Source organism: Virgifigura deserti, assembly GCA_003576685.1.
Classification (GTDB): Bacteria; Pseudomonadota; Alphaproteobacteria; order Dongiales; family Dongiaceae; genus Virgifigura; species Virgifigura deserti.
Genome location: QOZR01000004.1, coordinates 397,628 through 447,209 on the forward strand (window position 1 = coordinate 397,628; position 49,582 = coordinate 447,209).

Annotated in this window: 50 protein-coding genes; 23 read left to right on the top strand and 27 right to left on the bottom strand. The window is 64.3% G+C overall.

Going from position 1 to position 49,582, the window contains the following annotated elements:
- Positions 1 to 14: 14 nt before the first annotated feature.
- From DT069_RS09620 to DT069_RS09635, 4 genes are all read right to left on the bottom strand, one after another.
- A complete protein-coding gene (locus DT069_RS09620) occupies positions 15 to 896 on the bottom strand; it encodes an ABC transporter permease (RefSeq protein WP_119460070.1) in 882 nt (293 codons plus the stop codon).
- Positions 893 to 1,792 (bottom strand): ABC transporter permease, encoded by a 900-nt coding sequence (locus tag DT069_RS09625; RefSeq protein ID WP_425450128.1) that lies wholly within the window; start codon positions 1,790 to 1,792, stop codon positions 893 to 895. Before DT069_RS09625 ends, DT069_RS09620 begins: the two co-directional genes overlap by 4 nt.
- Positions 1,793 to 1,800: 8 nt before the next feature.
- Complete coding sequence (locus DT069_RS09630) at positions 1,801 to 2,889, bottom strand: ABC transporter ATP-binding protein (RefSeq protein WP_119460071.1); 1,089 nt, start codon at positions 2,887 to 2,889, stop codon at positions 1,801 to 1,803.
- Between the two features lie 89 nt (positions 2,890 to 2,978).
- Positions 2,979 to 4,157 (bottom strand): extracellular solute-binding protein, encoded by a 1,179-nt coding sequence (locus DT069_RS09635; RefSeq protein ID WP_425450129.1) that lies wholly within the window; start codon positions 4,155 to 4,157, stop codon positions 2,979 to 2,981.
- 413 nt (positions 4,158 to 4,570) lie between these two features.
- On the opposite strand from DT069_RS09635, the gene DT069_RS09640 reads away from it, so the two are divergent.
- Together DT069_RS09640 and DT069_RS09645 are read left to right on the top strand one after the other, a co-directional pair.
- Positions 4,571 to 5,239, top strand: coding sequence for a TerC family protein (locus DT069_RS09640; protein WP_119460072.1), 669 nt, complete (start codon positions 4,571 to 4,573; stop codon positions 5,237 to 5,239).
- Positions 5,240 to 5,340: 101 nt separating this feature from the next.
- Complete coding sequence (locus DT069_RS09645) at positions 5,341 to 6,882, top strand: alkaline phosphatase family protein (RefSeq protein ID WP_119460073.1); 1,542 nt, start codon at positions 5,341 to 5,343, stop codon at positions 6,880 to 6,882.
- 25 nt (positions 6,883 to 6,907) lie between these two features.
- Here the strand turns inward: DT069_RS09645 and DT069_RS09650 are convergent, their stop codons facing one another.
- A complete protein-coding gene (locus tag DT069_RS09650; RefSeq protein WP_162913093.1) occupies positions 6,908 to 7,315 on the bottom strand; it encodes a hypothetical protein in 408 nt (135 codons plus the stop codon).
- A 360-nt stretch (positions 7,316 to 7,675) separates the two neighbouring features.
- Here DT069_RS09650 and DT069_RS09655 point away from each other — a divergent pair, with 360 nt between their 5' ends.
- A complete protein-coding gene (locus DT069_RS09655) occupies positions 7,676 to 9,304 on the top strand; it encodes a Na/Pi cotransporter family protein (RefSeq protein ID WP_425450130.1) in 1,629 nt (542 codons plus the stop codon).
- A gap of 726 nt (positions 9,305 to 10,030) precedes the next feature.
- A complete protein-coding gene (locus tag DT069_RS09660; protein ID WP_119460075.1) occupies positions 10,031 to 11,080 on the top strand; it encodes a ketopantoate reductase family protein in 1,050 nt (349 codons plus the stop codon).
- A 340-nt stretch (positions 11,081 to 11,420) separates the two neighbouring features.
- Here the strand turns inward: DT069_RS09660 and DT069_RS09665 are convergent, their stop codons facing one another.
- On the bottom strand, positions 11,421 to 11,846 hold the full coding sequence (locus tag DT069_RS09665; RefSeq protein ID WP_119460076.1) for a MerR family transcriptional regulator: 426 nt from the start codon (positions 11,844 to 11,846) through the stop codon (positions 11,421 to 11,423).
- A 92-nt stretch (positions 11,847 to 11,938) separates the two neighbouring features.
- Here DT069_RS09665 and DT069_RS09670 point away from each other — a divergent pair, with 92 nt between their 5' ends.
- Positions 11,939 to 12,364, top strand: coding sequence for a mercuric transporter MerT family protein (locus DT069_RS09670; RefSeq protein ID WP_119460077.1), 426 nt, complete (start codon positions 11,939 to 11,941; stop codon positions 12,362 to 12,364).
- 67 nt (positions 12,365 to 12,431) lie between these two features.
- Positions 12,432 to 12,647: a GDCCVxC domain-containing (seleno)protein gene (locus tag DT069_RS09675; protein WP_119460078.1), complete on the top strand. Its 216-nt coding sequence runs from the start codon at positions 12,432 to 12,434 to the stop codon at positions 12,645 to 12,647.
- A gap of 82 nt (positions 12,648 to 12,729) precedes the next feature.
- Here DT069_RS09675 and DT069_RS09680 read toward each other — a convergent pair whose 3' ends face one another.
- The 6 genes from DT069_RS09680 to DT069_RS09705 all read right to left on the bottom strand — a co-directional run bounded on the left by DT069_RS09680 (position 12,730) and on the right by DT069_RS09705 (position 16,397).
- Positions 12,730 to 13,206 carry a DoxX family protein gene (locus DT069_RS09680; RefSeq protein ID WP_119460079.1) on the bottom strand — a complete coding sequence of 159 codons (477 nt, stop codon included), beginning with the start codon at positions 13,204 to 13,206 and terminating at the stop codon, positions 12,730 to 12,732.
- Positions 13,203 to 14,006 (bottom strand): HvfC/BufC family peptide modification chaperone, encoded by an 804-nt coding sequence (locus tag DT069_RS09685; protein ID WP_119460080.1) that lies wholly within the window; start codon positions 14,004 to 14,006, stop codon positions 13,203 to 13,205. Before DT069_RS09685 ends, DT069_RS09680 begins: the two co-directional genes overlap by 4 nt.
- A complete protein-coding gene (gene bufB / locus DT069_RS09690; RefSeq protein ID WP_119460081.1) occupies positions 13,990 to 14,877 on the bottom strand; it encodes an MNIO family bufferin maturase in 888 nt (295 codons plus the stop codon). Before bufB ends, DT069_RS09685 begins: the two co-directional genes overlap by 17 nt.
- A 16-nt stretch (positions 14,878 to 14,893) precedes the next feature.
- On the bottom strand, positions 14,894 to 15,193 hold the full coding sequence (locus DT069_RS09695; RefSeq protein WP_119460082.1) for a BufA1 family periplasmic bufferin-type metallophore: 300 nt from the start codon (positions 15,191 to 15,193) through the stop codon (positions 14,894 to 14,896).
- Between the two features lie 508 nt (positions 15,194 to 15,701).
- A complete protein-coding gene (locus tag DT069_RS09700) occupies positions 15,702 to 16,148 on the bottom strand; it encodes a hypothetical protein (protein ID WP_425450131.1) in 447 nt (148 codons plus the stop codon).
- 51 nt (positions 16,149 to 16,199) lie between these two features.
- Positions 16,200 to 16,397, bottom strand: coding sequence for a hypothetical protein (locus DT069_RS09705; RefSeq protein WP_119460084.1), 198 nt, complete (start codon positions 16,395 to 16,397; stop codon positions 16,200 to 16,202).
- A gap of 167 nt (positions 16,398 to 16,564) precedes the next feature.
- Here DT069_RS09705 and DT069_RS09710 point away from each other — a divergent pair, with 167 nt between their 5' ends.
- The 6 genes from DT069_RS09710 (at position 16,565) to DT069_RS09735 (ending at position 22,251) form a co-directional block, all read left to right on the top strand.
- The gene (locus DT069_RS09710; protein WP_119460085.1) at positions 16,565 to 17,161 is read left to right on the top strand and encodes a sigma-70 family RNA polymerase sigma factor; all 597 of its coding nucleotides are present in this window, start codon (positions 16,565 to 16,567) and stop codon (positions 17,159 to 17,161) included.
- Positions 17,158 to 17,832 carry an NrsF family protein gene (locus DT069_RS09715; protein WP_119460086.1) on the top strand — a complete coding sequence of 225 codons (675 nt, stop codon included), beginning with the start codon at positions 17,158 to 17,160 and terminating at the stop codon, positions 17,830 to 17,832. Before DT069_RS09710 ends, DT069_RS09715 begins: the two co-directional genes overlap by 4 nt.
- Before the next feature lie 350 nt (positions 17,833 to 18,182).
- Positions 18,183 to 19,253 (top strand): ABC transporter substrate-binding protein, encoded by a 1,071-nt coding sequence (locus DT069_RS09720; RefSeq protein ID WP_119460087.1) that lies wholly within the window; start codon positions 18,183 to 18,185, stop codon positions 19,251 to 19,253.
- A 143-nt stretch (positions 19,254 to 19,396) separates the two neighbouring features.
- Entirely contained in the window at positions 19,397 to 20,305 is a 909-nt protein-coding gene (locus DT069_RS09725) for an ABC transporter permease (RefSeq protein WP_119460088.1), read from the top strand.
- A gap of 1 nt (position 20,306) precedes the next feature.
- On the top strand, positions 20,307 to 21,173 hold the full coding sequence (locus DT069_RS09730) for an ABC transporter permease (RefSeq protein ID WP_119460089.1): 867 nt from the start codon (positions 20,307 to 20,309) through the stop codon (positions 21,171 to 21,173).
- On the top strand, positions 21,166 to 22,251 hold the full coding sequence (locus DT069_RS09735) for an ABC transporter ATP-binding protein (RefSeq protein WP_119460090.1): 1,086 nt from the start codon (positions 21,166 to 21,168) through the stop codon (positions 22,249 to 22,251). The genes DT069_RS09730 and DT069_RS09735 overlap by 8 nt, the downstream gene beginning before the upstream one ends.
- A 19-nt stretch (positions 22,252 to 22,270) precedes the next feature.
- Here DT069_RS09735 and DT069_RS09740 read toward each other — a convergent pair whose 3' ends face one another.
- The 3 genes from DT069_RS09740 to DT069_RS09750 form a co-directional block, all read right to left on the bottom strand.
- Entirely contained in the window at positions 22,271 to 23,017 is a 747-nt protein-coding gene (locus tag DT069_RS09740; protein WP_119460091.1) for an SDR family oxidoreductase, read from the bottom strand.
- 214 nt (positions 23,018 to 23,231) lie between these two features.
- Complete coding sequence (locus DT069_RS09745) at positions 23,232 to 23,966, bottom strand: sulfite exporter TauE/SafE family protein (protein WP_119460092.1); 735 nt, start codon at positions 23,964 to 23,966, stop codon at positions 23,232 to 23,234.
- Between the two features lie 119 nt (positions 23,967 to 24,085).
- Positions 24,086 to 26,131, bottom strand: coding sequence for a hydantoinase/oxoprolinase N-terminal domain-containing protein (locus tag DT069_RS09750; RefSeq protein WP_119460093.1), 2,046 nt, complete (start codon positions 26,129 to 26,131; stop codon positions 24,086 to 24,088).
- A gap of 218 nt (positions 26,132 to 26,349) precedes the next feature.
- Between DT069_RS09750 and DT069_RS09755 the strand changes: the two genes are divergently transcribed.
- Complete coding sequence (locus DT069_RS09755; protein ID WP_162913094.1) at positions 26,350 to 27,165, top strand: phytanoyl-CoA dioxygenase family protein; 816 nt, start codon at positions 26,350 to 26,352, stop codon at positions 27,163 to 27,165.
- 116 nt (positions 27,166 to 27,281) lie between these two features.
- On the opposite strand, the gene DT069_RS09760 is transcribed toward DT069_RS09755, so the two are convergent.
- Together DT069_RS09760 and DT069_RS09765 are read right to left on the bottom strand one after the other, a co-directional pair.
- The gene (locus tag DT069_RS09760) at positions 27,282 to 27,695 is read right to left on the bottom strand and encodes a VOC family protein (protein ID WP_119460095.1); all 414 of its coding nucleotides are present in this window, start codon (positions 27,693 to 27,695) and stop codon (positions 27,282 to 27,284) included.
- A gap of 67 nt (positions 27,696 to 27,762) precedes the next feature.
- Positions 27,763 to 28,239, bottom strand: coding sequence for a MarR family winged helix-turn-helix transcriptional regulator (locus DT069_RS09765; protein WP_119460096.1), 477 nt, complete (start codon positions 28,237 to 28,239; stop codon positions 27,763 to 27,765).
- Between the two features lie 151 nt (positions 28,240 to 28,390).
- Here DT069_RS09765 and DT069_RS09770 point away from each other — a divergent pair, with 151 nt between their 5' ends.
- Entirely contained in the window at positions 28,391 to 28,837 is a 447-nt protein-coding gene (locus DT069_RS09770) for a YybH family protein (RefSeq protein ID WP_119460097.1), read from the top strand.
- 1 nt (position 28,838) lies between these two features.
- Here the strand turns inward: DT069_RS09770 and DT069_RS09775 are convergent, their stop codons facing one another.
- Together DT069_RS09775 and DT069_RS09780 are read right to left on the bottom strand one after the other, a co-directional pair.
- The gene (locus DT069_RS09775) at positions 28,839 to 30,110 is read right to left on the bottom strand and encodes an MFS transporter (RefSeq protein ID WP_162913095.1); all 1,272 of its coding nucleotides are present in this window, start codon (positions 30,108 to 30,110) and stop codon (positions 28,839 to 28,841) included.
- Positions 30,111 to 30,318: 208 nt separating this feature from the next.
- Positions 30,319 to 30,561, bottom strand: a complete 243-nt coding sequence (locus tag DT069_RS09780) for a hypothetical protein (protein ID WP_119460099.1) — start codon at positions 30,559 to 30,561, stop codon at positions 30,319 to 30,321.
- Between the two features lie 396 nt (positions 30,562 to 30,957).
- On the opposite strand from DT069_RS09780, the gene DT069_RS09785 reads away from it, so the two are divergent.
- From DT069_RS09785 to DT069_RS09815, 8 genes are all read left to right on the top strand, one after another.
- Positions 30,958 to 31,731, top strand: a complete 774-nt coding sequence (locus DT069_RS09785; protein WP_162913096.1) for a LuxR family transcriptional regulator — start codon at positions 30,958 to 30,960, stop codon at positions 31,729 to 31,731.
- Positions 31,732 to 31,916: 185 nt separating this feature from the next.
- Positions 31,917 to 32,699 (top strand): acyl-homoserine-lactone synthase, encoded by a 783-nt coding sequence (locus DT069_RS09790; RefSeq protein WP_119460101.1) that lies wholly within the window; start codon positions 31,917 to 31,919, stop codon positions 32,697 to 32,699.
- Positions 32,700 to 32,719: 20 nt separating this feature from the next.
- Positions 32,720 to 32,938 (top strand): hypothetical protein, encoded by a 219-nt coding sequence (locus DT069_RS24595; RefSeq protein ID WP_162913097.1) that lies wholly within the window; start codon positions 32,720 to 32,722, stop codon positions 32,936 to 32,938.
- Between the two features lie 35 nt (positions 32,939 to 32,973).
- Entirely contained in the window at positions 32,974 to 34,416 is a 1,443-nt protein-coding gene (locus tag DT069_RS09795) for a cytochrome P450 (RefSeq protein ID WP_162913098.1), read from the top strand.
- A 122-nt stretch (positions 34,417 to 34,538) separates the two neighbouring features.
- Complete coding sequence (locus DT069_RS09800; RefSeq protein ID WP_162913099.1) at positions 34,539 to 34,865, top strand: hypothetical protein; 327 nt, start codon at positions 34,539 to 34,541, stop codon at positions 34,863 to 34,865.
- Positions 34,866 to 34,880: 15 nt separating this feature from the next.
- A complete protein-coding gene (locus DT069_RS09805; protein WP_119460104.1) occupies positions 34,881 to 35,273 on the top strand; it encodes a response regulator in 393 nt (130 codons plus the stop codon).
- 110 nt (positions 35,274 to 35,383) lie between these two features.
- Complete coding sequence (locus DT069_RS09810) at positions 35,384 to 36,403, top strand: alcohol dehydrogenase (protein WP_119460105.1); 1,020 nt, start codon at positions 35,384 to 35,386, stop codon at positions 36,401 to 36,403.
- Positions 36,404 to 36,503: 100 nt separating this feature from the next.
- A complete protein-coding gene (locus tag DT069_RS09815; protein WP_119460106.1) occupies positions 36,504 to 37,835 on the top strand; it encodes an aspartate aminotransferase family protein in 1,332 nt (443 codons plus the stop codon).
- Positions 37,836 to 37,870: 35 nt separating this feature from the next.
- Here DT069_RS09815 and DT069_RS09820 read toward each other — a convergent pair whose 3' ends face one another.
- Complete coding sequence (locus DT069_RS09820; RefSeq protein ID WP_119460107.1) at positions 37,871 to 38,635, bottom strand: DUF268 domain-containing protein; 765 nt, start codon at positions 38,633 to 38,635, stop codon at positions 37,871 to 37,873.
- Positions 38,636 to 38,977: 342 nt separating this feature from the next.
- On the opposite strand from DT069_RS09820, the gene DT069_RS09825 reads away from it, so the two are divergent.
- Positions 38,978 to 39,697 carry a tetratricopeptide repeat protein gene (locus tag DT069_RS09825; RefSeq protein WP_162913100.1) on the top strand — a complete coding sequence of 240 codons (720 nt, stop codon included), beginning with the start codon at positions 38,978 to 38,980 and terminating at the stop codon, positions 39,695 to 39,697.
- A 90-nt stretch (positions 39,698 to 39,787) separates the two neighbouring features.
- Here DT069_RS09825 and DT069_RS09830 read toward each other — a convergent pair whose 3' ends face one another.
- The 7 genes from DT069_RS09830 to DT069_RS24605 all read right to left on the bottom strand — a co-directional run bounded on the left by DT069_RS09830 (position 39,788) and on the right by DT069_RS24605 (position 48,429).
- The gene (locus tag DT069_RS09830; RefSeq protein WP_119460109.1) at positions 39,788 to 41,074 is read right to left on the bottom strand and encodes a PRC-barrel domain-containing protein; all 1,287 of its coding nucleotides are present in this window, start codon (positions 41,072 to 41,074) and stop codon (positions 39,788 to 39,790) included.
- Positions 41,075 to 41,262: 188 nt separating this feature from the next.
- The gene (locus tag DT069_RS09835; RefSeq protein ID WP_119460110.1) at positions 41,263 to 42,786 is read right to left on the bottom strand and encodes a sigma-54 dependent transcriptional regulator; all 1,524 of its coding nucleotides are present in this window, start codon (positions 42,784 to 42,786) and stop codon (positions 41,263 to 41,265) included.
- A gap of 624 nt (positions 42,787 to 43,410) precedes the next feature.
- The gene (locus DT069_RS09840) at positions 43,411 to 44,736 is read right to left on the bottom strand and encodes a transporter (RefSeq protein WP_119460111.1); all 1,326 of its coding nucleotides are present in this window, start codon (positions 44,734 to 44,736) and stop codon (positions 43,411 to 43,413) included.
- Between the two features lie 221 nt (positions 44,737 to 44,957).
- A complete protein-coding gene (locus DT069_RS24930) occupies positions 44,958 to 45,686 on the bottom strand; it encodes a hypothetical protein (RefSeq protein ID WP_425450132.1) in 729 nt (242 codons plus the stop codon).
- An 8-nt stretch (positions 45,687 to 45,694) separates the two neighbouring features.
- Positions 45,695 to 46,273 (bottom strand): C39 family peptidase, encoded by a 579-nt coding sequence (locus DT069_RS09855; protein ID WP_425450133.1) that lies wholly within the window; start codon positions 46,271 to 46,273, stop codon positions 45,695 to 45,697.
- Between the two features lie 208 nt (positions 46,274 to 46,481).
- Positions 46,482 to 46,958: a hypothetical protein gene (locus DT069_RS09860; RefSeq protein WP_119460114.1), complete on the bottom strand. Its 477-nt coding sequence runs from the start codon at positions 46,956 to 46,958 to the stop codon at positions 46,482 to 46,484.
- Positions 46,959 to 47,052: 94 nt separating this feature from the next.
- Positions 47,053 to 48,429, bottom strand: a complete 1,377-nt coding sequence (locus DT069_RS24605; RefSeq protein WP_162913103.1) for a hypothetical protein — start codon at positions 48,427 to 48,429, stop codon at positions 47,053 to 47,055.
- Positions 48,430 to 49,582: the final 1,153 nt, after the last annotated feature.

Here is a 49,582-nt window from a genome sequence, read left to right on the forward strand (position 1 = left end):
GCGGATGCAGGGCTTCAAGCGCGTGCGGGTTCGGCGGCAGCCGGGGTCGGCGACCCTCGGTCGTCTCCTGCCGTGGCGAGGCGAGCGTGGGCCCTTGCGAGTGCGCTGCGGGCGCGCTCGCGGCGGCGCAGCAGCTCATAGGCGATGGCGCCGGCGACGGTGAGGAGGATAAAGATCACCGCCAGAGCGTTCACCGCCGGGGTCAGGCCGATGCGCACCTTGCTGGCGAGATAGACCGTCAGCGGGCGGTCGCTACCATAGACGAAGAGCGTGGTGTTGTAGTTCTCGAAAGACTGCAGGAAAGCGATGAAGGCGGCCGAGAGAATCGCCGGCATCAGAAACGGGATCACGATCCGCCGGAAGGCCTGCAGATGCGACGCGCCGAGGTCGAGCGCCGCCTCCTCCAGTGCAGGATCGAACCGCTGCAGCCGGGCCATGAACATCAGCATGCAATAGGAGGCGATGAAGCTGGTCTGGGCGAGCACCGTCAGCAGGATACCGCCCGCCACGTCGAAGCGTCGCCAGAAGACCAGGGTCGAGATGCCGAGAATCACACCTGGCGTCAGGACCGGCGAGACCATCACGCCATAGAGGAGCGTGCGGGCGCGTGACTGGAAGCGCGTGAGGAGAAGCGCGGCGGCAAGGCCGATCGGCACCGACAGCGCGACGACACCCAGGCCGATGATCAGGCTGTTGACCAGCGACTCGCCCAGCATCGGATCGGCGAACAGCTCGCCGAACCATTTCAGCGTGCCGCCCTGCCAGGGCAGGACCGAGGGGAAACGGCTGTCGTTGAAGGCCGCGCCGACCATGAAGAACAGCGGCAGGAAGAGATAGGCAAAGAAGACGGTCAGATAAAGCCCGACGAAGATGCGGATCACGGCGGAGGAGGTCATCGGGCGATCTCCGTCAATCCGACGCGGAACAGCCGCATCATCGCTAGGATAAAGAGGATGCAGAGGACGAGCAGGATGAAAGCGTAGGCCGCGCCCTGATTCCAGTTCAGCCCTTCAAAGAACTGCGCATAGATGACCTCGGTGAACCAGCGCGACTGCGGGCCGCCGAGGATCGCCGGCACCGCATAGCTGCCGGCCGCGAGCATGAAGGTCATGATGCAGCCGACGGCGATGCCGGGCTTGGCGTGGGGGATCGCAATCCGCCAGTGGATGCGCCACCAACCGGCACCGAGATCGCGCGCCGCCTCGACCTGGTTGCGGTCGAGCGATTCGAGACTGCTGTAGATCGGGAAGACCATGAAGAGCACATAGGCGTAGACCATGCCCACGAGCACGGCGGGAATGGTGCCGAGGAAGGTGATCGGCTCGGCGATCAGCCCCGCTTCGGTAAGCACCGTGTTGAAGAGGCCGTTGCGGGCCATCATCAGGAACCAGGCGAAGGCCCGCAGGATCTCGTTCACCCAATAGGGCACGATGAGGCCCAGCACCAGAAGCGCCGCGCGCCGGCCGGACGCGACCTGCGCCAGGTAATAGGCGATCGGATAGCAGACGGCGAGCGCGACGGCGGTCACGAGCGCACTCGACCAGATCGTCTTGAAAAAGATCGCCAGATTGATCGGGTTCGAGAACAGGGTGACATAGTTCTTGAGGGTGTAGACGTCCTCGGGCCCGCCCTGCCGGCTGGGCGGAAGACTCGGCCGGAAGGAGTAGTCGACCATCAGGATCTGCGGCAGGACGACGATCACCAGCACCCAGACGGCGCAGGTCAGGACGATGGAGGCGGACATGACGACGCCGTAGCGGCGCACGAACTCGGCGACTGCGGCCGGCATCATGAGGCGCATCAAGGGGCCGCCGACGCCGCGTCCGGCAGCACGATCGCATGGTCCGGACGAAAGGCAACGCGCGCTGGATCGCCTGGTTGCGGCAAGTCCTGCGAACCGTCATTGGTGACCTGCAGGACGATGTCCCGCTGCCCCGCCCCCCGCAGGATCAGGTTCACGAAGCTGCCCTCGAAGCTGGCCTGCAGCACGGCGCTTTCGATCGCATTCTCGACCGCTTGGCCGTTGACGAGGCGCAGGCGCTCGGGCCGCGCGAAGAGGACGGCGCGATCACCCGCCGCGAGCGATCCGCCCGCCCGCCCGCGGACGGGGCCGAGCGGCGTGTCGAGGACCGCGAAGCCTTCGGCGACGGCGCTGACGCGGCCATGGAACGGATTGTTCTCGCCGACGAAGGACGCGACGAACGGCGTCTGCGGCGCGTCATAGATCTCGGCGGCCGTCGCGATCTGCTCGATACGGCCCTGCGACATGACCGCGACGCGGTCCGACATGGTCAGGGCCTCGCCCTGGTCATGCGTGATATAGACGAAGGTCACGCCCGTCCGCCGCTGAATCGCGCGCAGCTCGCCCCGCATATGCTGGCGCAGCTTGAGGTCGAGCGCACTCAAGGGCTCGTCCAGAAGCATCACCTTGGGCTCGACCGCCAGGGCGCGCGCGATCGCCACGCGCTGGCGCTGGCCGCCGGAGAGCTCCATGACCTTCTTGTCGGCGGCATCGGGCAGCGCGATCAGATCGAGCAGCTCAAGCGCGCGGCGGCGGCGCACCGCCTTCGCAACGCCGCGGACCTCCAGGCCGAACGCGATGTTCTCGGCCACCGTCATCAGCGGAAACAGCGCCAAGTTCTGGAAGATGAGCGCGGTCGGCCGCTTGTTCGGACCGATGCCCGCCATCTCCTGGCCGCCGATGAGGACACGGCCCTCCGACGGCTCGATGAAGCCCGAGATCAGCCGGAGCAGCGTCGTCTTGCCGCAGCCCGACGGTCCGAGAAAGCTGAAGAACTCACCCGATCCGATCGTCAGGCTCGCATCCCGCACCGCCGTGAACGACCCGAACCGCATGGTTACGCGGTCAAGCTTAACATCGTTGCTCATTCCGTTTCTCCCCTGGCGCCAAACCCGAGAGAGCCGGTTCCGCGGCAGTGGCGGAACCGGCTCGCCCGGATCGGTTTCTGCCACGCGCGTCAGGCCGCAAGCAGGCGGTCCTTGTACTCGTTGCGGATGTTGGAGAGCAGGAGATCCTCCGGCGGCCACCACCACAGATTGTCGATGGCGTCCCCGGGGTAGGCCGCGGCGAAGTTCTTCGCATAGACCTCGCCGGCATGCTTGTCGGCGCCGGCCGCGCAGCTGTTGTAGCCCGAATTGACCACATGCAGCGCCGCGGCCTCCGGCGTGTAGTACCAGTTGATATAGGCATAGGCCTGCTCGACATTCTCGGCATTCTTCGGGATGGCTATGCCGTCGAGCCAGGTGATCGCCCCTTCCTTGGCGGCGATGTAGCGATATCTGCCGTTGCTGTCGGTCATCATGCGCATACCGGGGCCGTCCCAGATCTCGCCGATGACGCAGCCGTTCTGCAGGAAGGCCGCCTCGGTCTCCTGCGCGTTCGTCCAGAACTGATTGACCCAGCCCTTCTTCTCGACGGCGAACTTCAGGATCTCGTCATAGACGCGGCGGAGCGACTCCTCGTCCTTGTAGGTGTCGAGCATCCGGTTCGACGGCACCTGGCCGGTCGCGTCGAGATAGAGACCGAGGCCGGTCATGTAGGAGCTGGCACGGACCGTCACCTTGCCGCGCATCGCCTCCTCCCAGAGCGTGCCGTAGGAGGCCTCGCCATATTGAAGGGGCAGGGCCTCGCTGTCGAAGGCAATCGATTCGGTGCCCCAGTTGAACGGCAGGTTGTAGCGCTTGCCGTTCTGCACACCGCCGAGGCTCTTCGAGGAGGCCCAGATCGACGGGATGACGCCGTCGACGTTCACCTTGTTCTCGTCGATCGGCTGAAGCAGCTCGTACTCGACATATTGCGGCGTCCACGTGACCGACGGGTTGATTACGTCGTAGCCGCTGCCCTCGGAGGCGCGCATCGCGTTGAACACCTCGTTGTTGGTGCCATAGGTGGCGACCGTCAGCTTGATCCCCGTCTTCTTCTCGAAATCGGCCACCATGTCGGGATAGATGTAGTCGCCCCAGCTGAACAGCTTGAGCTCGCCGGAGGACGAGAAGGCATCCCTGACGATCCAGGGGCCGATGCCGGCGACCGTGCCGGCCGCCGCCGCTCCCTTGAGAATGGTGCGCCGGGTGAAGTGCCGAGCGGCGCGTTGCGTGGCGGCGCTCGAACGCCGCTCCTTCGATGTGCTGGTCACGACTTCCCTCCGAGGACTTAATGAATTCCTAATGGGGCGCGACGGTAGCGAGCATCCATTACGGATGCGTGATGCAATGATGTTGTTTTCATGCGGGAGACAGGCCACCCCCAGGCCACCCTACGGAGCCCGTCGAATCGCGTCTTGAGTTTTCCGGATCATATGCTACATCGAGGGCACCAGGCCGGGCCCCTCTGGCAGCTCGACGAGCTGTGATGTCGGACTGGATGCCAGGGAGCGGCCTGTTCGTGCCTTCCGTCGCGGAATTGCGATTCTCTGAATAGGCGCATCGACCGGTTCCGGTCGCGGCGTGGGAGTCGCTGTTTCGGAAAACCTCGCCGACACTCGTCCGCGCGAGGGACGATGGATCGACCCAAGTCGCTTCCCCATCTCGCCGAAGAGGAATGCGACGTATGGGTGAATTTCTGAATCCGGATATGATATCGGCGTTTCTCCAGGTCATCATGATCGACCTGGTGCTCGCCGGGGACAACGCGATCGTCATCGGCCTTGCCGCCGCGGGCTTGCCCAAGGAACAGCGAGCCAAAGCGATCCTGCTCGGGATTATCGCGGCCACTGTGCTGCGCATCGGCTTCGCCGCCGCCACGACCCAGCTTCTTCAGATCGTCGGACTACTGCTGGCCGGCGGCATTCTGCTTCTGTGGGTCTGCTGGAAGATGTGGCGCGAACTGAGGGAAAGCGCGCATGAGGAGCAGCAGGCCGAGGAAGCGCTCGCCAACAAAGATCTCAACGCAGACGGCTCGATCGCGGGCGGTGCAGCGCCTCGCAAGACCCTCGCCCAAGCCGCATGGCAGATCATCATCGCCGATGTGTCGATGTCGCTCGACAATGTGCTCGCCGTTGCGGGCGCGGCGCGCGAGCATCCATGGGTCCTTGTCTTCGGTCTCGGCCTGTCGATCGCGCTCATGGGCATTGCCGCCTCGTTCATTGCCCGCCTTCTACAGCGCCATCGCTGGATCGCCTATGTCGGCCTCGCGGTCATCCTCTATGTCGCGCTCGAGATGATTTACCGCGGCACGCTGGAGGTCTGGCCCCACGCCATGGCCTTGGCCGGCGCCTGACGTTTAGCTCGATCGCGGGGATGGCGCGACGGATTGCCTGGACAATCGGTCGCGCCATCAAGAACATTGGCAGCGGTGTTTGAGAAGGCGGGGCATCCTCCATGGCGGCGTTGCGAAAGGTTTTGTTCATCTCGGCCGACCAGTGGCGCGGCGAATGCCTGTCGACGCTTGGGCACCCATGCGTGCGGACGCCGCATCTCGACGCGCTGGCGGCCGAGGGGGTGCTGTTCCGGCGCCACTACACCCAGGCCTCGCCCTGCGGGCCGGCGCGGACCAGCCTGCTGACCGGCCTCTATATGATGAACCACCGCTCGGTGCGGAACGGGACGCCGCTCGATGCACGCCATACCAACTTGGCGCTGGAGGCTCGCAAGGGCGGGTACGAGCCGACCCTGTTCGGCTATACCGACACCAGCGTCGATCCGCGCGGGCGGGCGCCGGGCGACCCGGCACTCAGGACCTATGAGGGCGTGCTGCCGGGCATGGCGGTGGGGCTGCAGCTTCCCGACCATATGGCGGCCTGGATCGCCGATTTGAAGGCGAAGGGCTACTCGATCGGCGGCCGGGAGGACGTCTACGACCCGGTGCCGGATTATCCGGGCGCCGAGGGGCGCGGCGCCAGCTTCCGCCCGCCGGTCTTCACGGCCGAAGACAGCGAGACGACATTCGTCGCCGACGCGGTGCTGAAATTCCTTTCGGTGCGGCAGGATCAGCCCTGGTTCGTGCATCCCGTCTTCCTGCGGCCGCATCCGCCGCTGGTCGCGCCGGAACCCTATAACAATCTATATGACCCGGCCGCGGTACCGATGCCGGTGCGGGCCCCCTCGCCCGCCGCCGAAGCGGCGCAGCATCCATTCCTCGCCTATGCGCTTGAGGACCCGCCGGACCTCGGCTGGTATTGCGACGAGCGCATCCACCTGCCGGAGATCGAGGAGCGCGAAATGCGGCAGATCCGCGCCACCTACTATGGGCTGATCAGCCAGGTGGACGACCAGATCGGCCGGCTGATGGCGCATCTGAAGGCCACCGGCGAGGACGAGCATACGCTGGTGGTCTTCACCTGCGATCACGGCGAGATGCTGGGCGACCACTGGCTTTGGGGCAAACCGGGCTATTTCGATCCGTCGTTCCACATCCCGCTGATCATCCGCGACCCGCGGAAGGAGGCGGACGGGAGCCGCGGGCGGGTGGTCGAGGATTTCACCGAGGCGGTAGACGTCATGCCGACGATCCTCGACTGGCTGGGGCTGGAGGTGCCGCCGCACTGCGACGGACGCTCGCTGCGTCCCTTTCTGGACGGCGAGAGGCCTACGGACTGGCGGCAGGAGGTCCACTGGGAATACGACTTCCGCGATCCGGTGAACCAGCGGCCGGAAACGGCACTGGGCCTCGCGAGCGACCAATGCACGCTGAACGTGATCCGCGACCGGCGGTACAAATATGTCCATTTCACCGCCCTGCCACCGCTGCTGTTCGATCTGGAGAGCGATCCGCAGGAGCTGGTGAACCTGGCAGAGGATCCGGCATATGCACCGGTGGTCCTCGCCTTTGCGCAGAAGATGCTGTCCTGGCGCATGTGCCATGACGAGCGGACACTGACCGGGCTGTTCCTCACCAAGGACGGTGTGGTGGAGCGGCGGTGATGAAGCCGCTCCACCGCCTGCGCCTCTACTTCACGATAATCGTGCCTCGGTAAGTATCGCCCCTCGTATTCGGCATGAAATATTCGAACGGGCCGGGGCGGATCGGTACGAAGGAGATCGTGGCCGTGCCCTCCTCGTCGAACTCGATCGAATCGAGGCCGAGCGGGCGGACCTCGATCCCAATGAAGCGGAAGAAGTTCGGCGCGGCGATCGCCATTTCCGAGGTGCCGTCGCTCTCGATCTCCCAGCGATAATATTGGCCGGCCTCAAGCTCTATCGGCTCTTTCGGAAAGGCCTTTCCCGCCGACAGCGAGAGCGGCTCCAGGTCCACGGCCTTGGTCAGCAGATTCGCCGCGCCAACCGGCAGCGCCAAGACGCCATAGAGCATCGCAGGGACGCTTAGAGAAAGCGTTCGTTTGATCAGACCCCTCATTCCCGTCTTCCTTTTCATGTTGCGAGGTTCAATACATAGCCGAATGGCACGCCGACGCGGCAGGCTACGGCGCGACGGCGACGTGGCATATCCGGCCCTCGGCGAAGGATGGCAATTGATCTACTGGACCACTGGGTGCAAAAAGTCGCACCAGCGTGTAGGCTTCGCTAACTAATGTTACGTTTTTATGACAAGATGCGTCGGGGTGGGATGCCCGGTTTGCCCGGTCATCGGCAAACGACATCCCCCCTCCGGCGCAACGGTCCGAAACACAGCCATCGCAACGGGAGGCCCGCGGCCTGACCGCGCGGCGCTTCATGCGATGCTAAGGAGACGATCATCGACGGAACGTATTTTCTGGTGAACCTGCTCGGCGCTGCGGCGCTGCTGCTTTGGGGTCTGCGCATGGTGCGGACGGGCGTGTTGCGCGCCTATGGCGGCGATCTGCGCCGGGTGTTAGGCCGCAGCATGAGCAACCGCTTCTCGGCGCTGTTCAGCGGACTCGGCATCGCCATGGTCCTGCAGAGCAGCACCGCGACGGCGCTGATGGCAGCCTCCTTCGCCTCGCGCGGCCTGGTCCACACGGCGCCGGCGCTGGCCATCATGCTGGGCGCGGACGTCGGCACGACGCTGGTGGTGCAGATCTTCTCGTTCAAGCTCAACTGGCTGTCGCCGCTGCTGATCCTGATCGGCGTCATCGCCTTCAACACGGCGCGCTCGACGCGGGCGCGCGACCTGGGGCGCACCGCGGTCGGCCTCGGCCTCATCCTGCTGGGGCTGCAGCTGATCTCGGCGACGGCCGAGCCGATGCGGCAGTCCGAAGTGCTGACGATGGTGCTGGGCGCGCTCGGCGACGAGCCGACGATCGCGATCCTCATCGCCGCGTTGCTGACCGTGCTGTCGACCTCTAGCCTCGCGATCGTGCTGTTGATCATCTCGCTGGTCGCGGCCGGCGTGGTGTCGCTGCCGCTCGCCTTCACGCTGGTGCTGGGCGCCAACCTGGGTAGTGCGGTGACGCCGCTGATCGCCACGATCGGCGCCGAGCCGGAAGCGCGGCGGGTGCCGCTCGGCAACCTGTTGTTCCGGTTGGTGGGCGTGGTGATCCTGCTGCCGGTGCTGTCGCTGGTAACGCCCTATCTCGCTCTCGTCGAGCCGGAGCCGGAGCCGGTGCGGCAGGTCGCAAACTTCCATACCGCGTTCAACCTTGCGCTGGCGGTCCTGTTCATCGGGCTGACCGGACCGGTCGCGCGGCTCTGCACCCGGATCTTCCCCGACAGGCTGCTGCCCGAGGAGACGGCCCGGCCGCGCCATCTCGATCCCGGCGCGCTGGAATCGCCAGCCGTCGCCATTGCCAACGCGGCGCGCGAGACGCTGCGCATGGGCGACATTGTCGAGAAGATGCTGCGCCAGAGCCTCGACGTGTTCCGCAACGACGACCGCAAGCTGTTGCGCGAGGTGGAGAGCCGCGACGACGATATCGACGGCCTGCACGAGGCCATCAAGCTCTACCTGACGGAGGTCAGCCGCGACGCGATCGACAGTCGGGATAGCAAGCGGCTGATCGACGTCATCACCTTCACGACCAACCTCGAGCATATCGGCGACATCATCGACAAGAGCCTGATGGAACTGGCCGCCAAGAAGATCAAGAACCGGCTGCAGTTCTCCGACGAGGGATTCAGGGAAATCTGCGACATGCATGGCCGGCTGATCGAGAACCTGACGCTTGCACTCAACGTCTTCATCGCCGGAGATCCGAAGATGGCGCGGAAGCTTCTGGAAGAGAAGATCGTCTTCCGCGAGCTCGAGCGCACCGCCTCGGAGAACCATCTGGCCCGGCTGCGTAGCGGCAAGAAGGAGAGCATCGAGACCAGCAGCCTGCATCTCGACGTGCTGCGCGACCTGAAGCGGATCAACTCGCACCTCACCTCCGTCGCCTATCCCATCCTGGATGCGGCCGGCGAGCTGAGCCGCTCGCGGCTGAAATAGGCGGTCCGCTGCTGACGGTTCGCCGCCGAACGCCGCGCTCCTCATGCCAAGGGGTTCTATTAACGTGTTGCAGATTTAACCCCCTGTGAACGGCGTATCCTCGGCTTGAGCATTTTTGGTCCGCTGCGGTGACACTGCTGCGCTTTGCCTCTGGGTCACTACCGCTTTCTGTGTGAAAGCCAATTTCGGACACACCGGAGACCGTGGCCTTCGGTTTGGAGGCCGCAGTCGGACCGAAGGTGAGTTGAAGTTCGCGTGATTCTGCGGACCTTCAGACTCCAAAGTGCACCAACTGTATCGACGCGGAGGCCATGCGTGACAAGGCGATCGGAATGTGGCGGAGAAGCGGCCTCTATCCAGCAACGGTTCCTTAGCGCAGGCCGGAGGCGGCGCGAACATCATTGTGGATGTCAGACTCCGGTAGCAAAGCTCGCCACCTTGCTCGGTAGCATAACTGGGACGGGATGACGGCCGGGCAATCTTCCGCCTGTCTTGTTCGGGAATGGCGCGCCGGAGAGGGCGAAAGGGAGAACATGGAGTTGCGATACCTGTCAATTGCAATAGACGTGGCCGCTCCGTGCCCGAAGGAACCGCTCCACATATGGTTTAAGGTCTGGCCTGCCGCATTCCTTCGCCTGAGCCGATTCCTGATCTAACGGAAATTTGCAGCCTAGCTTGGCTTGAGGCGTTAGAAATCAGTCTAGCGTAATCTCTGGGAGAGCAAGCATGGCGCGCGACATTCTGATCCTTGGGGCCTCGTATGGCTCATTGCTGGCGACGAAGCTGCTGATGGCCGGTCACAACGTGACCCTGGTCTGTCGGAAGAAGACTGCCGAACTCATCAATCGCGACGGTACTCAAGTTCGCATTAAGCTGCGCGACGAGGCGATGCACCGGCCAATCTTCTCGCGCGATCTGCCTGGGACCTTGGACGCGGCCTCGCCCGAAGACGTCGACCTTTCCCGCTATGACCTCGTTGCTCTTGCCATGCAGGAACCGCAATACACCAACCATACGATCCGGGTTCTGTTGATCAAAATCGCGTCGGCGAAGCTGCCTTGTCTCTCGATCATGAACATGCCGCCCTTACCCTATCTCAAACGGATCCCGGCGCTGGCGGAAATGGAGCTGGAGGAGGCCTATACCAACGCCCAGGTGTGGGAACGGTTCGAGCCGGGACTGATGTCGCTCTGCTCGCCCGATCCGCAGGCATTCCGCCCGCCGGAGGAGGCGGCGAATGTCCTGCATGTCGGCCTGCCGACAAATTTCAAGGCAGCGACATTTGCAGATGAGGCGCATAACTCGCTGCTTCGGGAGCTGGAAGCGGATATCGCCGCGCTGACGCTGGATGGCCAGGACGTTCCGGTGAAGCTCAAAGTGTTCGACTCGCTGTTCGTCCCTCTGGCTAAATGGTCGATGCTGCTAACCGGGAATTACCGCTGCGTCACGCTGCATGAGCCGCGGTCGATCCGCGATGCGGTGCACGAGGACCTGAAGCTCTCGCAGTCGATCTATAACCATGTGGATGCCATTGCTCAGCGTCTGGGGGCCGACCCGAAGGATCAGGTGCCTTTCGAGAAATACGCCAAAGCGGCGGAAAGCCTCCTCAAACCCTCGTCAGCGGCCCGGGCGCTGGCCGCTGGAGCGCCTTTCATCGAGCGGGTCGACCTGCTGGTGAAGTTGATTTCAGATCAGCTTGGCATGCCCGATGCCGAGATCGACCGCACGGTCCAGATCGTAGATCACAAGTTGAACGATAGGATCGTACCGGGCTGACCCTGCGCGCTGTGACATGCTCCTGTCGTTACCGAGAATTCCATCCGGGGTGGTCGGCGCGGGCAGATCAGGTAACCTGACCGGACGATGGCCGAAACACGTTAATAGAACCCCTTGCTCCTCATGCCGAGCCGTTCCGCATAGGTGTGGAACGCTTAACCGCCGAGGGCGAGAATCCCCGTGATCTACAAAGGGTCGCGAGGATTCCGCCATGCCGAAGATGTCTTCGGGAGCGGTCAAGCCGTGGCTGCCGCCCGCCGGCGATGGCATTGAGGTCAATCTCTGCCGCAATCCGCTTTGCGAGAACTATGCCGCTGGTGACGGCGCCTCGCGGACGAGCTCAGCCGCGCCCGGCGGGCTCGAACAACGCCTCCACAATGGGACAATCCAGCACCGCACCGCCCTCGCAACGGGAGGCGATGCCGTTCAGCGTCTGCTCCAGCCGCTTCAGATCGCGGATCTTCTGCCGCACGTCGTCGAGATGTTCAACCGTGACCGCCCGGACATCCGCGCACGCATAGGCGTGCCCGCCGTCGACGAGCTTCAGCAGGCTGCGTACCTCGTCGAGCGTGAAGCCAAGCTCGCGGGCCCGGCGGATGAAGGTGAGCCGCGCGACGTGCGCGTCCTCATACGCGCGGTGACCGCCTTCCGTGCGCGCCGGGGGCGGCACCAGGCCGATTTTCTCATAATAGCGCACGGTCTCAATGTTGACGCCCGTGCGCCCCGACAACTCGCCGATGGCGAGACGCTGAGCCCTGCCGTTCATGGCCACCTCCGCACAGTGAAAATATCCCTTGAACCTGTAGTTGCTACAGATCTCACCTTGATGGCAAGCCATCAGAAAGAGGCTGCATCGACATGAGTGGTCAAGTGGAACGCAGCGCCTACGCACCGCCCGGAACACCAACGCCGGTCGCGGGCGGGCGACGCTCGAAGACCCTGCTATCGGCGGGCGGTCTTCTGGCCGCGCTCGCCACGTCGTCCTGCTGCCTGCTGCCGTTCGTTCTCTTCACCCTCGGCATCGGTGGGGCGTGGATCGGCAACCTGACGGCCATGGCGCCATACCAGCCAATTTTCCTCGTGCTCACGATCGCCCTGCTCGGCACGGGCTTCTACCGGGTCTACCACAAGCCGAAAGCCGCCGTTGCCGTCTGCAGTCCGGGACCGGCGTGCGCCGACCCGCGTGCGGATCGCGTCGCGAAGACGGTCCTGTGGAGCGCGACTGTCCTGGTCGTCGCCGGGATCGCCTTCCCGTGGCTTGCCCAGCTTCTCATCGAAACGTGAGGGATAAAGAGGGCGCAGGGCTTGATCCGGCCGAGGACGGATCTGTTCTCAAGCACCGGAAACGCGCATGATTGAACTTCTCTCGACCATTATCTGTCCCACCTGCGGGCATCGGAAGGCCGAGACGATGCCGACCAACGCTTGCCAGTTCTTCTACGACTGCGAAGGCTGTGGCGCGCTGCTCAAGCCTGAGACCGGAGACTGCTGCGTATTTTGCTCCTACGGTACGGTGTCATGCCCGCCGATTCAGGGCCAGAGACGAGGCGGGTGTTGCCCAAGCTGAGGCAGCGCACTCCCCTGTCGGCAGTGCGCACAAGATTCAGGCTCGACTGGATCGTACGCGGCCTTGCCGTCCAGACCAACTATCATGCCGGCTTCGAGCGCAGCCGGCGCCAAAGGAGGTAGTCGAGGGACAGTGTCCCGGCGCCTCGGCACAACAGCACGAGCAGCATGGCCGCCCATTGAATGTGCGTCGGCCAGGCCCCCGGAAAGACGAAGACCTGGATTACCGCCGTCATGCCGAGAAGTACGGCCGCAGCCGGGCGCGTCAGGAGCCCCAGCATAAGTAGGGGCGGACAGGTTACCTCGATCGCCAGTGCCATGGAGGCCGCCACCGCAGGCGGCAGAATCGGCACTTGGTATTCCTGGGCGAACAGATACAGCGTCGTGTCCCAGTTCGCGAGCTTCACCATCGCCGAGTTCCAGAACACCGTCGCGGCGGCCAGGCGAAGCGGCAGCGCGAGCAACCAATAGGGCACCGCTTCCAGCCAGCGCAGGATGCGCAGAACGAGAGCGGTGGGCGCGGAGACGATGTGGGTCGTCGAGATCCTGACATGCGTCATGCGGCTCCTCCTGAACACCTTAACGACTCGCTGGTTGATCCAAGCCAAAAGCCCGAGAGGCAGCCCCTCCCCACCTGTTCAGCGAGCGCCCTCGCAATATCCAGGTCGGGAAAGGAGTCGATCAGGGAGCCCAGTGTTTCTCCGGCGTGGAGTCGCGCGGCAAAGCGCCACGCCTGCGGATCGAGGCGCCGTGCCTCGACGCCGTCGGGGCCGCGATGCACGACGAGCCAAGCCGGGCCGCTCGACAGGTCGATAGCGGCCATGGCGCGTTCGCTGCCGCTCAGAACGGCGCCGGCAATCTCGTCGGCGGGAAAGCCGAGGCGCAGAAGTCGTAGCGAGGGATGCGGCATGAAGCAAAGCGCTTCGTGCTGCTCTTTCTCCACATCCGCCAGCATTGCGATATCCAGCACCGGCGCGTCGGGCGCGTTCGCGGCGATGCTGAGTGCCCATTCGAAGCGCGCCACGTCCGGGAGATAGACGAGCTCAGCAGCAGACGGAAGCGCCGCGAGGAAATCGGCGAAGGCGTCGCCGTAGTCGTTCAGATAACCGGTACGCGGTGGACACTCCCGCATGAACCGCGCGGCGGCCATGTCGAAGAAATTCCGCCCGACCAGCCGCTCGACGGCGCGGTAGGCGAGACGGAGCGAGTCGGCGAGCACCGACTGCGCCGTGTTGCGATAGATGCGCAAGCGCTCTTCCGGCGCGATCCCGCCACCGATGATCGCTTCGGCAATCGTGCCATCCTCGCCGAAGCGGAGGCTCGCGCCGAACGCACGCTGAAGTTCATCTAGCGTCGGCATTACCTGCCCCCCGCGCCGCGTTGAGCCGCCGCTCGGCCATGGCCGCCTCGTCCAGAAGCACCGCCAACGGCGGCAGGTCGGTGTCCCATTCGATCAATGTCGGAACAGGACCGAACAGCGCCACGGCCTCGTCGTAGAGATGCCAAACATCGCGGCAGACGCGGGCGCCGTGATCGTCGATGCGGATCTTGCGGCCGTCGCCCAAGTCCTTCAGCGTATGCCCAGCGAGGTGGATCTCGCTCACGCTCTCAGGCGGCAGAGCACGCAGATACCGGTGTGCGTCGAAACCGTGGTTGCAGGCGCTCACGAAGATGTTGTTCACGTCGCACAGGATGCTGCAGCCGGTGTGCCGTGCAACAGCGGCCAGGAACTCCCACTCCGGAATCGGCGAGTGGCGATAGCGCAGATAGGAGGATGGATTCTCGACGAGGATGGGCCGCCCGAGATGCTCCTGAACGTGCGCGACGTTGCGGCACATCACCGCGAGCGCCTCCTCGGTCATCGGCAGCGGTAATAGATCGGCCACATAGACGCCGCCCGTCATGCTCCAGGACAGGTGTTCGGAGATGAGGCCCGGCTCGATGCGTTCGACGAGGCGCTTGATTCGCTCGAGATGAACGCGGTCGGGGCCCTCGGCGCTGCCGAGCGAGAGCCCGACCCCGTGCAGCGAGACCGGGTAGTCGCGCCGGATCGCGTCGAGATATGCGAGCGGTCTGCCGCCGCCCATGTAGTTCTCGGTGTGGACCTCGAGCCAGCCGACCGAGGGCCGCTCGTCCAGCACAGGCTGGTGATGGCAGAAGCGGAGCCCGATCCCCGCCGTGGCGGGGATCGGGGCGGTCGCCCACGCCTTTGGTGTGGAGGAGCTGGACACAAACTTCCCGTCGCGGTCAGGCGGCCGTGGTGCTGCCACCGGCGATCTTCGAACAGTCACCCTTCGGCAGCAGAACGAACGATGCCGGATCCCGATCCTGCGTTGCCTGCCCGGCGCAGGAATGCGCACCCTCGGCGCAGTCGTTCTTTCCCTTGGCGGCGATGCCGTAGCACTTCTCCAGGTTGCCTTCTTGCATCCGCTCCATCGTCTGAGCCTTGGGATCCGTCTGCTGCGCGCCGGCCGGAAAGCCTTGGGCGGCCAGCACCAGACCGACGGCGGCGGCGAGCGTGGACGCGGCAAGCGTAGTACGGTTCATGGGACGACCTCACCTGTTGTTGAATTCCCCGGATTGGGAACTTGCACTAGGAAGGTTCGACGGCCGCGCCGGAAGGGTTACACTCGACGAGCAAAAATCGTCGAGTTCTGCGTTGTCAGCCCATCGCTCTACCGAGAGCGCCGCTCGAACGGAGCAAAACGTTGGACCAATCGCTAGTGTCCCGATCGGGAAATTCGAATGATCGAATTTCGCGTGAACCGGCACACTAACTTATTGAAAACTTATTGAACCATCACACTAGGGACGAAGCGCCCGTTCGCACTGTGGCTGGCCGCCATTGCCAAGCGCCACGTCACCGACCGGCTCTGAAAGCAGGGACAATCTCGATCGCGGGAACCTGCCCTGGAATAGCAATTCGCAAAATCGAGATCACTGTTCGTCCCTAACGAGCACCGGGGCAGACTCTTTGATCAGAGCCCGCCGCCACAGACCGCTGTCGATTCGGTCACTTGCCATTGCCCCCAGAGGCCCGACCGAAGGCGTCGAACTATCGCGCTATAGCCTTGTAGGCCCAGGCCAGCACGGCACCAAAGACGATGTGGCTGAGGATGCTGACCCAGTTGCGGGCTTCGGCGAACCAGGGGAACAGGGCCGAGGCGAAGCCGTAGAAGTTAACGAGGTAAAGGGTTAGCCCGAACGCGGCGCCCGCGAGGAGCGCCAAGCCCAGGCCGAGGCCCCACCGCCACAGGATCCAGGCGAGGATGAAGCCGTAGACGATCGACAGCACAAAGTGGATGACCATCGCAATCATGAGGACGCCCAGGTCGAAAGTGGCCGGCGGGGGCAGAACGTCCCGGCCCATCACCATCGCCGCGATCATGCGCGGCGGGCCCCACGGGCTGCCCATCCCGGTGACCGCCACCAGGATCATCTCCAGCATCATGAAAATCGCGCCAGCGATGAGCCCAGCCCAGAGAGCGGCCTTCCAATCCATTCCCTTCCGTTCCGCGGCTGTTGAATGCGTGTGTGCCATGGCCCGTAGTCCCTATTTATTGCGGGTCGGCAGCCCGAAGATGATCAGCGTGTGCCCCATCGGCGCGTGGGCCAACTCGCGGGTGAGGCCGTTGAGCCAGCCGCCCCAGCCGGCGGCCAGGGCCACGTACTGTTTGCCGTTGACCGCGAAAGTCCCCGGTGTGGCGTGGGTGGCGGCGAGTGTGGATGTGGTGCTTATCTTGCGGGTCACGGAAAGACCTCACCTGCTGTTGAATTCCCCGGAGCGGGGGATTGCGTTAGAGAGGTTCGATGGCCGTGCCGGAAGGGTTACACTCGACGAGAAAAAATCGTCGAGTTCTATCTTACCGGCTCGAGTGCCCCTTGTGCGCCGCTCACGCGGAACAAGACGGAGGCATAATGGCTCGGGACGAAGCAGCATCCGAGAAGCCGTCGATGGACGAGCGGTTGGACTGGTCGACCCTCATGGCCCGCGCGCAGGATGGGGACCGCGATGCCTATCGCCGTCTCCTCGGAGACGTCACGCCTTATCTGCGCTCGCTTGTGGCACGCCACCACCGGAATCCATGCGACGTCGAGGACGTGGTTCAGGATATTCTCCTGACGGTCCACGCGATCCGCCGGACCTATGACCCGAAGCGCCCGTTCGGGCCGTGGCTGGCCGCCATCGCCAAGCGGCGCATCATCGACCGGCTTCGGAAGCAGGGGCGCTCCCGGTTGCGGGAATCCGCCCTGGAAGAGGGCCATGAAACCTTTGCGGCTCCTGACGCGAACCTCCATGCGGCAGCGGCGTGGGATGAGCGCGCCCTGCGGGCGGCTGTTGCGAGCCTGCCCGCCGGACAACGCCAGGCGGTCACCTTGCTGAAGCTGCGGGAGATGTCCTTGAAGGAGGCGTCGGCGGCGAGCGGGATGTCCGTGGCTTCGCTGAAGGTGGCCACCCACCGCGCGTTGAAGAGCCTGCGACGGATACTCGGACAGCGGAGGAACGATCGGTGATCACGACGCCGGATCTCATCGAGCAGCTCGCGGCAACCACGACACCGGTCCGGCGCCTGCGCCCGCCCCTCCTACGCGCCGGGCTCTGGCTCCTGTTCGCGGCGTTTATCCTCGCGCTGCTCGCGGCCGGTCACGGCGTCCGGCCGGATCTCGGGCAGCGCCTGCACCAGCCGGCCTTCGTCGCGGGCATGGCGGCCTCGCTCCTCACCGGCGTTCTCGCGGCGGTCGCGGCGTTCACGATCAGTCTTCCGGATCGCTCCCACCGCTGGCTCCTTCTTCCTGCGCCCGCGCTGGTCGTGTGGATCTCGACCATCGGCTATGGCTGCCTGACGGATTGGGTCAGCATCGGACCCAATGGCGTGCAACTCGGCGAGACGGTTCGGTGTTTTGCGACCCTGGTACTGACCAGCCTGCCTTTGTCGTTCGCCATGCTCGTGATGTTGCGGTATGCGGGGCTGCTCCGACCGAGGGCCGTGGCGATGACGGGCTGCCTGGCGGTGGCGGCGATCACCGCGACGGCGCTGTCGCTGTTCCACGATCTCGATGCGACCCTCATGATATTGATCTGGAACCTGGGCACAGCGGCCTTGATCGTCGGGCTCGGCGGCGCGCTCGGTCGGAGACTGTTCTCCTGGGTAGCGCCGCGTGCGGGGTCGATCCAGGACCGCTGACAGACGGGCTCATCCTTGCCGTCCTCTTTGGAGCGATTCTCAAATGGGACAGATGGCGCGTTAACTATAGCGCCAACGACAGCGCCAACTACAGCGCTCTGGGCGCCCTCTTGCCAGAACCGGAATTTGTGTCGAAAATCGCCTTGGTTTTGTGGCACGGTCGCTTCGGCGACCGTATTCCTGGCGGCGCGATCGGGCCGGTTTCGCTTGGGGCCGGTTTCGCCTGGGGAGAACGTCGAACGACCGATAACAGGCCGGGAAGCCGGCCAGAAACGGATCGCCGAGGACCGTTGCCGACAGCAGGCGACGGGCGACCGGCACAGGGGACTGAGGATCAGGAGCTAGGAATCATGAAACGGTTAACATCTCGGAACTTCTCGCGGCGGCGCTTTCTCGGCGGCGCGGCCGCCATCGGCGTCACCGTGAGCGCGCTGCCGCGTAAGGGCTGGGCCCAGAGCAAGCAGGTCAACGTCTATAACTGGGACACCTATATCGGGGAGACGACCCTCGAAACCTTCACCGAGAATACCGGCATCGAGGTCCAGTACGATCTCTACGCCAACAACGAGGAACTGCTGGCCAAGCTTCAGGCCGGCAATCCGGGCTACGACCTCATCTTCCCGAGCGACTGGGCGGTCGAGAACATGGCGCTGCGGAACATGATCATGCCGCTCGACCATTCGAAGCTCACCAACCTCGACAATATCGACCCGAACTTCCGCAACCTGTCCTTCGATCCCGGGATGGCGCACAGCGTGCCCTATATGTGGGGCACGATGGGCATCGGCTATCGGGCGACGGCGGTCGACGAAACGCCGGATAGCTGGGGCGTATTGCTCGACAGCGACAAATATTCGGGCCGTATCGCCCTGCTGGAAGATCAGCGCTCGGTCCTCGGCATCGCACTTAAATATCTCGGCTATTCGATGAACAGCACGAATCCGGACGAGATCGCCGAGGCGCGGGACCTGCTCATCGCGCAGAAGCGGCATATCAAGGCCTTCGCGCCGGATTCCGGACAGGACATGCTGATCGCCGGCGACGCCGACCTGGTGATGGAATGGAACGGCGACATCATGCAGGTCATGACGGAGGACGACGAACTGTCCTACATCGTGCCCAAGGAGGGCGGGATGGTGTGGACCGACAATATGTGCATCCCGACCGGAGCGCCCAATGTCGAGAACGCCTACGCCTTCATCGATCACATCCTGGATGCCGAGGTGAACGCGGAGATTGCCAACACCATCCAGTTCGCAACCGCCAACAAGGCGGCACGCCAGTACATCAACGAGGCGGACCTGAAGAACCCGGCGATCTATCCGCCGGATGAAGCGATCGCCCAGTCCGAGAGTTTGAAGGAGATCGGCGACGCTCTCCGGCTGTACAGCGAGGCCTGGACCGCGGTCCAGGCGGCGTAGCGCTGAAGATCGGACGTTCGCGAGACGTGCTCCCACCCTCCCGCTCTCGCGGGTCCCTCCCTCCCCCGCGTCTCGCGGGAGAGGGCTGGGGTGGGGGCTTCCCCGTGTACCGACTCGCAAGAGCATGACTCTCCGGCGATATCATGCGTGACTGGCGCCGCGACAAGCTGGCCTTTTCGGTGTTCGCGCTGCCGGCCACCGCCTGGCTGGTGGTGTTCTTCACGATTCCGCTTGTCCTGATCTGGGTCTACAGCTTCGCGGACCGGGGGCCGCAGGGACAGGTCATCGTCGCGCTCTCGCTGGAGAACTACCAGCGGGCGCTGGAATGGATCCATCTCGGCATCATCTGGAAATCGATCTGGATCGCCGCTATCACAACAGTGCTCTGCCTGGCGCTCGGCTTCCCCCTGGCGATGGGGATCGCCTTCGCGCCGCAGCGGTGGAAGAACCCGCTACTGCTGCTGGTGATCCTGCCGTTCTGGACCAACCTGCTGATCCGGACCTATGCCTGGATCGCGGTGCTGCGGACGCGCGGCTTCCTCAATAGCGGGCTCGAATGGGTGTATGATCGGATCGACGGCGCGCTCGGGCTGATCGGTCTGCCCGACCTGCTCGGGCCGTTTCAGCCGCTGGAGCTGCTGTACAACACGCCGGCGGTGATCATCGGTCTCGTCTACGTCAACCTGCCCTTCCTGGTCCTGCCGCTCTATGCGACCCTGGAAAAGCTCGACAAGTCCTATCTCGAAGCCAGCCTCGACCTGGGGGCCAGCCAGTGGCGCACTTTCGTTTCGGTGATGACGCCGCTCGCACTGCCGGGCATCGTGTCGGGCACGCTGCTGGTCTTCATCCTGTCGCTTGGGACCTATCTGACGCCCGACCTGCTCGGCGGCCCGGACAGCGAGATGATCGGCAATCTGATCGCCCGCCAGTTCGGCGCGGCGCGCGATTGGCCGTTCGGCTCGGCGCTGTCGTTCCTGCTGCTCTATGCGGTGTTCCTTTTCCTCTGGCTGCGGGCCACGGTCGCGACGAGATCGAAGGGCGTGGGAGTCTGAGATGAGCGAAGTCGCGATCCCGTCCGAATCGGTGGTGGTCCGTCGCCGTCGACGGCGACGGGCAACGCCGCTGGAATATGGCCGGAAACGGTGGCTCCAGATCGTCCTGGCCCTCAATTTCCTGTTCCTGTACTTCCCGATCGCCGCGCTGATCGCCTTCAGCTTCAACGACAGCCGGCGGAATGTCACCTGGCAGGGCTTCACCTTCAAATATTACGAGAAGGCCTACAACAACGCCGGCCTGCACGAGGCCTTCCTCAACAGCATGATCGTCGCCGGAACCTCCACCGTGGTCTCGACGCTGCTCGGCACCATGCTGGGCCTGGCGCTCTACCGCTACCGCTTTCCGGGCCGGGGGCCGTTCGAGGGCTGGGTGCATCTGCCGATCGTCATCCCCGAGGTCTGCCTCGGCGTCGCCATGCTCGCCTTCTTCGCCTGGGCGGATATTCCGCTCGGCCTGTTCACCGTCACGGTGAGCCACATCGCCTTCACCATTCCGTTCGTCGCAGTCGTCGTCCGCTCGCGCATGGCGGGCTTCGACGAATCGCTCGAGGAAGCCTCGCGCGACCTCGGCGCCAACGGTTGGCAGACCTTCTGGAGCGTCACCTTCCCCTATATGATCCCGGGGGTAGTGGCCGGGGCGCTGCTCGCCTTCACCTTGTCGCTCGACGATTTCGTCATCACCTTCTTCACCTCGGGCCCGGGATCGACGACCTTCCCGATCAAGATCTATTCGATGGTCCGGTTCAGCGTCACGCCGGAGGTGAACGCGGCCTCGACCGTGCTGATCGTCCTGACCCTGACGCTGACGGTCACGGCAATGCTGATCCAGGCTCGCACCGGCAGGAAGATCGACACGCATGGATAATCCGAAGCCCATCATCTCCATCCGGAACGTCACCAAGCGGTTCGGCAGCGTCGTCGCCGTCGACGACGCCTGCCTCGATATCGCCGAGGGCGAGTTCTTCGCCCTGCTCGGCCCGTCGGGCTGCGGCAAGACGACGCTGTTGCGGATGCTGGCCGGCTTCGAGCATCCGAGCGAAGGGGACATTCTGATCGGCGGCCAGGACATGTCCGACGTGGACCCCAACAAGCGCCCGGTCAACATGGTGTTCCAGTCCTACGCCGTGTTCCCGCATATGTCGGTGGCGCGCAATGTCGGCTATGGCCTGCGGGTCACCGGCGTGCCGGCGGCGGAGATCAAGGAACGGGTCGGCGAGGCGCTGGCCCTGGTCAAGCTGGCGGGCTATGAGGAGCGCATGCCGACGCAGCTTTCGGGCGGCCAGCGGCAGCGGGTGGCGCTGGCCCGCGCGCTCGTCAAGCGACCGAAGGTGCTGCTCCTCGACGAACCCCTGTCGGCGCTCGATGCCAAGCTGCGCGAGGCGATGCAGCTCGAGCTGGTGCGGCTGCAGCAGTCGGTCGGCATCACCTTCGTGATCGTTACCCACGACCAAGACGAGGCCCTGTCGATGGCCGACCGCATCGCGGTGATGGATTCCGGTCAAGTCCGCCAGGTCGCGCCGCCGGCCGAGCTCTACGAGTTTCCGAACTCGCGCTTCGTCGCCGACTTCATCGGCAAGATGAACCTGTTCGCGGGCCGCGTCGCCGGCGCGGCGGACGGTCGTGTGCTGATCGAGATTCAAGGCATGGATCGCATCGCCGTGCCCTATGGCGACCAAGCGCGCGGCGAGATTGGCGTCGCCGTGCGGCCGGAAAAGATCCGCCTGGCGCCGACGCCACCAACCGACGGGGAGATCGGGCTGCGCGGCCGGGTCCGCGAGGTCGCCTATTACGGCGACGAGAGTCACGTCTTCCTGGAGACCGCGGCCGGCGTCATCACCGCCAACCGGCCCAACGCGGCGCGCACCACCACCCCGGCCGTTGCCCTCGGCGACGAGCTGTGGGCTTCGTGGGAGCCGGCGGATACGCTGGTGCTGACCGAATAGGCAGCCGAAGGCCCTCGCTTCAGCGCCCCGCCGAAACGTCGAGCAGCGCACCATTCACATAGGCAGCGGCATCGCTCAGCAGCCAGACGATCGCCTCCGCTACTTCCTCGGCCGTTCCCGCCCGGCCGAGTGGCGTTTCGGCGCCGAGCGACGCCGCGCGGTCCGGGCGGCCGCCGCTGGCGTGAATGTCCGTATCGATCAGGCCGGGCCGCACCGCGTTGACCCGCACGCCCTCGGGCCCCAGCTCCTTCGCGAGACCTATAGTCATCGTGTCCATCGCACCCTTAGACCCAGCGTAATCGACATATTCGAAGGGCGAGCCGAGCCGCGCGGCGGCGGAGGAGACATTGACGATGGCGCCGCCCCGTCCGCCGCGACTCGTCGATAAGCGGCGCGCCGCCTCGCGCGCGCAGAGATAGGCACCGTAGACATTGATGTCGAAAATCCGTTTCAGGCGCTCCGCGGTCATCTCGACCAGCGGAAGCGAGGGCGCGACGATCCCGGCATTGTTGACGAACCCGTCCAGCGGACCGAACGCCGCCTGCGCGGCATCGAACATGGCGGTGACATCGGCTTCGACCGAAACATCGCCCCGCATAGCGACAGCGCGCCCGCCGGCTGCTTCGACCTCGGCGACCGTCAGCGCGGCCGCCTCGGCGTTTCCGACGAAGTTCACGCCGACGGACCACCCTCTCACGCCCGCCAATCGCGCCGTCGCCCGGCCGATGCCTCGGCTCGCGCCGGTGATCAGGATCACCTTCGTCATCCTCACCTCCCCTTCGGATTCCATAAGCATCCGGCCTCAGAGTACGATCCGATGAGGTTGGATCAACCTGATCGGTGAATCGTCCTCTAACTTATATGACTAGAGGCTGATTCACCGATTATGTCGGTTCGATGTGATCGGATCAGGCTAGGTTCAACAAGTAAGTGTGCCGATTCACGCAAAATTCGATCATTCGAATTTTATGATCGAGACACTAAGGACGGAGAATGGTCAGGGCACTTGTCGTGACGATCACGATCGCCGCCATCACCATGAGCCAGCGCGCCGGCAGCCGCTTGCTCAGATAGCCGGCAAAGGGCGCCGCCAGGATTCCGCCGAGAACCAGCCCCAAAACCACCTGATAATGAGCGATGCCGATCGTGAGCAGGAACGCAACGGAAATGGACAGGGTGACAAAGAACTCGGCGGCGACCACCGAACCGATCGTGTAGCGGGGATCGGAGCCGCGGGCCAGCAAGGTCGAGACCACGACCGGTCCCCACCCGCCGCCGCCGATCGCGTCCAGAAAGCCGCCCACCACCGCGAGCGGCGACACGCCCCGTTTGGGCGGCTCCTTCGGATAGGTGACGAAGGCCTTCACGAGGATGATCAGCCCCATGACGGCGAGATAGCCGGCAATGAAGGGCTTGATGATCTCCGCCGGCAATTCGGTCAGCACATAGGCACCGAGAACGCCGCCCGCCACTCCCGACACCACCAACGTCAAGAACAGCCGACGGTTGATGTTGTCGTGGTACAGGTGCGACAGGCCCGATACGCCGGTCGTGAACACCTCGGCGGTGTGGACGCTGGCGCTGGCAGCCGCCGGCGGCAGGCCGGTACTCAGGAGAAAGGAGGTCGAGAGAACGCCATAGGCCATGCCCAGCGCGCCATCGACAAGCTGGGCCGCGAACCCGACGAGAACGTAAGCGAGCAGTTCCGCTTCCATGCTGCCGAGCCTCCATATTTCATGGACGGGCTGGAAATGGGCAAGGCAGCATATGCGATCCGCTGTCCCGGACGCCACAATCTTGCTGGCTACCGACGATAGCGAAGGCGGCTCAGGCCCTATTCCCTCGCCAGCCGCGGTCGACCGAAGGCTGTCGCGGTGATGCGGCTTTCGATGAAGATGCGGAAGCCGCTCGCCCCCTCGGCGACCTTGTCCTCGCGGTCGTGCCGGAGCTCGAGGTCCACGGCGCCCGCGCGTTGCGCCTGCTCTGTCGCGAGCGCGCTCGTTCCGGCGACAGCGAACGCGGCGGCGGCCTCGAGGTCGTCGAAATCGCGAAGCCCGGTCGGCAGGTGAACGCGGTAGCGGTCCTCCGCCGGCGCTGTGATCACGGCGGTGGCGGCCTGCATGACGCCGCCGGCCACCGCCCCCACGGCATTCGACACCGCCGCATGGTCCGGGATGACGAGGCGCGTGTTCAGCCGCTCGGCGACATCCGGATAGTAGGTCGCGACCGGCGCGCCGATTGCCACCAGCGGCCGGCGAAGGGTCAGCGACACGGCGAGCGGCGCCGCATCCGCTTCGCCTCCGCCTGTTGAGCCGCCGAGGCCGCGGTCGACCAGCCAGTTCGACACGGGGCCGTCGCCGAGGTTGATCCCGTCGGCTTCGGCGAGCGCGGTCGTCAGGAGGACGCGGGCGGACTGCCGGACCACCTGCTCGACCACGCGCCGCGCGAAGGCCTCGACGTCCGGAATGGCGGCGCGCTCCGCATCCAGCACCCGGCGCAGCCAAAGCGCGCCGCCGAGCCGAGCCGCCTCCGCCGACCAGCCCTGCTGCAGCTCCAGGACATGCGCCGCATCGCTCGGCGTGAAACCGCCGATCGCCACTAGGCCGCGATCGACGAGGCGCGCGACTCCGCGCTCCGACGCATGGCCGGTGATCAGGCGCGACAGCGCCACCGGGCCGACGGCCAGATCCTCCCACAGCTTCGCCTGGACGCGGTCGAGACCGGTCTGGCCGGTGTCCAGCGGCCGCAGGCGCAGGGCGAAGCGGCCGTCGAAGCGCTCGGATTCCCGCTCGGAGAGCTGCTGCCGAAGACTGTCGATCACCGAGCCGTGGTCGCGGCCGAGCAGGCTGAGCGGCACGATTCGGCGCGGCCCGAGAACCAGGCGGTTTGCCTCGTCGACGCGGACCTCGCTGTCGCCGCCGAGGCCGAAGGTGTGGACCGCCACGGCTTCGACCATCGTCCGCCAGCCGCCGACGGTCGCGCCTTCCGCGGCGAGCACCGGCCGGCCGTCGCGCAGCAGCGCGATGTCCGTCGTGGTTCCGCCCATATCGACGACGAAGACGTCGTCCTCGCCGGACAGATGCCTGGCGCCGACGAGGCTCGCCGCCGGGCCGGACAGGATCGTCTCGACCGGCGAGCCCAGGGCGACCTTCGCCTCGATCAGCGAACCGTCGCCCTTTACCACCATCAGCGGCGCCGCGATCCCCTTCTCCGCCAGCAGGCCGCCGATCGCCCGGATCAGCTGCTGAAGCTGCGGAATCAGCCGGGCGTTCAGCGCGGCGGTGAGCGCCCGGCGCGGCGCATCGAGCTTCGAGGTCAGCTCATGCCCGCAGGTCACGGGGCGATCCGTCAGCTCCTGTATCAGATCGCGGATCGCGCACTCATGCGCCGCGTTGCGGACCGAGAAGAAGCCGGATACCGCGAAGGCGGCGACGTTGGGCGCGTGGGCGAGGACGGCCTGCCGCGCGGCCTCGAGATCGAGCGGCGCCTGCTCGTCGCCGGCCGGCGTGTGGCCGCCCTCGATGAAAACCACAGGGTCGCCGCCAAGTGCCTGGCGCAGCCCCGCCTTGTCGAGCGCCTTCGGATCATACCCCAGGAGCAGGAGACAGATCGGGCTGCCATAACCTTCCACGATCGCGTTGGTCGCCAGTGTGGTGGAGAGGGACACGAGCGCGATGTCGGCGAGGATATCGGGCGGAGCCTCGGCGAGGACGGCCTCGATCGCCTCCCGAAGCCCGATCGCGAGGTCGTGCTTCGTGGTGAGCGCCTTGGCGGCGGCGATTACGTCTCCGGTCGCGCCCCCCGTTACGCCTTGCGCGGGGTCGAACAGGACCGCGTCGGTATAGGTCCCGCCGGTATCGAGGCCGAGAAGAACGGACAAGGGATTGATGCCCTGCTGAAGTGGATGTAGCGGATCGAAGGGAGCGACAGTGCGGCTTTAGACCGCAGCGGAACCGGCGTCAAACGAATCCCGAAGCCCGATCGCCCGCGCCTGCCAATCCCCATTCGGCGAGCGAAATATAGTGTCGGAACAAGACTCCATGCTATCGTCCTAACGGGGGTAGCGTTGTGGGGATAATGTTCCATGGAGCAGCAGCGATGATCGCGCACAGGCCAGGTCCGGCGGAAGCCGCGCTCTACCGTGAACAGGGCTTCCTTCTTCCGATTCAAGCCTTGCCCGAGGATGAGGCGCTGGCGATCGCCGCCTGGATCGACGCACTGCCGAAGGATCGGCTGACCGCCCTCGAGGTGCCCTGGGTGCAGAAGAGCTATCTGCTGTTCCCGACCCTCGACGCGGTGATCCGCAACGGCGCCATCCTCGATTGCGTCGAGGCACTGTTCGGCCCGGACATCCTGGTGCTGAGCGCGGACCTGTTCATCAAGCCGCCGCATAACGGCCAACGCATCACCTGGCACCAGGACGTGAACTATTGGGGGCTCGAGCCGATGGAGGTGGTGACGGCCTGGGTCGCCCTCACCGAGGCGACGCCCGAGAACGGCTGCATGCGGTTCAGCCCCGGCGGCCATCTGCGGGCGCTGCCGCATATCGAGAGCTATGCGGCCGACAACATGTTGTCGCGCGGCCAGGAGATCGCGGTGGAGATCGACGAGCGTTCGACGGTCTATGGCGCACTGCGGCCGGGGCAAGCGTCGCTGCATCACGGCCTGATGCCGCATGCCTCGGGACCGAACCAGACGGATCGGCCGCGGATCGGGTTCGCAATCCGCTACGCGCCGACCAAGGTCCGGCAGACCTCGGGTCCGCCGATTACGGCGATGCTGGTCCGGGGCGAGGACCGCTACGGGCATTTCCGCCTGGAACATCCGGCGCAGGGCGACCTCGACGTCGCGGCCATCGCCGCACACCGCGCGGCCTTGCTGCCCCACGCGGCCGAGCGGTTCTCGACGATCTGACGATCCGGCGGGAATGATCCGCTGGCAGACAGCTAAGCATAAAGCGGACAAAGACCAGCGGCGCCGTAAGGCGCCGCTGGATCATTTTGGGCATCGGGTGAAGAGAAAACCGACCCTCAAGCCTCCACGATGACCATCCATCCCATGCCGAAGCGGTCGGCGACCATGCCGAAGCACGGGGAAAAAAAGGTCTTGCCCAAAGGCATCCGCACTTGGCCGCCCTCGGCCAAGGTCGTGAACAGCCGCTTAGCCTCGGCTTCGCTCGGTGCCGTGAGTGTTAGTGCAAACCCCTGGAAGCTTGGCTGCCCCATGCACATGCCGTCGGACGCCATCACCGTCGCATCGCCGATGCGAAGGCTCGCATGCATGATCTTGTCCTCAGAGCCGGGCGGGACCATGCCGGATGCAGGCGGCTCAGGGTGTTCCTTGAAGCGCATGAGCTCCGTCACCTCGGCGCCGAGCGCGCCGCGGTAGAACTCGATCGCCTCCTCGCAGCGGCCATTGAAGAACAGGTAGGGTTGGACTTGCATAGCGTCTCCTCCTCGAGGTTGGTGGGTTACGATGCGTGCGACAGACGTGCCGCGGTGGGAATTAAGGTCAGGACAGGGCGCGCAGATTGATCCGGAAGGCGTCGGCGCCGGCCCGGGTGGAATCGGGCCGGGTGGAATCGGACTGGATAACGAGTCGCTCGATCTCCGCCTGCGTCCGCTCCCACCGCGGGTAGGCCGCGGCAAGCAGCGCCCGGCCGGCGGGCGTCAGCGCCATGCGGCGGCTACGCTTATCCGCCTCGTCGACCATTACCTTCACCAGACCGCGGCGCTCGAGCGGCTTGAGGTTGGCGGTGAGCGTGGTGCGGTCCATGGCGAGCAGGGCCGAGACACTGCCTATGGTCGGCGGTTCGGGGCGGTTGAGCGACATCATCAGAGAAAACTGCCCGCTCGTCAGGTCCAGCGGTCGCAATGCCTCGTCAAAGCGCCGCGCCAGGGTTCGCGCCGCCCGCCGCACATGGAGGCAGAGACAGGTGTCGCGGACCTTGAGGGTGATCTCGAACGGCAGATCGTCGGAATTTGACATCTGTCCATTATGTTGATATCAACCCTCCTTGTCAAGATGACGGCGACCTCGAGCATTGGGCGCCCGAATTTGCAGGAACCGTTAGATCTCGTGTTGCGGAACCGCCGAGCAGGCCTAAGCCACCTATATCCGTTCTGGAGAGGAGGAGACCATGAAAGCCGTTGCCTACGAAGTGAGGCCCGAGGACGAGATTCGGGACCTGATCGAAAGCTGGCGGAAAGCGGCCGAGGCCAAGGACATCGATGCGATCCTATCGCACTACGTGCCGGATATCGTGGCGTTCGATGCGATCGCTCAGCTACGGTTCAGAGGACGGGACGCGTATCGGAAGCACTGGGAAGCGTGTCTTTCCATGTGCCCAGGCCAAATGATCTTCGAGGTTCACGACCTGAATATCGCGGCCGGCGATGACTTGGCCTTCTGTCATTCTCTCTCCTTGTGCGGTGGAACGGGAGAGAACGGCGAGGAAAAAACCGGATGGATGCGCGCGACCGCCGGATGCCGCAAGATCGACGGCAAGTGGATGATCGTGCATGAGCATTTCTCGGCGCCCTTCGATATGGAGAGCGGCAAGGCGTTGTTCGACCTCCAGCCGTAGCCTATATGCTTCGAGCCCGTTCCGGCCGGATAAACCAGAGGAAGGCGAGACCCTGGAGCAGGAGAACGGCAGCCATGGCGACGCGATGCGCCAAGGCGGGATAGCCGCCGTCCGCCGTCACGGGCCAGAGATCGATCACCTGCCCCACTCCGAACTGGATGGCGAAGGCCGCGACGAAGACCAGAAGATTGAGGCTTGAATTGACGCGCCCGGCCAGTTCAGCCGGAAAGGCATGTGAGAGAACCGCATAGAACGCGACGGACACGGATCCGAACAGGCCAAAGGCCACCCACACGGCCAGCGAGAACGCCGTGACTCCAAGCACCAGCAGGAGCTGGATCAGCAGGAACCCCGCCATCCCGAGGCCGATCACCGTCACAGGCCGCCAGCCGCGGCGGCGCAGGGCGTCGATGATCAGGCTCGAGAGCACGAAGCCCACTCCGACCGCGAGCGCGAGGCAGAACAGGTGCAGGATCACGGCGGACCGATCGAGCGCCGTCACTGTGGCTAGCCACGGCGCGGCCCATAACCCCTGATAGGCAAGCCACATCGCCTGGGTCAGCGTGGCGATCGGGGCGATCCGCCAGAAGACCGGACTGCGGAGGACCAGGACGAGCCCGCGTGAGGGCCGCAGGGGGCCAGAACCATGTACCCCAGAACCATCTGCCCCAGGGCCATCTGCCGGCGTGGCCCGCCGTTCGGGAACCGCTGAATAGATCGCCGCGGCAACGATCACCGTCACCGCCGCCAGGCCGAGAAAGAGCGTCCGCCAATCGGTGACGCCGAGGAGTGCTTCCACCGGAGCGGTCGCCGCCAGCGCGCCCAAGGCGCCGATCGTCAGGACACCGCTGTTGGCCAGCATCAGCCGCTCCGGCGGCCACCAGAGCGTATTCGCCTTGAAGGCTGCCATCAGGCAACAGGACATGCCGAGGCCGGCCAGCGCGCGGCCGGCGGCCAATCCCGCGACCCCCTCGCCCATCGCGAACAGCGCCGCGCCGGCCGCGGCCAACAGCAGGAAGGCGGCGACCACCCGCCGCGGCCCGAAGCGATCCAACAGAACACCGACCGGAAGCTGTACCGCGGCGAAGGCCAGGAAGTAAATGCTGGTGACGAATCCGATATCGGCCGCCGAGAGGCCGGTTTCAGCCGACAGCGCCGGCGCCACGACAGCGGTGACCGTTCGGTACACTTCCTGCACGAGGAATGCAGCGGTGAAGAACAGAAAGGCCGTCAATCCGACCCGACGACCGCGCGCCGCGATGGCATGCTGCATGAGGTTCTTTGAACAAGATCCACGGGCCACCGACCCGCCGATCTTTCGGCAGCGAGTTCCCGAGCTCCTAGGCGTTAGGCCATAAGGCCTATCGCCGCCGAGATCAAGAGCACGCATCGCCGGTTTCCCGCCCGCGACAAATTTTCGACAGGGCGCGCCGGCTCACGCCCGCCGCGGCTGCCCGGGGAGAGAAAGCGGAGCAGAAAGTTCAGTGCATCGCCGGCGAATAGCGGCTGGTGAATTCTTCGAGACAAAGGAGGCGCGATTGCGCCGCGACATAGAGCGGGCGCGGCCATCCGAAGCTGACCTCGAATCGGACATGCTGGATTCCACGGTAATCCCGATAGACGTCCAGAACCTCCACGGTTTCGACCAGGTTCGAGGAATGAGTCCGCCGGAACCGAGTGCCCGGATGGACCGGGGCCTTCGGCTGCTTACGTTTGAAGAACATGGGAATCAACTGACTTGCTCGTCTTGCAGTACAAATATCTTTGCTTATCGTTGATCGTAGGCAAATCGGAAACGGCCCTGTCCAGTGTCAAAAATGGGGTTTTGCCATTGAGCAAGGGGCTCGTGGTCCGATCGCGACGCTTGGTTCCCGAGCGTTGGAATCATCGCACGACATAGAAGAGAGTTGCGGTCAATTGATCTGGCGAATTACCATCTAATCGGGCGGTCCGGGTACTCACCTCATGGTCGATATCAATGAATGAGTTCCATCTGTTGGCTGAACCGAGCCACGAAGGTTCAATCTCAGGAACCGATTTACGCACGGCTTGGGAACGAAGCGTCGCGGTCAGGCCAGGCGTTGAAGAGGCGCTGTCGAATGCTTCGGGCGAATGCTTCAGTGCCTGAAACAAAATTCCTGACGGAGTTGGACTCCTTCGTGGAGCGCGTCGACGCGATCGACACCGCCCCGGGGTCACAGCAGCTTCTGGGCCGGATAGCGGACGAGTTCGGCTTCGAGAACTTCACCTATCTCGGCGGCAAGACGATTACGGTGAACGGGGTCCGGCAGTTCGATTTGCACGAGCCGCCGTTCTGCATCACCAATTTCCCGGACGAATGGCAACGCCTGTATATCCAGAACGATTATTACAAGATCGACCCAGCGATCCTGCATCTGATGTCCAGCATCCTGCCGGCGACCTGGGATGAGTTCGCCGCGACCACGCCCCTCGTCTCGAGCCAGCGTAAGATGCTCGGGGACGCCGCGGATTTCGGCCTCCAGCGCGGTTTCACGATTCCGATTCACGGCCCCAGCGGCGAGTTCGGCTTGCTCAGCCTGACCTCGAGCGTCCGGACCGAAGAGTTCGCGCGGCGGATCGAGCGGAGCCGGCATACGCTGCATCTTCTAGCGATCCACCTGCACAATGCGCTCTATCAACGCATCCGCAATCCGGAGCCGCCGGCCGCCGCCGTACGCCTGACGCAGCGCGAGGTGGAGGTCCTCCGCTGGACCGCCGAGGGAAAAACCTCGTGGGAGATCTCAGGCATCCTCAATTTGTCGGAACGCACCGTCAATTTTCATCTCGACCGCGCCAAGAAGAAGCTCGGCGTCTTCTCGAAGACTCATGCCGTGGCGAAGATGTACACCCTCGGGATCACCAAGATCTTCTAATAAGCCGATTCTCTATCGGTCATGGCCGTCCTTACCGGATACCCGGCTCAAGGGTCAGCCAGAAAAACTGTTCCATTCGGCCCAAGCCGTCTACCTGTCAGATCTGACAGTTTCATAGACCCTCCGAAACGGCGTCGAATCCTCCTCGCAGTCAGCGATTTAGAGGAGGCGCCGTTCGGCTGGTCATGGAAAATCTGCTTATCCTGCCGTCGGAGATCGCACAGGCCGATCCGATGCTCCTGGACGGAATGTTCCGTCTTCGGCATGAGGTGTTCAAAGAGCGGCTCGGCTGGGACGTAATCTCCCAGGATCGACGCGAGCGCGACGGGTATGACGCCCTGAGCCCCGTCTATCTGATCTATCGCAGCACACGCGGTGTGGAAGGCTGCTGGCGCCTGCTGCCCACCACCGGCCCCTACATGCTGAAGGACGTGTTCAGCGAGCTATTGGACGGCACCGAGGCGCCGGAGCGCCCCGACATCTGGGAGATCAGCCGCTTCGCGGTTCTGCCGGGAAGCGGCAGCGATCGGGGTCGCCGTCCTGAGAGTCACAGCCCGGGACATCGATATGACTCGCTCGCCGCAGTGCATCAGATCACCTGCTGGATGCTGATCTATCTGATCGAGTTCGCACGGAAGAACGGCATCCGCCGGATCGTCGCCGCGTCCGACGTCCGGTTCGAGCGTATCCTGCACCGGGCCGGCCTGCCCACGGTTCGGCTCGGCCAGCCGCGGCAGATCGGCGTTTCCCGCGCGGTCGCGGGATCGGCGGAGATGAGCGAGGAGAACCTCCAGCGGGTCCGGGCCCGACTACGCGATGTCGGCGGTATCGCCACCCCCGCGGCGCAGCAAAGCCGCAAGTCCGCCCAAGGGCCGGCCCGGAGACCCGCTGGGCAGCCGCGCCGCCATATCGACCCCCCACTTCCACGTCCGGCCGCGGAGGCTTGGACCACCGGTAACGCCGCCTAATGGTCATGAGGGACAGCAAGATGAAATCGCAGAAGACGGTCGCCGGCGCAATCAAGGCCTGCCTCGATCAACTCGCCGACGAGGCGAAGCAGGCCGATCTGTCGGAGCTTTGCCAACTCATTCGTGTCTCCGCGCTTGCCGCCGAGGACGCCATGGGGCCGCAGGCCAAGCGTGCGACGAGCAAGATCCAGCGGCGCACGCGGCGTGGCGGCGCCGACAAGGCCGCAGCCTCGGCATAGACACCAGACCACGCCAATGCACGGAGAACCGGAATATGGCTGACACGACCGTCCAGTGGGATACCCAGGGTGCTGCCCAGGGAGCCGCCCCTTCGCAGCGTCGGCGGACGCCGCCCGGCCCCGCCGGCCTCCCGATCGTCGGGATCGGCCCGGAGATACGCCGCGATCCCCTCGCCTATCTGACCTCGCTGGCGCAGCGCTGTGGCGACGTGGTTCATCTGAATCTGGGCCGGCAACGGGTTTTCCTGCTCAATCATCCCAATCACGTCGCGCATGTGCTGCAAGCCAACTACCGGAACTATCGGAAGAGCGACTTCTACGACAAGGTCCGGCCGACCTTCGGCGACGGGCTGGTGACGAGCGAGGGCGACTTCTGGCGCCGGCAGCGGAAGCTGGCGCAGCCGGCGTTTCACCGGGAGCGCATCGAGGCCCTGGCTAAGGTGATGACCGACGCCACCGGCGAAATGCTGCGACGCTGGGAAAGCACGGCCGCCCAGGATGCCGCCGGGGGAGCGACTCTGGACATCACGACGGAGATGTTCCGGCTGACCCTGGACATTGTCCTGCGCAGCCTGTTCGGCGCCGATCTGAGGGACGATTTCCCGAAGGTCGCGCAGTCGGTCGCCACGATGCTGGAGATTTCGGAGCGCCGGATGTGGGCCTTCGTCGATCTGCAGGATCACCTGCCGACGAGAAACTACTGGCGCACGCGGCACGCCGTGCGCACGCTCGACGAGGTCGTCTATAGGATCATCGCCGAGCGGCGCCGGTCGGGCGAGCGGCGCGACGATCTTCTCGGAATGTTGCTGGAGGCGCGGGACGCCGACACCGGCGAAGGCATGTCGGACCGGCAGCTCCGCGACGAGGTGACGACGCTGCTGGTTGCAGGCCATGAGACGACGGCCAACGCGCTGACCTGGATCTGGTATCTTCTGTCGAAGCATCCCCAGGCGGCGCGGCAGGTCCGCGCCGAGATCGACACCGTCTGCGGCGGCCGCATGCCGAATGCGGAGGACGCGCGGGCGCTGACCTACACGAAGCTCGTGATCCAGGAGGCGATGCGCCTCTATCCGCCGGCCTGGACGATTTCCCGCGCGGCGATCGAGGACGACGAGATCGGCGGCTATGCGGTGCCCGCCGGCTCTCCGGTGATGCTGTGTCCCTACATCATCCATCGCCATACCGACTACTGGGAGAATCCTGAAGGCTTCGACCCGGAACGCTTCCTGCCGGAGCGATCCGTCGGTCGGCCGAAATTCGCCTACTTTCCGTTCGGCGGCGGGCCGAGAATCTGCATCGGAAACAGCTTCGCGATGATGGAGATTCCGCTGGTTCTGGCGATGGCGATGCGGGCCTACGACCTGCATCTGGTGCCGGGGCACCGGGTCGAGCCGCTGCCGGCGATATCGCTGCGTCCGAAGAACGGCATGATCATGTCGGTCCGCCGCCGCGCCGCCGCAGCGAAGCAGGCGGCGTGAGTGGCACCGTCGCTTCATCATCCATCCGGCCGCGACGCTCGATGTCCAGCACCATGCGGGGACATCATCCCGGGGACAACATCCCGCAGCGTTGCGGCGCCCACAAACAGCAGACGACGTGCATGAAAGCCGAAATTGACGAATCGATACTCCGACTGGATGCCCGTTTGGGCGCTCTGGAGCTTCTGTTGCGAAATCTTTACGCCGACCGCTACATCAAGGAGCCCGACCCCATCGCCGCCGTTCACCACGCGGCGGACCAGATCGCGGAACTGTCGAAGTTCATCCGGGTGCTGGGCACCCATCCTGTGGTCGCGGACGCTCTCGCCGCCGAGGCGGAGGAGGTCCTGAACGAGACGTTCGGCGAGATCGTGCAGATCGTCGAAGCAACCGTTCGCGAACGCACCGATCCGTGCGTGGCCGAACACGGGGCGGAGCGGAAGATTTAGGACAAGGACGTCCTTATGATGGCACGGGTCCTTATCATCGACGACGAGCAGCGGGTCCGCAGCGCGGTGCGGCAGATGCTGAAGAGCGGCGGCCATGAGGTGACCGAAGCCTCCCACGGGCTGATGGGGATGAACATGCTGAAGCAGATGTCGGTCGATGTCGTGATCACGGACATCTTCATGCCCGTGCAGGACGGCCTGCAGACCATCCGCGAGTTGCGCAAGAGCCATCCGAAGACGAAGATCCTCGCGATCTCGGGCTCCGAATGGTCGGAGACCTATGACGTGCTCCATCTGGCCGGGAAGCTGGGTGCCCACCGCGTCCTGAGAAAGCCCTTCACCGTCGCCGAGCTGGAAACGGCGCTCTCCCAATGCCTCGATCCGGCCGCGCCCCGTCAGCAGGCCTAGACGATCCGATCAGGGTGGAGCAACCAATCCCCGAGTCGAGCCATTAGTTATCCGTGAGCCCCGAGGCGGGCTGCCCCCTCTTTCATCAAATGGCGAAGGGAGGATCGGATATGGCGAAGATGCGGGCGGTTCAGATTCCAGCCGCAAACGGTCCGCTCGAACTGGTCGAGCGCGACATTCCGGAACCCAGGCCGGGGCAGGTGCGCATCAAGATTCAGGCCTGCGGCATCTGCCACAGCGATGCTTTTTCGAAGGAAGGCACCTTCCCGGGCCTCAATTACCCGATCGTGCCCGGCCATGAGATCGCCGGCATCATCGACACGGTTGGCCCGGAGGTGGCGCCATGGCAGGCCGGCCAGCGGGTCGGCGTCGGCTGGCATGGCGGACATTGCGGCCGATGCGAGCGCTGTCGTCGCGGCGATTTCGTGAACTGCCGCTATGCGCAGATCCCCGGAATCAGCTATGACGGCGGCTATGCCGAGTACATGACGGCGCCAGCCGAGGCGCTCGCCGCGATTCCCGACGATCTCGCGGCCGAAGACGCGGCCCCCCTGCTCTGCGCCGGTATCACGACCTACAACGCGCTTCGGAACAGCGGCGCGCGGGCCGGCGATCTGGTCGGCATTCTCGGGATCGGCGGCCTCGGCCATCTCGGCGTGCAATTCGCGGTCAAGATGGGCTTCGAGACAGTGGCGATCGCGCGCGGACGGGACAAGGAGCCGCTCGCCCGCAAGCTCGGCGCACATCATTACCTCGACAGCGAAGCCCAGAATGTCGCGGCCGAGCTCACCAAGCGGGGCGGCGCGCAGGTGATCCTCGCTACCGCGACCAGCGCGAAGGCTATGACCGCGGTCATAGACGGGCTCAGCGAGAACGGCAAGCTCCTGGTGGTGGGCGCCTCGGCCGACCCGATCGAGGTCTCGCCCTTGCAGCTCATCGGCGGCCGCCGCTCCGTCCAGGGTTGGCCGTCGGGCACCGCGATCGACTCCGAGGATACGCTCGCCTTCAGCGCGCTCGGCGGCGTGCGGCCGATGATCGAGACGATGCCGCTCGAACGCGCAGCCGAGGCTTATGAACGGATGATGAGCGGAAAGGCCCGGTTCCGGATGGTTCTGACCACCGGGCAGTGAAGACGGCATCATGGCGGCGGATGCCTCGTTGACATCGGCAGACAGCGCCCCGTAGCTTCTGCTGGTTCGAGATCGGTCCGCGTTCGAAAGGGGAAGAGCGATGACCCAGGCCGCCGCCGCTTCGCCCTGGCAACCGGCAGACTTGCCGAAGGTCGCCTGGGGTCAGGGCGTTTATGTCTACGACACGACGGGGAAGCAATATATCGACGGTTCCGGCGGCCCGGCGGTGTTCAGCCTCGGCCACGGCAACGCGGAGGTCAATGAGGCGATCAAGGCGCAGATCGACCGGGTCGCGCACGGCTATCGCTATACCTTCACGAGCGATCCACTCGAGCAGCTGACGGCGCTGGTCGCCTCGCGTTCGGGCGGCGGCCTGAACCGGATGGTCTTCGTTTCGAGCGGCTCCGAGGCGGTGGAGTCCTGCCTTAAGATCGCCCTGCAATATCACGCCGCGCGCGGTGAGATGACGCGCCGGCGCTTCATCTCACGGCAGCGGTCCTGGCACGGCAACACCCTCGGCGCGCTGGCCATCTCCGGCTTCCGGCAACGGCGCGAGCCGTTCGAGGGCGCGCTGGTCGAGGCCAGCCTGCTCTCGCCGGTCAACTGTTACAGGCCGCCGGCCGGCGTCGCACCGGACGCAGTCGCGGCTTATTGCGCAGACGAGCTCGAGCAGGAGATCCGGCGCCTGGGGCCTGAGCAGGTCGCCGCCTTCATTTTCGAGCCGGTCGTCGGCGCGGCTGGCGGCGCGATTCCGGCGCCGCCCGGCTATGCCGAACGGGTGCGCGCGATCTGCGACAAATATGGCGTGCTGATGATCGCCGACGAGGTGATGTGCGGCGCCGGTCGCTGCGGCACCTGGCGGGCCCTCGCCCATGACGGCGTCGAACCCGACCTGATGCCGGTCGCGAAGGGCCTCGCCGGCGGCTATCTGCCGCTCGGAGTCGCGGTCTATCACGAGCGCCTCGCCGGCCCGCTCTACGAGCGGCATGGCGGCCCGCTGACCGGCCACACCTTCACCGGCCACACCGCCGCCTGCGCCGCCGGCGTCGCGGTTCAGACGATCGTCGAACGGGATGGTCTGATAGAGAAATGCGCCCGCGACGGCGACTATCTGTTCGCCACCCTGCAGGAGACGCTGGGCGACCGCGATTATATCGGCGACATCCGGGGTCGCGGCCTCTTCATCGGCATCGAGCTGGTCGCGGACCGGGCGCGGAAGGAGCCATTCGACCCAGCGCTGCAACTCTTCGCGCGGGTGCGCGACCAGGCGTTCGAGAACGGGCTGATCTGCTATCCCTCCGGCGGGAATGTCGACGGCGTGCGCGGCGATCAGATCATTCTATCGCCACCCTTCACGGCGACCCGCGCCGAGCTCGACGAGATCGTCGATAAGCTGGCGGCGAGCCTGTCGCAGGTGCTGGATCGGCTGTAGCCGCGCGCGGCCGCCTCTTGTGCCATATCAAGATGTTACTTGGTGAACTCGAAAAGCCCGCAGCCAAACTCCTGGCGCGCCGCATCGTCGAGGGTGGCGGATTCGTCCATGAACCCATCATCCTTTACGAGGGCGAAGCTGACCAGTTTCAACCCATCGAAGGCGGACATGATCGTTTCCGGCGCAAGGACGCGATGCGCGTTGAACTCCAGCCGCTCCCGCCCGATCGGAACGGAGAAATAGAGCCGTCCGCCCGGTTGGAGCACCCGCTGAAGGGACTTCATGAACCTGATATGGGCATCGGGCGACACGGGGTCTCCGTACCGTCCCAGCCCGAAATGCTCGGCCGCATGCAGGCTCGATAGCGAATCGAGCGAGTTGTCCGCAAATTTCTCGAGAGTGGTCGCGTCATCGCACACGAAGGCGAGATTGGAAACCTTGGCCTTAAGGGGGCGGATATCGACCACCTCGACGCGAGGGACGAAGACGAGAATATGCGCGACGAATCCGTTGACCGAAGATCCGATATCGACATGCCGCCCGGGTTGCCGCTGGTAGATCAGCCGCGCCGCCCAGAGGTCCTGGTTGAAGTAATGCCCCTTCCCAACCCCGGCGCTATCGTAGCGATCCGCGAAAATCGGATAGAGGTGGGAGATCCGGATGGAAAGGTCCCCGTCCGTCGCTTGCCGGCGGTAGTTCCTTGCGTCGCGAAAAAACGCCGGAATGCCGCACAAGGAGCGTTTGACCCTGCGCCAGTCGACTCCGAGCGTCGCGAAAAAACGGCGAACCCGCTTACCCATGCGCCTTTTCATAACCGCGTTGTAGCACCCGTCCCGCGTCTAGTGTGTTAACGTCGCCCCGAACGCCGAGATCGAACGTGGTATCAAAGGCACCGGCTGTATCGCCGACAGAATTGACCCGATGAATCGAGACGGCCATTCTCGTGCGCACCTGTCCGCAAACCCAGGCAGGCAACGGGGGAGCCTGAAAGCCGGCGGATTTCTGCTGGTTATGGGCTCATAAACGTTAACCGAACATTAACCAGGAAACCCGATGATGGTCCGGGCTGGTCGGCTGCCGACCTGCTCCCCGGATGACTACCTCCGGATGGCCGGCCATGGATGCAACGTAAGGATCGCAGGATGCGCCTTGTCCAAGCTCCAATCAAAAGTCTCTGCTTGATCGCCGCGCTGACGCTTGCGCCGGCCGGTCTGGCGTCCGCCAGTCTCGTCGCGGGCGTCGTCGCGATCGAGCAAGCCAGTCTCCCGCCCTCTGTCCAGGCGGCCTTACCGCGCGCGAAGCGCGGCGACAGCGACGCGCAATATGAGATTGGCACCGCCTACCATGAGGGACGCGGCCTCGCCCGGGACTATGCCGAAGCCGCCCGGTGGTGGCGAAAGGCCGCGGCGCAGGGACATGTGGATGCCCAGTACAATCTCGGCGTCATGTACCATCAAGGTCAGGGAATCCGGCAAGACCGTGCCGAGGCGGCCCTATGGTGGCGCAAGGCGGCCGAACAAGGGCATGCAGAGGCGCAATACAATCTCGGCCTCATCTACGCATCGGGCCGCGGTGTGCCGGTCGACTATGCAGAGGCAGCCAAGTGGTATCGCATGGCGGCCGTGCAGGGTGGTGAAAAGGCACAGTACAATCTGGGCGTTCTCTATGCGAAGGGTGACGCCTTGCCCGCCAACTATGTCCAAGCCCTGATGTGGTTCAGCGTTGCAGCCGCCGCGTCGCCCCCGGGCGAACTTCGCAACAAAGCCGCCTATAACCGCGACATCGTGGCGTCCCGACTAACGCCGGAGGAGGTCGGCGAGGCGCAGCGGCTGGCGCAGGAATTGATCAAGACGGCGAACTGATCGGAACGACGGCAGATCCGGCTTACGAATGAGAATCGAGAAGGGGGCGCCGTTCGGCGCCCCCTTCCCGTTCTGCTCGACCCGTGATCATCAACGTTCATAGGCCGGGAACGACTCGATCTCGTCGCGCGACATGCCGACGACGACCTGATCGCCCTCCGGAGACAGGCTGAGCTCCTCCCACGGGATAGCGATCTGGCGCCCGCCGATGCCAAGGAAGCCACCGACCTCGACGATAGCCGCTTCGACCTCTCCGCTTTCGGCGAAGATCAGCTCCTCGATTTCGCCCAGATTTTCGCCATTCATCGTCTCCGCGTTGCGGCCGACAATCTCGCCGGCTTGCGCCGTGTCGATCCCGCCTTCCGTCGTCATGGCCTGCTGAGTCGGCTGCTCGGTGGTGCCGCCGACTTCGGAACCGGCCTCGTTGGTTGCGAGATCGCTCTGCGCATCTTCGGTCGTGGCTTCGGGCTGATCCGTCTCCGCGGTCGCGGCCGGAGCTTCGGTCTGCCCCTGCTCGACAGCGACTTCCGGTTCGGCCTGCTCGACCGTCACCTCCGGCTTCGCCTGCTCGACCGTCACCTCGGGCTCGGTCGGCTCGACAATCACCTCAGGCTCAGCCTGTTCGACGACGACCTCAGGCTCCGCCGGTTGGACGGTCACCTCGGGCTTCGCCTGCTGCACGGTGACCTCAGGTTTGGCCTGCTGGACCGTCACGTCGGGCTTCGCCTGCTGCACCGTCACTTCTGGCTCCGGTTGCTGCACGGTGACTTCCGGCTGCGCCTGCTCCACCGTCACCTGCGGCTTAGCCGGGTCGACGACCACCTCGGGTTGCGCAGGCTGCACCAGCACCTCCGGCTGCGCCTGCTCGACGACGACCTGCGCGCCCTCGGCGCCGCTCCCGCCGATGATCGGCACCAGGGCCACATCGATCTCGCGAATCGCCTGGCTCAAGCCTTCCTGATTCTGCCCGCCCTGCTGGAGCATCTGCTGCGCTTCATCGATCCGCTGCATCGCTGTCTGCATCGCCTGCTTCTGCTCTGCGCCTTGCTGACCTTGCTGCGCCTGCTGCAACGCCTGCTGAAGCTCCTGCAGGGCTTGCTCGACATCGCCCTGCGCCTGTTGGACCGCCTGCTGGTCACCGCCGGACTGCTGGGCGTTCTGAAGCTTCTGCTGGGCCTGCTGAAGCTTCTGCTGGGCCTGCTGAAGCTTTGACGACTGTTGGCTCGTCTGTTGCTGCTGGCTCGCCTGCGTTTGCTGCTGGGTGGACTGCTGCTGCGTCTGCTGCTGCTCCGTCTGACTCTGTGTCTGCGCCGCGACCATCGCCGGACAGGACAGCGCCAAAATCGTCGCCGTCGTTGCGAACAAATGCCTTCTCATCCTCTCCTCCACTCTGACCATCTATGAAATCGAGCGGTATCGTTTGTTGCCACCGATTTGCCACTCGCTCCACCTGTCAACAGGTGCGATGGGGAGAGGTTCCATTATTCGGCCGATCGCGGCGAGCGCGCGCGTGCACCGGCACGCCTGTTCGGCGAGACCGACGGTCGGAGCGGCGGGGCTGAGCCTCAGCTTGCCGACGCGGTCGATTGCCCAGCCGGATCGGCCGAGTCCCGCCGAACGGGCCGGCCCATGCGTCGCGACCGCCCGTCCCCACCGGACGGCGCGGACGGGACGATCGAATATTTCTCCATCATCCGGTAGAAGGTGACTCGCGAGATTCCCAGCTCCTCGGCCGCCCGCTTGATATTGCTGGCGTTCACTCGGAGGGCCTCGCGCATCAGCTTCTCTTCCAACTCCTGTCGCGCCGTGGCCAAGTCGGGAATCATCGTCCTGCCCGAGCCACCGGCGTCGCGAAAGTCGAGATGCTGCGCCTTAATCCAGCGGCCGTCCGCCATCACGACCACGCGCCGAATGGTGCTGATCAACTCGCGAACATTGCCGGGCCAGCGGTAGCGCTGGATTTTGCGCAGGGCGGCATCATGGAAGCCCACCTTCGGCATCTTCAGTTCGGTGGAGATCTTGCGCAGAAAATACGTCGCCAGCAGCTCGATGTCGTCGCCCCGCTCGCGCAGCGGCGGCATGTGAATAGTCAAGACATTGAGCCGGTAGAACAGGTCTTCACGGAAGCGGCCGGCGCTGATCGAATCCTCGAGATTGACATTGGTCGCGGCGATCACCCGGCAGTCCACCCGGATGGATTTCGTGGCACCCAGGCGCTCGATGGTCTTGTGCTGCAGAAAGCGAAGGAGATGGCCCTGCACGGTCAGCGGCAGATCGCCGATCTCGTCGAGGAACAGGGTGCCGCCGCCCGCCGCCTCGATCCGGCCGATCTTCTGCTTGAGCGCCCCGGTGAACGCTCCGCGCTCATAGCCGAACAGTTCGGATTCAATGATCCCCGTCGGCAGCCCGGCGCAGTTGATCGAGATGAACGGACCGTTGTTGAAACTCGAGCGGTCGTGAATCGCCTGCGCCGCAAGCTCCTTTCCCGTTCCCGTTTCGCCGGTGATGAGAACCGGCGCATCGACCGCCGCGAACTTGCGGATGGCGGCGAAGACCTCCCGGATCGGCGGGCTGGAACCGACGAGATGCATTCCCTTGCCGTCGGTCAGATGAGGAAAGACGTTCGAGCGGTCCACCCTCTTCTCGAGCGCGACCAGCCCGCCGACGTGACCTAGCAGAAAGGCAAGCCGCTCGCGGTCGATCGGCAATGTATGGAAATCGAAGATAAAGCCATCGTTGATCAGGGACCCGAGCGCCTCGGATTGAGCCGCATCCGGTTCGACCAGGGCGATCAGGCGGAGCCGCGGAAGCGTTTCGGAAAGCCGCGCGGTGATCTCCATGGCGGCTTCGGTAATCTGCCGGCCGAAGTAAAGCAGGCCCGCCACCGGCCGATGCCTCTCCATGGCGCGGCCGAACTCTTCCACGGTATCACACGGAACGACGTGCAAGGGCAGACCGGCAAGCCCCACATCGTCAACAGATGCGGAGAGAGTTTCGGAGGTTCGGCCTTCGAGTTGCATCAACAAGACCGAAATTTGGTTGCAGGCGGGCGGCCTGTCGCTACCCTGTCGGACATTCGCGCGGTTCATTATCGTCCCCTTAGACGAGAACAAAGAAAAACGCCTGCGCGCCACTTGGCTTAGAGTCCTCGCTCTTCAAAGCATAAACCGCGGAAGACGACCATAACTCAGGTTAAACCGGCTCCTTTAGTCACGTCTTTCATCCACCCACGGTAATGCCGAGATGGCCTCCTGATGATTTTTTGAAGAAGAGTCCTATAAACGGCTGTCCCTATTCCCTCCTGGGTCTGCCGCCATTGGATGACGCAGCGCGACCTATGCCAAATAAATGACAATTCGACGAAACAAGTTCCATCCGATGGGTCGAATGGAACTAAAAGGGGATGATCGGAGAAACCGGCAACGGGCAGGCGGTCAAACCAGTTGCCGACACGAAGTGTCGAAGAAAAGTTCCAAGGGCGAAAGACGAAAATATCCGCGCTTCGCTACACTGGGCAGGCAGCGTCGGGAAGCGTTCTATACAGAACCTCTTCTTGCATTCTTGCTTGTCGCGGCCGCTTCCGTGGCGCATCGGTCGCCAAAAGGCCCATGCGCATATGAAACAGAATATCTCGGCCAAGGACGGGTGGTCGCGAGCCCGAAGGCTCGCAAACCCGCCGCGATCGGATCGCCGGACGAGCGGCCCGATGGTCGTCAGAACAGGTCGAAGCGTATCGGGACGCGCAGCGTCGTTCGAAAGTCCGTCGCATCCTCGGTGACGCCGAAGGCCGTGTTCAGATTGAGCCCGACATCGTCGGTCAACTGGTAGGACCAGCCCAACAACAGAGAACCGACTTTCAACTTGTCGGATTCGGCCGTCACGCCGTTACTCTCCTGCTCCGTCTCGAAGACGTAGTTATACTCGAAGCCGAAGCTGAACGACGTCCGCTCGTTCAGGCTGATGCCCATACCGAAGGTCGTGTTGACCGAATCGCCCGGATCCACATTGCCGATATGGGTTTCGGCGATCGTCTCATTCACGTCCCGTTCGATATTCCAGGTATAGCCCAGATTGCCGAAGAACACGGCCGGGTCGGACGGAAAGATCGTCGTGACGCTTGGTTGGACGGCCCAGAAACCGGATCCGGTCGCCAGATCCTGCGCGACACCCTCCGAATCGAAATCGACTTCGAACGGGCTGGTGCCGGTGTTGGTTTTGACGCGGAGGTTTCCGATGAAGTAAGGCCAGCCACCCAGCCCGTCATTGATCTGGTAATGACCCGCGACCTCGATGTCGCCGAGGCCGGCGCCCGTTGCAGACTGTGCCGGAAGCTCCTGCGGAGTCCCGCTGACGAAGGCGGTGTTCTCGACACTGTCGTCGCGATAGAGATATGGTACCCGCACCTCAAGCTCCAGGCGATTTGTCACGCCGACGCGAGCGCCGAGCGCGGCCTGAAGCGTTTCGCGCTCTGCATCGGTTGCCTCGATCAACCCGATCAGGACCGCGTCCACGAACTCGAAGCCCTGGAAGAAGAAGCGATTGACGTTGGATTGGGCGTATTCGAGTTGCGGTTCGAGGACGAGCTGCCCCTGCCGGGTTAGCACGCCGCCGCGCTCCGGAATGATTGAGACTTCCGGCCGCTGTTCGACCGGCGCCTGACCGACCGGCTGCTGCTGTTGCTCCTGCGAGTCCTGCGCCTTGAAGATCCCTGTGCGCGGCGATCCAGGACTGCCGGCCTGACCGAGATTATACACAACCGGCGTGATCGAGCCCGCCCCTGCCGATTCGAAATGCGTTTCTAGGGGCGATCCCACCTGCGTCTTCAGGAAATTCAGCTGGTTCTGCTGTTCAGCGATGGTGCGCTGCTGCTCCGCCAGCGCCCGCTCCTGCGCCGCCAGCTTTTGCTGCTGCAGCTTTATTGCCGCCGCGAGTTCGCGAAGTTCCTCCTGTGATATAGCTGATTCGTCATCTGCGAAGGCCTGCTCCGGCATCGCAGCTGCAAGCGTCAGGACCAAGGCGACCGTCCCGACCGAGTTCAACCATCGTGTCCGATGGACCCCGTGACATGACTTCATTACACCCCCTGGAAATGAATCCCCCCTGGGCGCAAGAGAATCATAACACCCCCTCTCTTGCGCGCCTATTCCTTTTTAACCTTGGGACTCAGCTCACGCCGCAACAGCGCAATAACGGCACGATTTTCTCTTCGACGTCAAATTGGGAGTCATGCCGCATAACGGCAATCCCGCGCCTCGCTCGGTTACTGACCGAAAGTCAAGCCGATCCGAGCCGATTCGCGGGCTAGATTGTTCAATCCGATGTGGAGTCTTCCTTGATCGATGACCGTCGAGAAGTTCGTGATGAACAGATTTACCTCCGTCGCGTGACGGATCGTTTGGCCATTCGCCGAGTTGACGATCTCTGTCACCAACCCATTGTCGAGGCGCTGCAAGATCCGAGTCCCCTGCCCCAGATCGAGTTCGATGCCGCGCGTCAGATCTCCGAGATCCACCATCCCGCTTGGGGTAGTCGGGGACGAGCCCGGCGTTCCGGCCCCTGTCCCCGCGCCCTGGCCCGCACCCATTCCTGCACCCATTCCTGCACCGTCGCCGGCGCCCTCGCCGGCACCCTGACCCGCACCTTGCCCGGCAGGCGGCATGTCTTGAATGACCGTTGTTTGCAGGTTGCTGATCTGGTTCGGCTGGGTAACGTTGAAGCTCGTCTCCAGGACCCGGACGTCGTTCACCATGGTCGTGATCTTCATGCCGAAATTGATGAAGAACGGACCTACGAAGAATCCGCCGCGCAGATCGTCCAGCGCCGTGTCGGACAGAGCCGACAGGCCAGCGAGCCGAAGCATGTCCGGCTCGGCGGCGGCCAGCGGCACCGAGCTGCCGCAGAGGAAAGCTGAAACGAGGAGGCCGGCCGCCGCGCACTTGCACAAGTCGGATGACGCGGAACGCCCATGCCTATCAGTTCCGTCGCGCATGGTTACCTCTAGAATTCGCCGGGCATGAAGGTGCTGAGCAGCGTGAAGTTTGCCAGTGCGTCGCGTGTGAGCGCCGTGCCGAACGGCGCCTTCTGCCGCACTCGCCAGTCGCGCTGATGGTTGAAATAGTCGCGCGCCTTGCTCGGCTCGTTCCGGATCAGGAAGACGACGCCGCTCCAAATCGTTCGGAACTCGTCGATGGGCTTGATATTCACGCCGAAGGCGGGATCGCCGATCACCACCTCTCCGTTCGCGATTCCCTTGATCACGACGAAATGCCGATAGCCATTGGTATTGACCAGCGTGATGACCGGCACGCCGACCTCGGCGATCTTGTCCAGAGGTATTTGAAAGCCGTCGGCGGTCAGGCCCTGGCGAGCGAGATAGTTCTTCATATCCAGAAGCGAGAAGCCCTCGCGCTGGATCTTCTGCTGGTCGCCGACATTGAACATGGAGACGAAAATCTCGTCCTCCCCGGTCGGCCGTTCGTAATGATAGGTAAGCAGCGTGGCGAGCGCGGCCGAGCCGCAGCTGTAGTCATATTGCTGCCGGACGACGGTCTGAAACCGGGCCTCCCGGATACTCACCACCGGTATGCGGAAAGTACCACCGATGGCGAGGTTGAGTTCCCCGGCGGAAGCAGCGCCTGAATTCGCCCCCAGGGTAGCCCCTGTCCCGGGCATTAGCACACACGACGCCGTCAGCAGCAGCCCCGCACCGAGGCGCCATAGGAATTTTCCAGATTGCATTTTTCTGCCCTCCCTTCAACGTCCTGCCGAGGCCAGGCGACGATGATCACGGCGATTGCGGCGCCGCCTGGTTGAAGTAGAGGTTGAGCGTCGTGCTGAGCTGGACACTGTTGTTGATGCCGCTGACCACAGCGGCCGAGCTGATGCCGCCGGTAGAATTGATGCTGCTGTCGATCGCTCCCGTACTGATATTGCCATTCCCACTGATGATGATGTCGTTGTCGGCGGAATACTGCGTCTGACTGACGATCCCTATCTGGGATGACATCCCGCCGCTCAGACCATGGAGGTCGGCCGTCTCCATGGGCTGCAGGCCGAGCTCTTCGACACCCAGAAGGGAGTCCGAATCCACCGTCGAGGCATTGGGGGCCGGCTCATCGGCAAGCGCGTTCCCAAGACCCAGCACCGCCATCACGGCACCGGCCGCCACGGCACGTCCCAGTCTCGTCACACTCATCAACCGCTCTCCTGTCATGCTCTTTTCGTTGACGACCTTGCCAGTCGATGGACGATCGCTGGTCATTGGTCTCGAATGAATGCGCCCCGTCTCCTTCGATCCCCCCGCGCCTTCCGTGGAAAAGGGCCGGTGGGCTTGCGCCCACCGGCAGTCGATGCGGTCAGTTCGTTCCCGCCGACGACGTTCCCGGCGTTCCGCCGGGGGTGTTGAACGAAGCCGATGCGTTGATCGACACGGTGTTCTGGTTGAGGTTGTTGTACCCGCCGCCGACTTGCATGACGGCGATTCCGCCGACCGGGTTCATGGCCGCAGACAAGGCCCCGGTCGTGAGCGTGATGTTGGCCGTAACCGGCCCGGAGTTCGCTTCGGCATTCGCCTCCGCGTTGGCTTCGGCGGTCGCCGTGCCGCCGGTCCCGGTGCCGCCGGTCGCGTTGGCATCCGCGGTGGCGTCGGCATTGCCGCCCGTCGCCGAGCCGCCGGTCCCGGAACCGCCGGTCGCGTTGGCATCCGCGGTACCATCGGCGTTGCCGCCCGTCGCCGTGCCGCCCGTCGCCGTGCCGCCCGTCGCCGTGCCGCCCGTCGCGGTCGCCGTAGACCCGGCGGTCGCATCGGCATCTGCATCGGCATCTGCATCGGCATTGGCCTCCGCATAGCCGCCGGAGCCGCCGGTCCCGGTGCCGCCATCGGCATCGGCATCAGCATCGGCATCAGCATCGGCCTCGCCACCGATGCCGCCCGTCGCCGTGCCACCGTCGGCGTCGGCATCCGCATCGCCTTCGGCGTCAGCCTCGGCATTGCCGCCGGTCGCCGTTCCTCCGTTCGCATTGGCGTTGGAGGTGAGCGCGGCAATGCTTACACCGAAGGTGTTGCCGGACACGGCCGTGCTCAGTTCGATATTGTTCAACTGCGAGCCACGACCCTGTGCGATCGATTCGGTCCCCAGGGCCAGGGTCAGGTCGTTCAGGAAATCGGAGAGATCACGGACGGCGATATTGGTGCCCGAGTCGTTCTCCTGAGCGATGTTCTCGTCGTTGTCGTTGCCGACGACGCTGCCGTCCGGATTGTCGGACGCGACGTTGTTGTCGTTGTCCGCGCCGAGCACGCTGCCGTCATTGTCGGTGACGTCGTTGAGGTCGGCGTTGGCATTGCCGCTGTTGTTGTTGCCGATGGTGCTGCCGTCCGGATCGTCCGTCGCAACGTTGTTGTCGTTGTTCGAACCGAGCACGCTGCCCTCGGCCGTTATGTCGTTCTGATCGGTTCCGACGTTGCCCGTGTTGGCTTCGCCGACCACGCTGGCGTCGTTGTCGTTCGCATCGTCGATCTGGGTGTGGGCTGTGTTGCCTTCGCCGACGTTGCTGGCGTCGTTGCTGTTCGCATCGTCGATCTGCGCGCCGGAGGTGTTGCCGGAGCCGACGTTGCTGGCGTCAGGGTTGTCCGACGCAACGTTGTTTGTGGCGGCGTTGCCGAGAACACTACCGTCGTTGTCGGTGTTGTTGTTTACGTCTTGAGCCCAAGCGGTCGCCGTGTTCAGGCTCAAGGCCAGAACCGACGCGGCTGCGAGAAGTGTCGTCCTCTTCATTATTTGCCTCCAAGTGAGTTTCGGTTCGAATCGAACCGCTGCCAACGCGGTCCGTCGCCTCCGACGGCCGGAGCTCGGGATCCACGGGCGCCTGCTCCCCTCATCCTGTGAATCGCAGAGCGCCGTTCCTGTTAAGGCAATCTACGTGCCAGAACCCGGCGCGCGATCGTAAGGGGTTGATTTGTCTGCCGAAACACGATCAACCTTCGAAGCGGCGTGGCGCCGCGGAGTGGTTCGGGTGTGTCAGATCGTTGCATCTCGTTTCGGGCTCGCACCATCGGTCGGCCGGATGCGATCGGGATTCGGGCGATGAGAAGCGCCCGCTTTTCGGCAAGAGGCTGAATTCGTTACATCATTTCTTCAAAATCGGCGGCGCCAGGCATTATATGGGCGTTATTTCGGCGATTCGATATTTGTACAGACTTGATACATCGAGAAGCCCGCCGCGCCCGCGCCGTGGTTTATTTATTCAAGCAAGTCAAAGCCCTGCGTCGTACTATGAAACAATGTACAGGTTTCTGCTCAGGCGGAGCGATGGCGGCGCGTCCCGCCGGTCAGCGGTCGTCGCAAAACTCATCCCAAAGGATGACCGCGTTCGGCCGAACTCTTGGGCTCACCAAGACCTGTCCGAGAATGTTGACGGCTATCGTCCGCTTCCGGGAATCGCGCCAGGATATCGCCCCGTGAATGCGGAACATGCGGCTGCGGTTGCCAGCAGCCTCATCGGTTTGCGGCACGAGAGCAAGCCATCCTTTCAACCACGGGATAGAAGGCTGCATCGTTGCTTATCGCCCTGATTGAACCGCCGCGGCAACACCGGACGCGCCGCAGTCTCCGAGCAATCAGCGCCGCCCCTCCTGCGGGTCGATGCGGCAACCGATAGTCCGGTCACGTCATTCCAAGCAATTTTCGCGCCATCCACTCCCACCCCCACCGGCGGAGCCGAGGGGGCGGCGGTGAATGGCGGCGCGTAAGCCCTTGGATGAATTGTCAGTCTTCGGTGACGGTGATCTGGCGGGGCGGGTGGCCGGCCTGGAAGTTGGCCCAGATCAGCCGATAGGCGCGCTCGAGATTGCCGACGAAGCGCGGCGTGTCGAACAGCGGGCAGCGG

Bases quoted from the DNA above. Each gene is read 5' to 3' on its own strand.
- DT069_RS09675 (WP_119460078.1), top strand. From the start codon at position 12,432: ATGATTGAACTTCTCTCGACCATTATCTGTCCCACCTGCGGGCATCGG.
- DT069_RS09645 (WP_119460073.1), top strand. From the start codon at position 5,341: ATGGCGGCGTTGCGAAAGGTTTTGTTCATCTCGGCCGACCAGTGGCGC.
- DT069_RS09700 (WP_425450131.1), bottom strand. From the start codon at position 16,148: ATGGATTGGAAGGCCGCTCTCTGGGCTGGGCTCATCGCTGGCGCGATT.
- DT069_RS24595 (WP_162913097.1), top strand. From the start codon at position 32,720: ATGAAATCGCAGAAGACGGTCGCCGGCGCAATCAAGGCCTGCCTCGAT.
- DT069_RS09665 (WP_119460076.1), bottom strand. From the start codon at position 11,846: ATGAACGGCAGGGCTCAGCGTCTCGCCATCGGCGAGTTGTCGGGGCGC.
- DT069_RS09695 (WP_119460082.1), bottom strand. From the start codon at position 15,193: ATGAACCGTACTACGCTTGCCGCGTCCACGCTCGCCGCCGCCGTCGGT.
- DT069_RS09835 (WP_119460110.1), bottom strand. From the start codon at position 42,786: ATGAACCGCGCGAATGTCCGACAGGGTAGCGACAGGCCGCCCGCCTGC.
- DT069_RS09720 (WP_119460087.1), top strand. From the start codon at position 18,183: ATGAAACGGTTAACATCTCGGAACTTCTCGCGGCGGCGCTTTCTCGGC.
- DT069_RS09685 (WP_119460080.1), bottom strand. From the start codon at position 14,006: ATGCCGACGCTAGATGAACTTCAGCGTGCGTTCGGCGCGAGCCTCCGC.
- DT069_RS09630 (WP_119460071.1), bottom strand. From the start codon at position 2,889: ATGAGCAACGATGTTAAGCTTGACCGCGTAACCATGCGGTTCGGGTCG.
- DT069_RS09775 (WP_162913095.1), bottom strand. From the start codon at position 30,110: ATGCAGCATGCCATCGCGGCGCGCGGTCGTCGGGTCGGATTGACGGCC.
- DT069_RS09795 (WP_162913098.1), top strand. From the start codon at position 32,974: ATGGCTGACACGACCGTCCAGTGGGATACCCAGGGTGCTGCCCAGGGA.
- DT069_RS09640 (WP_119460072.1), top strand. From the start codon at position 4,571: ATGGGTGAATTTCTGAATCCGGATATGATATCGGCGTTTCTCCAGGTC.
- DT069_RS09625 (WP_425450128.1), bottom strand. From the start codon at position 1,792: ATGATGCCGGCCGCAGTCGCCGAGTTCGTGCGCCGCTACGGCGTCGTC.
- DT069_RS09620 (WP_119460070.1), bottom strand. From the start codon at position 896: ATGACCTCCTCCGCCGTGATCCGCATCTTCGTCGGGCTTTATCTGACC.
- DT069_RS09735 (WP_119460090.1), top strand. From the start codon at position 21,166: ATGGATAATCCGAAGCCCATCATCTCCATCCGGAACGTCACCAAGCGG.
- DT069_RS09805 (WP_119460104.1), top strand. From the start codon at position 34,881: ATGATGGCACGGGTCCTTATCATCGACGACGAGCAGCGGGTCCGCAGC.
- DT069_RS09830 (WP_119460109.1), bottom strand. From the start codon at position 41,074: ATGAGAAGGCATTTGTTCGCAACGACGGCGACGATTTTGGCGCTGTCC.
- DT069_RS09730 (WP_119460089.1), top strand. From the start codon at position 20,307: ATGAGCGAAGTCGCGATCCCGTCCGAATCGGTGGTGGTCCGTCGCCGT.
- DT069_RS09790 (WP_119460101.1), top strand. From the start codon at position 31,917: ATGGAAAATCTGCTTATCCTGCCGTCGGAGATCGCACAGGCCGATCCG.
- DT069_RS09740 (WP_119460091.1), bottom strand. From the start codon at position 23,017: ATGACGAAGGTGATCCTGATCACCGGCGCGAGCCGAGGCATCGGCCGG.
- DT069_RS09650 (WP_162913093.1), bottom strand. From the start codon at position 7,315: ATGAGGGGTCTGATCAAACGAACGCTTTCTCTAAGCGTCCCTGCGATG.
- DT069_RS09660 (WP_119460075.1), top strand. From the start codon at position 10,031: ATGGCGCGCGACATTCTGATCCTTGGGGCCTCGTATGGCTCATTGCTG.
- DT069_RS09755 (WP_162913094.1), top strand. From the start codon at position 26,350: ATGATCGCGCACAGGCCAGGTCCGGCGGAAGCCGCGCTCTACCGTGAA.
- DT069_RS09760 (WP_119460095.1), bottom strand. From the start codon at position 27,695: ATGCAAGTCCAACCCTACCTGTTCTTCAATGGCCGCTGCGAGGAGGCG.
- DT069_RS09810 (WP_119460105.1), top strand. From the start codon at position 35,384: ATGGCGAAGATGCGGGCGGTTCAGATTCCAGCCGCAAACGGTCCGCTC.
- DT069_RS09820 (WP_119460107.1), bottom strand. From the start codon at position 38,635: ATGGGTAAGCGGGTTCGCCGTTTTTTCGCGACGCTCGGAGTCGACTGG.
- DT069_RS09745 (WP_119460092.1), bottom strand. From the start codon at position 23,966: ATGGAAGCGGAACTGCTCGCTTACGTTCTCGTCGGGTTCGCGGCCCAG.
- DT069_RS09825 (WP_162913100.1), top strand. From the start codon at position 38,978: ATGCGCCTTGTCCAAGCTCCAATCAAAAGTCTCTGCTTGATCGCCGCG.
- DT069_RS09670 (WP_119460077.1), top strand. From the start codon at position 11,939: ATGAGTGGTCAAGTGGAACGCAGCGCCTACGCACCGCCCGGAACACCA.
- DT069_RS09680 (WP_119460079.1), bottom strand. From the start codon at position 13,206: ATGACGCATGTCAGGATCTCGACGACCCACATCGTCTCCGCGCCCACC.
- DT069_RS09780 (WP_119460099.1), bottom strand. From the start codon at position 30,561: ATGTTCTTCAAACGTAAGCAGCCGAAGGCCCCGGTCCATCCGGGCACT.
- DT069_RS09815 (WP_119460106.1), top strand. From the start codon at position 36,504: ATGACCCAGGCCGCCGCCGCTTCGCCCTGGCAACCGGCAGACTTGCCG.
- DT069_RS09710 (WP_119460085.1), top strand. From the start codon at position 16,565: ATGGCTCGGGACGAAGCAGCATCCGAGAAGCCGTCGATGGACGAGCGG.
- DT069_RS09770 (WP_119460097.1), top strand. From the start codon at position 28,391: ATGAAAGCCGTTGCCTACGAAGTGAGGCCCGAGGACGAGATTCGGGAC.
- DT069_RS24930 (WP_425450132.1), bottom strand. From the start codon at position 45,686: ATGCGCGACGGAACTGATAGGCATGGGCGTTCCGCGTCATCCGACTTG.
- DT069_RS09860 (WP_119460114.1), bottom strand. From the start codon at position 46,958: ATGACCAGCGATCGTCCATCGACTGGCAAGGTCGTCAACGAAAAGAGC.
- DT069_RS09725 (WP_119460088.1), top strand. From the start codon at position 19,397: ATGCGTGACTGGCGCCGCGACAAGCTGGCCTTTTCGGTGTTCGCGCTG.
- DT069_RS09800 (WP_162913099.1), top strand. From the start codon at position 34,539: ATGAAAGCCGAAATTGACGAATCGATACTCCGACTGGATGCCCGTTTG.
- DT069_RS09765 (WP_119460096.1), bottom strand. From the start codon at position 28,239: ATGTCAAATTCCGACGATCTGCCGTTCGAGATCACCCTCAAGGTCCGC.